The 54,347-nt window shown below is 68.3% G+C and carries 57 protein-coding genes (1 of these 57 running past the window's edge); 35 read left to right on the top strand and 22 right to left on the bottom strand.

Features of this window, described 5'->3' with window-relative positions; all coding sequences use genetic code 11:
• Positions 1–133: the end of a TetR/AcrR family transcriptional regulator gene (locus ACFWMR_RS19750; protein ID WP_378379396.1), read on the top strand. The gene continues 404 nt to the left of window position 1, outside the view; only the last 133 of its 537 coding nucleotides appear in the window; the start codon falls outside the window, past its left edge; the stop codon is at positions 131–133.
• A 66-nt stretch (positions 134–199) separates the two neighbouring features.
• Here ACFWMR_RS19750 and ACFWMR_RS19745 read toward each other — a convergent pair whose 3' ends face one another.
• The 3 genes from ACFWMR_RS19745 to ACFWMR_RS19735 are packed head-to-tail and all read right to left on the bottom strand — an operon-like array spanning position 200 to position 2,798.
• Complete coding sequence (locus tag ACFWMR_RS19745) at positions 200–1,762, bottom strand: amidase (RefSeq protein WP_378379395.1); 1,563 nt, start codon at positions 1,760–1,762, stop codon at positions 200–202.
• 44 nt (positions 1,763–1,806) lie between these two features.
• Positions 1,807–2,109, bottom strand: a complete 303-nt coding sequence (locus ACFWMR_RS19740) for a hypothetical protein (protein WP_378379394.1) — start codon at positions 2,107–2,109, stop codon at positions 1,807–1,809.
• Complete coding sequence (locus ACFWMR_RS19735; protein WP_378379393.1) at positions 2,106–2,798, bottom strand: IclR family transcriptional regulator; 693 nt, start codon at positions 2,796–2,798, stop codon at positions 2,106–2,108. Before ACFWMR_RS19735 ends, ACFWMR_RS19740 begins: the two co-directional genes overlap by 4 nt.
• 230 nt (positions 2,799–3,028) lie before the next feature.
• Between ACFWMR_RS19735 and ACFWMR_RS19730 the strand changes: the two genes are divergently transcribed.
• On the top strand, positions 3,029–4,426 hold the full coding sequence (locus ACFWMR_RS19730; RefSeq protein WP_378379392.1) for a serine/threonine-protein kinase: 1,398 nt from the start codon (positions 3,029–3,031) through the stop codon (positions 4,424–4,426).
• Here the strand turns inward: ACFWMR_RS19730 and ACFWMR_RS19725 are convergent.
• Together ACFWMR_RS19725 and ACFWMR_RS19720 are read right to left on the bottom strand one after the other, a co-directional pair.
• Positions 4,407–5,264, bottom strand: a complete 858-nt coding sequence (locus tag ACFWMR_RS19725) for an LLM class F420-dependent oxidoreductase (protein ID WP_378379391.1) — start codon at positions 5,262–5,264, stop codon at positions 4,407–4,409. The two genes, ACFWMR_RS19730 and ACFWMR_RS19725, sit on opposite strands and share 20 nt — an antisense overlap.
• Before the next feature lie 26 nt (positions 5,265–5,290).
• A complete protein-coding gene (locus ACFWMR_RS19720; RefSeq protein ID WP_378379390.1) occupies positions 5,291–6,481 on the bottom strand; it encodes a cytochrome P450 family protein in 1,191 nt (396 codons plus the stop codon).
• Between the two features lie 107 nt (positions 6,482–6,588).
• On the opposite strand from ACFWMR_RS19720, the gene ACFWMR_RS19715 reads away from it, so the two are divergent.
• Positions 6,589–7,674 (top strand): TetR/AcrR family transcriptional regulator, encoded by a 1,086-nt coding sequence (locus ACFWMR_RS19715; protein WP_378379389.1) that lies wholly within the window; start codon positions 6,589–6,591, stop codon positions 7,672–7,674.
• Here ACFWMR_RS19715 and ACFWMR_RS19710 read toward each other — a convergent pair.
• Positions 7,671–8,195 (bottom strand): GNAT family N-acetyltransferase, encoded by a 525-nt coding sequence (locus tag ACFWMR_RS19710; protein ID WP_378379388.1) that lies wholly within the window; start codon positions 8,193–8,195, stop codon positions 7,671–7,673. The two genes, ACFWMR_RS19715 and ACFWMR_RS19710, sit on opposite strands and share 4 nt — an antisense overlap.
• A gap of 78 nt (positions 8,196–8,273) precedes the next feature.
• Here ACFWMR_RS19710 and ACFWMR_RS19705 point away from each other — a divergent pair, with 78 nt between their 5' ends.
• The 3 genes from ACFWMR_RS19705 (at position 8,274) to ACFWMR_RS19695 (ending at position 10,531) form a co-directional block, all read left to right on the top strand.
• Positions 8,274–8,642, top strand: a complete 369-nt coding sequence (locus ACFWMR_RS19705; protein WP_093937067.1) for a winged helix-turn-helix transcriptional regulator — start codon at positions 8,274–8,276, stop codon at positions 8,640–8,642.
• A gap of 497 nt (positions 8,643–9,139) precedes the next feature.
• Positions 9,140–9,736, top strand: coding sequence for a TetR/AcrR family transcriptional regulator (locus ACFWMR_RS19700; RefSeq protein ID WP_378379387.1), 597 nt, complete (start codon positions 9,140–9,142; stop codon positions 9,734–9,736).
• A gap of 33 nt (positions 9,737–9,769) precedes the next feature.
• Positions 9,770–10,531: a glucose 1-dehydrogenase gene (locus ACFWMR_RS19695; RefSeq protein WP_378379386.1), complete on the top strand. Its 762-nt coding sequence runs from the start codon at positions 9,770–9,772 to the stop codon at positions 10,529–10,531.
• A gap of 97 nt (positions 10,532–10,628) precedes the next feature.
• Here the strand turns inward: ACFWMR_RS19695 and ACFWMR_RS19690 are convergent, their stop codons facing one another.
• Genes ACFWMR_RS19690 through ACFWMR_RS19675 form a run of 4 tightly spaced genes read right to left on the bottom strand, consistent with a single transcriptional unit; the run spans position 10,629 to position 12,905 of the window.
• Positions 10,629–11,924, bottom strand: coding sequence for an NAD(P)/FAD-dependent oxidoreductase (locus ACFWMR_RS19690; protein ID WP_378379385.1), 1,296 nt, complete (start codon positions 11,922–11,924; stop codon positions 10,629–10,631).
• Between the two features lie 2 nt (positions 11,925–11,926).
• On the bottom strand, positions 11,927–12,193 hold the full coding sequence (locus ACFWMR_RS19685) for a DUF4235 domain-containing protein (protein ID WP_093937072.1): 267 nt from the start codon (positions 12,191–12,193) through the stop codon (positions 11,927–11,929).
• A complete protein-coding gene (locus tag ACFWMR_RS19680; protein WP_093937073.1) occupies positions 12,190–12,495 on the bottom strand; it encodes a DUF3618 domain-containing protein in 306 nt (101 codons plus the stop codon). The genes ACFWMR_RS19685 and ACFWMR_RS19680 overlap by 4 nt, the downstream gene beginning before the upstream one ends.
• Entirely contained in the window at positions 12,492–12,905 is a 414-nt protein-coding gene (locus tag ACFWMR_RS19675; protein WP_093937074.1) for a phage holin family protein, read from the bottom strand. Before ACFWMR_RS19675 ends, ACFWMR_RS19680 begins: the two co-directional genes overlap by 4 nt.
• Before the next feature lie 137 nt (positions 12,906–13,042).
• On the opposite strand from ACFWMR_RS19675, the gene ACFWMR_RS19670 reads away from it, so the two are divergent.
• On the top strand, positions 13,043–13,504 hold the full coding sequence (locus ACFWMR_RS19670; protein ID WP_093937075.1) for an SRPBCC family protein: 462 nt from the start codon (positions 13,043–13,045) through the stop codon (positions 13,502–13,504).
• Positions 13,505–13,602: 98 nt separating this feature from the next.
• Positions 13,603–14,067 (top strand): hypothetical protein, encoded by a 465-nt coding sequence (locus ACFWMR_RS19665; protein ID WP_093937076.1) that lies wholly within the window; start codon positions 13,603–13,605, stop codon positions 14,065–14,067.
• Between the two features lie 95 nt (positions 14,068–14,162).
• Here the strand turns inward: ACFWMR_RS19665 and ACFWMR_RS19660 are convergent, their stop codons facing one another.
• The 3 genes from ACFWMR_RS19660 to ACFWMR_RS19650 all read right to left on the bottom strand — a co-directional run bounded on the left by ACFWMR_RS19660 (position 14,163) and on the right by ACFWMR_RS19650 (position 15,797).
• Positions 14,163–14,951, bottom strand: a complete 789-nt coding sequence (locus ACFWMR_RS19660; RefSeq protein ID WP_093937077.1) for a SigB/SigF/SigG family RNA polymerase sigma factor — start codon at positions 14,949–14,951, stop codon at positions 14,163–14,165.
• Complete coding sequence (locus tag ACFWMR_RS19655; RefSeq protein WP_378379384.1) at positions 14,948–15,400, bottom strand: anti-sigma factor; 453 nt, start codon at positions 15,398–15,400, stop codon at positions 14,948–14,950. The genes ACFWMR_RS19660 and ACFWMR_RS19655 overlap by 4 nt, the downstream gene beginning before the upstream one ends.
• A gap of 64 nt (positions 15,401–15,464) precedes the next feature.
• Positions 15,465–15,797 carry a plasmid stabilization protein gene (locus ACFWMR_RS19650; RefSeq protein WP_378379382.1) on the bottom strand — a complete coding sequence of 111 codons (333 nt, stop codon included), beginning with the start codon at positions 15,795–15,797 and terminating at the stop codon, positions 15,465–15,467.
• Between the two features lie 114 nt (positions 15,798–15,911).
• Here ACFWMR_RS19650 and ACFWMR_RS19645 point away from each other — a divergent pair, with 114 nt between their 5' ends.
• Together ACFWMR_RS19645 and ACFWMR_RS19640 are read left to right on the top strand one after the other, a co-directional pair.
• Positions 15,912–16,877 (top strand): TIGR03557 family F420-dependent LLM class oxidoreductase, encoded by a 966-nt coding sequence (locus ACFWMR_RS19645; protein ID WP_378379381.1) that lies wholly within the window; start codon positions 15,912–15,914, stop codon positions 16,875–16,877.
• Between the two features lie 117 nt (positions 16,878–16,994).
• Positions 16,995–17,186 (top strand): hypothetical protein, encoded by a 192-nt coding sequence (locus tag ACFWMR_RS19640; RefSeq protein WP_093937156.1) that lies wholly within the window; start codon positions 16,995–16,997, stop codon positions 17,184–17,186.
• Position 17,187: 1 nt separating this feature from the next.
• Here the strand turns inward: ACFWMR_RS19640 and ACFWMR_RS19635 are convergent, their stop codons facing one another.
• From ACFWMR_RS19635 to ACFWMR_RS19625, 3 genes are all read right to left on the bottom strand, one after another.
• Positions 17,188–17,805: a UdgX family uracil-DNA binding protein gene (locus ACFWMR_RS19635; protein ID WP_378379380.1), complete on the bottom strand. Its 618-nt coding sequence runs from the start codon at positions 17,803–17,805 to the stop codon at positions 17,188–17,190.
• A 195-nt stretch (positions 17,806–18,000) separates the two neighbouring features.
• Positions 18,001–18,216 carry a helix-turn-helix domain-containing protein gene (locus ACFWMR_RS19630; RefSeq protein ID WP_093937082.1) on the bottom strand — a complete coding sequence of 72 codons (216 nt, stop codon included), beginning with the start codon at positions 18,214–18,216 and terminating at the stop codon, positions 18,001–18,003.
• On the bottom strand, positions 18,216–18,695 hold the full coding sequence (locus ACFWMR_RS19625; RefSeq protein WP_378278473.1) for a DUF2975 domain-containing protein: 480 nt from the start codon (positions 18,693–18,695) through the stop codon (positions 18,216–18,218). The genes ACFWMR_RS19630 and ACFWMR_RS19625 overlap by 1 nt, the downstream gene beginning before the upstream one ends.
• 431 nt (positions 18,696–19,126) lie before the next feature.
• Between ACFWMR_RS19625 and ACFWMR_RS19620 the strand changes: the two genes are divergently transcribed.
• Positions 19,127–19,534 carry a VOC family protein gene (locus ACFWMR_RS19620; RefSeq protein ID WP_378379379.1) on the top strand — a complete coding sequence of 136 codons (408 nt, stop codon included), beginning with the start codon at positions 19,127–19,129 and terminating at the stop codon, positions 19,532–19,534.
• A gap of 144 nt (positions 19,535–19,678) precedes the next feature.
• Positions 19,679–20,023 (top strand): hypothetical protein, encoded by a 345-nt coding sequence (locus tag ACFWMR_RS19615; protein WP_378379378.1) that lies wholly within the window; start codon positions 19,679–19,681, stop codon positions 20,021–20,023.
• Between the two features lie 401 nt (positions 20,024–20,424).
• Here ACFWMR_RS19615 and ACFWMR_RS19610 read toward each other — a convergent pair whose 3' ends face one another.
• Both ACFWMR_RS19610 and ACFWMR_RS19605 read right to left on the bottom strand, forming a co-directional pair.
• Positions 20,425–21,678, bottom strand: a complete 1,254-nt coding sequence (locus tag ACFWMR_RS19610) for a DUF222 domain-containing protein (RefSeq protein ID WP_378379377.1) — start codon at positions 21,676–21,678, stop codon at positions 20,425–20,427.
• A 267-nt stretch (positions 21,679–21,945) separates the two neighbouring features.
• On the bottom strand, positions 21,946–22,494 hold the full coding sequence (locus ACFWMR_RS19605; RefSeq protein ID WP_093937085.1) for a dihydrofolate reductase family protein: 549 nt from the start codon (positions 22,492–22,494) through the stop codon (positions 21,946–21,948).
• 158 nt (positions 22,495–22,652) lie between these two features.
• Here ACFWMR_RS19605 and ACFWMR_RS19600 point away from each other — a divergent pair, with 158 nt between their 5' ends.
• From ACFWMR_RS19600 to ACFWMR_RS19545, 12 genes are read left to right on the top strand one after another with little or no spacing between them, the layout of a single operon-like run.
• Positions 22,653–23,909: an ATP-grasp domain-containing protein gene (locus tag ACFWMR_RS19600; protein ID WP_378276347.1), complete on the top strand. Its 1,257-nt coding sequence runs from the start codon at positions 22,653–22,655 to the stop codon at positions 23,907–23,909.
• A 58-nt stretch (positions 23,910–23,967) separates the two neighbouring features.
• The gene (locus tag ACFWMR_RS19595; RefSeq protein WP_378379376.1) at positions 23,968–25,281 is read left to right on the top strand and encodes a lysine N(6)-hydroxylase/L-ornithine N(5)-oxygenase family protein; all 1,314 of its coding nucleotides are present in this window, start codon (positions 23,968–23,970) and stop codon (positions 25,279–25,281) included.
• A gap of 23 nt (positions 25,282–25,304) precedes the next feature.
• The gene (locus ACFWMR_RS19590; RefSeq protein WP_093937088.1) at positions 25,305–25,670 is read left to right on the top strand and encodes a cupin domain-containing protein; all 366 of its coding nucleotides are present in this window, start codon (positions 25,305–25,307) and stop codon (positions 25,668–25,670) included.
• Positions 25,670–27,289: a class I tRNA ligase family protein gene (locus ACFWMR_RS19585; RefSeq protein ID WP_378379375.1), complete on the top strand. Its 1,620-nt coding sequence runs from the start codon at positions 25,670–25,672 to the stop codon at positions 27,287–27,289. Before ACFWMR_RS19590 ends, ACFWMR_RS19585 begins: the two co-directional genes overlap by 1 nt.
• 6 nt (positions 27,290–27,295) lie before the next feature.
• A complete protein-coding gene (locus ACFWMR_RS19580) occupies positions 27,296–28,555 on the top strand; it encodes an MFS transporter (protein ID WP_378379374.1) in 1,260 nt (419 codons plus the stop codon).
• Between the two features lie 30 nt (positions 28,556–28,585).
• Positions 28,586–30,325, top strand: coding sequence for an ABC transporter substrate-binding protein (locus tag ACFWMR_RS19575; RefSeq protein WP_378379373.1), 1,740 nt, complete (start codon positions 28,586–28,588; stop codon positions 30,323–30,325).
• Positions 30,322–31,602, top strand: coding sequence for an ATP-grasp domain-containing protein (locus ACFWMR_RS19570; protein WP_378379372.1), 1,281 nt, complete (start codon positions 30,322–30,324; stop codon positions 31,600–31,602). Before ACFWMR_RS19575 ends, ACFWMR_RS19570 begins: the two co-directional genes overlap by 4 nt.
• Complete coding sequence (locus tag ACFWMR_RS19565) at positions 31,599–32,063, top strand: cobalamin B12-binding domain-containing protein (protein ID WP_378379371.1); 465 nt, start codon at positions 31,599–31,601, stop codon at positions 32,061–32,063. Before ACFWMR_RS19570 ends, ACFWMR_RS19565 begins: the two co-directional genes overlap by 4 nt.
• Positions 32,060–33,367, top strand: coding sequence for a methylaspartate mutase (locus ACFWMR_RS19560; protein WP_378379370.1), 1,308 nt, complete (start codon positions 32,060–32,062; stop codon positions 33,365–33,367). The genes ACFWMR_RS19565 and ACFWMR_RS19560 overlap by 4 nt, the downstream gene beginning before the upstream one ends.
• Complete coding sequence (locus ACFWMR_RS19555; RefSeq protein ID WP_093937095.1) at positions 33,364–34,359, top strand: asparagine synthetase A; 996 nt, start codon at positions 33,364–33,366, stop codon at positions 34,357–34,359. The genes ACFWMR_RS19560 and ACFWMR_RS19555 overlap by 4 nt, the downstream gene beginning before the upstream one ends.
• On the top strand, positions 34,356–35,609 hold the full coding sequence (locus ACFWMR_RS19550; protein WP_093937096.1) for a glutamate synthase-related protein: 1,254 nt from the start codon (positions 34,356–34,358) through the stop codon (positions 35,607–35,609). The genes ACFWMR_RS19555 and ACFWMR_RS19550 overlap by 4 nt, the downstream gene beginning before the upstream one ends.
• The gene (locus ACFWMR_RS19545) at positions 35,606–35,935 is read left to right on the top strand and encodes a hypothetical protein (protein WP_093937097.1); all 330 of its coding nucleotides are present in this window, start codon (positions 35,606–35,608) and stop codon (positions 35,933–35,935) included. Before ACFWMR_RS19550 ends, ACFWMR_RS19545 begins: the two co-directional genes overlap by 4 nt.
• A gap of 534 nt (positions 35,936–36,469) precedes the next feature.
• Here the strand turns inward: ACFWMR_RS19545 and ACFWMR_RS19540 are convergent.
• Both ACFWMR_RS19540 and ACFWMR_RS19535 read right to left on the bottom strand, forming a co-directional pair.
• Positions 36,470–36,820: an MmcQ/YjbR family DNA-binding protein gene (locus ACFWMR_RS19540; RefSeq protein WP_378379369.1), complete on the bottom strand. Its 351-nt coding sequence runs from the start codon at positions 36,818–36,820 to the stop codon at positions 36,470–36,472.
• Positions 36,804–37,496, bottom strand: a complete 693-nt coding sequence (locus ACFWMR_RS19535) for a hypothetical protein (protein ID WP_378379368.1) — start codon at positions 37,494–37,496, stop codon at positions 36,804–36,806. Before ACFWMR_RS19535 ends, ACFWMR_RS19540 begins: the two co-directional genes overlap by 17 nt.
• A 188-nt stretch (positions 37,497–37,684) precedes the next feature.
• Here ACFWMR_RS19535 and ACFWMR_RS19530 point away from each other — a divergent pair, with 188 nt between their 5' ends.
• From ACFWMR_RS19530 to ACFWMR_RS19500, 7 genes are all read left to right on the top strand, one after another.
• Positions 37,685–39,151 (top strand): NB-ARC domain-containing protein, encoded by a 1,467-nt coding sequence (locus ACFWMR_RS19530; RefSeq protein ID WP_378379367.1) that lies wholly within the window; start codon positions 37,685–37,687, stop codon positions 39,149–39,151.
• 87 nt (positions 39,152–39,238) lie between these two features.
• Entirely contained in the window at positions 39,239–40,807 is a 1,569-nt protein-coding gene (locus ACFWMR_RS19525; protein WP_378277815.1) for a carbamoyltransferase C-terminal domain-containing protein, read from the top strand.
• 100 nt (positions 40,808–40,907) lie between these two features.
• Positions 40,908–42,065 carry an NAD(P)/FAD-dependent oxidoreductase gene (locus ACFWMR_RS19520; protein WP_378379366.1) on the top strand — a complete coding sequence of 386 codons (1,158 nt, stop codon included), beginning with the start codon at positions 40,908–40,910 and terminating at the stop codon, positions 42,063–42,065.
• Positions 42,062–43,315: an ATP-grasp domain-containing protein gene (locus tag ACFWMR_RS19515; RefSeq protein WP_378379365.1), complete on the top strand. Its 1,254-nt coding sequence runs from the start codon at positions 42,062–42,064 to the stop codon at positions 43,313–43,315. The genes ACFWMR_RS19520 and ACFWMR_RS19515 overlap by 4 nt, the downstream gene beginning before the upstream one ends.
• Before the next feature lie 12 nt (positions 43,316–43,327).
• A complete protein-coding gene (gene ddaH, locus ACFWMR_RS19510) occupies positions 43,328–44,140 on the top strand; it encodes a dimethylargininase (protein ID WP_093937104.1) in 813 nt (270 codons plus the stop codon).
• A gap of 10 nt (positions 44,141–44,150) precedes the next feature.
• A complete protein-coding gene (locus ACFWMR_RS19505) occupies positions 44,151–45,572 on the top strand; it encodes a cation:proton antiporter (protein WP_093937105.1) in 1,422 nt (473 codons plus the stop codon).
• 6 nt (positions 45,573–45,578) lie between these two features.
• A complete protein-coding gene (locus tag ACFWMR_RS19500; protein ID WP_378379364.1) occupies positions 45,579–46,592 on the top strand; it encodes a TauD/TfdA family dioxygenase in 1,014 nt (337 codons plus the stop codon).
• 54 nt (positions 46,593–46,646) lie between these two features.
• On the opposite strand, the gene ACFWMR_RS19495 is transcribed toward ACFWMR_RS19500, so the two are convergent.
• The gene (locus tag ACFWMR_RS19495) at positions 46,647–48,752 is read right to left on the bottom strand and encodes a catalase (protein ID WP_378379363.1); all 2,106 of its coding nucleotides are present in this window, start codon (positions 48,750–48,752) and stop codon (positions 46,647–46,649) included.
• Positions 48,753–48,876: 124 nt separating this feature from the next.
• Between ACFWMR_RS19495 and ACFWMR_RS19490 the strand changes: the two genes are divergently transcribed.
• The 4 genes from ACFWMR_RS19490 to ACFWMR_RS19475 all read left to right on the top strand — a co-directional run bounded on the left by ACFWMR_RS19490 (position 48,877) and on the right by ACFWMR_RS19475 (position 52,270).
• Positions 48,877–49,935: an FUSC family protein gene (locus ACFWMR_RS19490; protein ID WP_378379361.1), complete on the top strand. Its 1,059-nt coding sequence runs from the start codon at positions 48,877–48,879 to the stop codon at positions 49,933–49,935.
• A gap of 123 nt (positions 49,936–50,058) precedes the next feature.
• Complete coding sequence (locus ACFWMR_RS19485; RefSeq protein ID WP_378379360.1) at positions 50,059–50,868, top strand: nucleotidyltransferase domain-containing protein; 810 nt, start codon at positions 50,059–50,061, stop codon at positions 50,866–50,868.
• Entirely contained in the window at positions 50,865–51,602 is a 738-nt protein-coding gene (locus ACFWMR_RS19480) for a metallophosphoesterase family protein (protein ID WP_378379359.1), read from the top strand. Before ACFWMR_RS19485 ends, ACFWMR_RS19480 begins: the two co-directional genes overlap by 4 nt.
• Positions 51,599–52,270, top strand: coding sequence for a phosphate signaling complex PhoU family protein (locus ACFWMR_RS19475; RefSeq protein ID WP_378379358.1), 672 nt, complete (start codon positions 51,599–51,601; stop codon positions 52,268–52,270). Before ACFWMR_RS19480 ends, ACFWMR_RS19475 begins: the two co-directional genes overlap by 4 nt.
• A 619-nt stretch (positions 52,271–52,889) precedes the next feature.
• On the opposite strand, the gene ACFWMR_RS19470 is transcribed toward ACFWMR_RS19475, so the two are convergent.
• Positions 52,890–54,149: an HNH endonuclease signature motif containing protein gene (locus ACFWMR_RS19470; protein WP_378379357.1), complete on the bottom strand. Its 1,260-nt coding sequence runs from the start codon at positions 54,147–54,149 to the stop codon at positions 52,890–52,892.
• Between the last annotated feature and the right edge of the window lie 198 nt (positions 54,150–54,347).

Genomic DNA, 54,347 nt, shown 5'->3' with positions numbered 1-54,347 from the left:
GAACGACCCCGGCGGTTTCGCCGTCACGCTGTGGTGCCTGCTCCACGGGCTTGCCACGCTCGTGATCGACGGTCACGTCGAGCGTGACAGCGCCGTCGCGGAGGTCGATCGCAGCCTCGCGTTCCTGAGGTGAAGTACATGATGGCCCCCTTCCTGTACCTGGGCGCAAGGAAGGGGGCCATCATGTACTTCGGCGGGGTCAGCCGATGGACGGGATGAAGGTGGGGAGACGGCGGACCTTCGTGTCCTGTTCGAAGGCGTAGGCGATGGCCAGCAGCGACGGTTCGCTGAACTTCCCGCCCATGATCGACAGTCCCAGCGGCAGCGGCCCGGCGTACGCCATCGGGACGGTCATGTTGGCGTAGCCCGACACCGCCGCGGGTCCGGACGAATCGATGAGCAGCGCGCCGTCACCGACGCCGAGTTGCGTCTTCCACGCGGCGTTGTTGGTCGGCGCAACGATCGCGTCCAGTTTGTTCCCGCGCAGCGTCTCGTCGAGACCCCGCCGGGCGGCGCTCGTCGCCGCTTCCCGCATCGCGCGGTAGGCCGGATCGTTCAGGTCACCGGTGGTCGCCTGCGACCGGTCCCACAGATTCTGTGTCCAGTAAGGCATTTCGACCGCCGCGTGGTCCAGGTTGTACTGGATCAGCCCGGCCAGGTCGGCGGGGTGCTTGCCGCCGGTGGACGCGAGGTAGGCGTTCAAGTCGTGCTTGAACTCGGTCCTGATCGCGGGGAACTCGTTCGCGGCGATGACGTCCAGGTAGGGGATGGTGATCTCCACCGTGGTCGCGCCGAGCTTCCGCAGTTTGCCCAAGGCCTGTTCGAACGCGGCCTTCGTCGTGTCGTCCGGGGTGTAGACCTCGCGCCAGACGCCGATCCGCTTACCGCGCAAAGCGTTGGGGCGCAGGAACTTCGTGTAGTCGTCGAGGGACTGCCGGGCGGCGTCGACGGTGATCGGGTCACGGCGGTCGGCGCCGTTGAGGGCCGCGAGCAGGATCGCGGCGTCGACCACGTTGCGCGCCATCGGGCCCGCGGTGTCCTGCTGCTTCGACACCGGAACGATCCCGCTGCGGCTGACCAGTCCGAGGCTCGGCTTGACGCCCACGATGCCGTTGGCGCCGGACGGACAGCTGATCGAACCGTCCGTTTCGGTCCCGACGGCCACAGTCGCCAGGTGTGCCGCGACGGCGACGCCCGGGCCGGACGACGAGCCGCACGGGTTGCGGTCGAGGACGTAGGGGTTGGCGGTCTGCCCCGCGAGCGGACTCCAGCCGTTCGACGAACTGGTGGACCGGTAGCTCGACCATTCCGACAGGTTGGCCTTGCCGAGGATGACCGCCCCCGCCTCGCGCAGGTTCTCGACCACGCCGGCGTCGCGGTACGGACGGGATTCCAGCAGCGCTGTCGAGCCCGCCGTGGTCGGCTGCCGGTCCGCGGTGTCGATGTTGTCCTTGAGCAGCACCGGAATGCCGTCCATCGGCCCCTTCGACCGGTGCCGGTGACGTCTCAGGTCACTGTCCGCGGCGAGCCGCAGCGCGTCCGGGTTCGTGGTGAGCACCGCGTGCAGTGTCGGATTCAGTTTGCGGATCCGCTGCAGATAGAAGGCGGTCAGTTCGACCGAGGACAGCCGCCCGGAGCGCATCGCCCGTTGCAGATCCGGGATCGTCGCCCGCTCCAGATCGATGCCCGCCACGACCACGCGGCCGGAGAAGGCCGTGGCCTGCGCCGGGACGGCTGCGGCGGCGGAGGCCACGAACGTCATGACGAGAAGAGCGATCGCGCTCCGCCATTTCGAGGAATGTCTTATCAAGGAATTCCCTCCTTGGTCGAAAGAATTCCTGCACCGTACGTGCGCCACTGTCGTCTGGAAAACGCCGAACGGGACGGGAAAACGGTGATTGAATTCCCGTTCGAGCGACTGCCCGGTAGGCGGCCGGTCACGGAAACGGCCTGATGAAAGCGATCCAAGGTGGTTTCGGCACGCGGAGCTTTCGGGCGCGGACGCTGGGTGAGACGATTTCCGGGATTCCCGTCGGAAAAATTCCGTCCGATTTCGACGGCTTGCCGGTTTTCGGGTTGTTCGGGGTTTGGTCGGGCTTCGTCGATCATCCGGCCCGTTTCGGTGGCGAGTGCTCGGCGAGCGCGGCACCGAAGGAACGCGCGGTGCCGGTCAATCCGGCGACCACCGAGACCGGGTCACGCCGGACAGGCAGGACGGCGGCGAGGGCCGCGCCGACCCGGCCGTCCGGTGTCCTGATGCCGACGGCGGCGCAGCCGAGTCCCGCCGTGATGGTCTCCGATTCGGCCGCGTAGCCGGCCGCGCGGATCTCCAGCGCGTCGGTGTCCGGTTCCACCAGTGAGGGGTGATGGGCGGCGAGCAGCCGCCCGGCGGCGGTCCCGGGCGGCAGCGGGGTCCCCGGCCACACGGGGACGTCGTCGGCGGACAGCACCGCCCCGGCCGCGACCAGGGCACGCCCCTCCCTCGGCACCACGAGCACCAGGCTCGCGCGCATCCGCGCCGAAAGCACCGGCAGCCATTCCTTGGCCAGGTCCCGTAGTTCGGGCTGCCAGAACCGCCCGAGCCGGAACACCCGCGAGCCGATTCGGTAGCCGCGGCCCGCCCGCTCGACCGCGCCGAGGTCGGCCAGCTGCTCGAGGAGCCGGTGCACGGTGGTCTTGGGCAGCCCCGTGGCCCGCACGAGCTGGGTCAGCCCGGCCTGCCCGCCGTGCTCGTCGAGTGCTTCCAGCAACCTGAACGCGCCTTCGAGCACGCCGCGTCCGCCGATGGTTTCCCGCATCGCCGCCCTTTCCCCGAAGTCAGGCCACACCGGAGAAGTAAAGTGCGCCCCCGGGTGTCCGGGATACGAACTTTCGGGCAGCCGATGGGGCGGGGTTCCGCTGAACGGCCCAGCGGCCGACGTGACCGACACCGCGTCGGAAACAACCGTGCCGGGTCCGGTGTCCGGGTGCGTTCCTGGCATGCTGGCAAGGTTCGCGCGAACACCACAGCTCCAGGGGGACGTCGATAATGGAGGAGATCCGCCGCCTCGCCGACCGGTTCGATCTCATCGAGCCCGTCGGCGGTGGCTCCATGGGCACCGTGTGGCGGGCGCGCGACGACAACCTGGAGCGCACGGTCGCGGTCAAGGAACTCCTGCTGCCGCACGGGCAAGGGGAGCAGAAGGCCGACGAGGCCAAGAATCGCGCGCTGCGCGAGGCCAGGATCGCCGCGCGGCTGGTGCATCCGCACGCCATCACCGTCTTCGGCGTGATCGACGAGCAGGACCGCCCGTGGATCATCATGGAGTACCTGCCCTCGACCAGCCTCGCGGACAAGCTGCGCGACGGGCCGATGGAGGTCGACGACGTCATCCGGCTCGCCATCCAGTTGTGCTCGGCGCTGGCCGCCGCGCACCGGGCGGGCATCGTCCACCGCGACATCAAGCCCGGGAACGTCCTCCTCGGCGACGACGACACGGTCAAGATCACCGACTTCGGGATCTCGCGGGCGATGGGCGACGTCCAGCTCACCGCGACCGGCGAGATCTCCGGGACCCCGGCGTTCCTGGCGCCCGAGGTCGCCCGCGGCGAGGACGCCACTTCCGCGTCCGACGTGTTCTCGCTGGGCGCGACGCTGTACACCGCGCTCGAAGGCGGTACGCCGTACGGCACGGCGGAGAACCCGATCGCGCTGCTGTACCGCGCGTCGAGCGGGGAGATCACCCCGCCGGTCAAGTCGGGGATCCTGACCCCGCTGCTGAACCGCCTTCTCGACGTCCGGCCGGACAGCAGGCCGACGATGACCGAGACCGAACGTGAGCTGCGGGCGCTGGCGGCGGGGGAGCCGACGACGCTCGTCGCCGAGGAGCCGCCGCCGAAGGCGCGCAAGGGGATGCTGGTCGGCGTCCTCGTCGTGTTCCTCGTGCTCGCGGCGGCGGCCGCCGCGGCCGTGGTCGTGGTGCTCAACCGCGATGACGACACTCCGGCCGGCACGCCGCCTGCGTCGCAGTCGCAGAGCGTCGCCCCGTCGCCGACGACCTCCGCCGAACCGCCGCCGCCGTCGTCCTCCCCGGCGCCTCCGTCTTCTTCGCCGCCTCCGGCCACGTCGTCGTCAGCCCCGCCGCCTCCGGCGGAGACGCCCAGCCAGGCGCTTTCGGCGTACTACGCACTCATCCCGGGGAATCTCCAGGCCGGGTTCGCGACGCTGACCGACAACTTCAAACGCACCAAGAACCAGAGCTTCGAGCGCTACTCGAACTTCTGGAAGGAGTACCGCGGGGTGGCGGTGTCGAACATCGCCGAATCCGGGAACACGGTGTCGGCGACGCTCACCTACACCAGGGCCGCGGGCGGGACCACGACGGAGAAGGCGACCTTCGTCATGGTGCAGCAGGACGGCCGCTGGCTCATCGACTCCCAGCGGTGAGGCCGAGCTTCCCGGCGAGGCGCTGAAGCCAGGCCTCGACCTCGTCGGGGGAGCGGTCGGGGAGACCGAAGATCGTTTCGGTGACCCCGGCGGCTTCCAGCCTGGCCAGGTTCTCCGGATCCGGGCGGACGCCGAGCGCCGAGATCTCCGGCTCGCCGGCGCGGCCTTCTTCGTGCCAGATCTCGCGCAGCCGCCGGGCCTTGTCCTCGATGTCCGTGTCGCCCGGGGTGGTGAGCCAGCCGTCGGCGGACTTCGCGATCCAGCGGAACGTCTTCTCCGTCCCGCCCGCGCCGACGATCACCGGGATGTGGGCCTGAGCCGGTTTCGGCCACGCCCAGCTCGCGCCGAACGAGACGAACTCGCCGGCGTAGGAGGCTTCGTCGTCCGTCCAGAGCGCGCGCATCGCTTCGAGGTACTCGCGCAGGACCGTCCGCCGTTTGTTCCCCGGGACGCCGTGATCGGCCAGTTCGTCGACGTTCCAGCCGAAGCCGACGCCGAGGGTGACCCGCCCGGCCGAGAGGTGATCGAGGCTGGCGATCGTCTTCGCCAGCGTGATCGGGTCGCTCTCGACCGGGAGGGCCACCGCCGTCGCGAGCCTGATCCGGGTGGTCACCGAGGCCGCAGTGGCCAGCGCGACCCACGGGTCCAGCGTGCGCAGGTAGCGATCGTCGGGCAGCGACGAGTCGCCGGTGCGCGGATGCGGAGCCTCCCGTTTGACCGGGATGTGCGTGTGTTCGGGTACGTGGAAGGCGTCGAAGCCCGCGGCTTCCGCCGCCCGTGCGGCGGCCGCCGGAGTGATGCCCCGGTCACTGGTGAACAGTACGATCCCGTGTCTCACAGGCGGTCACGTTATTAGAACGTGTTTCAGTTCGCAACCGTGGCACGCAGCTTGACCGGCAGCGCGTTCAGTCGCCAGGTGCCCGGGTCCGGGATCCGCACCGGGTCGTCGGCGAGTGCGAGATCGGGGAACCGGTGCAGCAGGGCGGTGAGCGCGACTTCTGTCTGCACCCTGGCCAGCGAGGCGCCGAGGCAGAAATGCGGTCCGTGGGCGAACGCCAGGTGCCAGGCGGGGCCCGCCGCGCGCCGGATGTCGAAGACGTCCGGATCCCCGAACGCCCTCGGGTCCCGGTTCGCCGCGGCGATCGCGACGGTAACCGGTTCTCCTTCCGGGATCGTGACATCGCCGATCCGGACGTCGGTCGTGGTGAGCCGGGGGACGGTCAGCAGCTGCGGGCTGCACCAGCGCATCAGTTCCTCGACCGCGCCCGGCATGAGGGCCGGGTCTTCGCGGAGCTCGGCCAGCTGCGCGGGGTGGGAGAGCAGGGCTTCGACGGCGTTGGCGATGAGAAGGCCGGGCACCTGGCCGCCGAGGACGAGCTGCCAGACCAGGGAGACCAGTTCGGTTTCGCTGAGCCTGTCGCCGTCTTCGGCCTGGATCAGGAGTAGCTGGGAGACGACGTCGTCACCCGCGTCGACCTTCCGGTTCGCGATGGCGGTGAGCGAGTCTTCGACGATTCCCGGGACCGCCGTCGCGAGTCCCGCCCCGTCGCCGGCCGCGACCATGGCGCCGTACTCGCGCCAGCGTGGACGGTCGGCTTCGGGGATGCCGACCAGCGCGCAGATCACGTCCATCGGCAACGGGCGCGCGAAGGCCGTGACCAGGTCGATCTCGTCCTGTCCGGTGAAGCCGTCGAGAAGATCGTCCACGAGCCGCTCGATCCCCGGGCGGAGCGCGACGGCCTTGCGCGGGGTGAACGCGGGGGAGACGAGGCGGCGGAGCCTGAGGTGTTCCGGGCCCTCGACCGTCTGCATGGACCGCATGTACGGCCGGCAGTGCTCGGGAATGTCCATCGGCGGGTAGCTGCCCGGGCTCAGGGCGAAGCGCGGGTCGCTCAGCATCTTCCGTGCCTCCTCGTGGCGCAAGACCGCCCACGCCGAGAACCCTGGCGCGACGAGCTTGGCGATCGGGGAGCGCTCGCGGGCCGGGCTGTAGGCGGTGAACGGATCGCGCAGGACCTCGGGGTCGGTCAGCTGGATCTCGGGAACGTCGGACAAAGCAGCTCTCCCAGTTCGAATGTTCAAAGCAGATGTTCTCATCATCTGAATGGCCAAGGTATCTTGAACCGGGTCCGAGGGCAATCGTGCGGGGTGACGGGAGGCCGATGGTCCGGCTGAGCAGGGCGGAGACGCAGGAGCGCAACCGTGCGAAGGTGCTGGCCGCCGCGCGCGACGAGTTCGCGGAGCAGGGCTTCCGGGACGCCAAGATCGACGTCATCGCCGAGCGGGCGGAGCTCACGCGCGGCGCGGTCTACTCGAACTTCCCCGGGAAACGCGCGCTGTATCTCGCCGTCCTGGCCGAACTCGCGGAACGCTCCGTCGTCGCGCCGCACGCCGAACCGGGCAAGACGCTCCAGGACGCGTTGGGCGCGTTGGCCAGGGTGAAGGTCGCGGCGCTCCCCTTGGACGACGAGCAGGCGGGTCTGACGCGCGACCTGATGCCGGAGGTGCTCGCGGACGAGCGGATCCGGCGCCCGTTCGCGCAGCTGATGAAGCTCAACGGGCTGCTGCTCGGGCTCGCGCTGGAGCGGCTCGACCCGCCGGAGCGTCCGGCCGGGGCGCCGATCCCGCGCCGGGTCCGGCTCGCGGAGAGCGTGCTGACCACGTTGCACGGCGCCGGCCAGCTGGCGGCCGCGGCGCCGGGGCTCGTCGAACCTTTCGACGTCGTGAGCGCCTGCGAGCGGCTGGCGGGGCTGGAACTGAACGACTGGTGGGCACCGCCGGTGATCGCGCCCGCCGCGCAGGCCGCCGATCGGCCGTGGTCACCACCGGAGGCCGTGGATCTGGTGCGCGCCGAACCGTTCGTGCCCGCCGACGGCGTGGTCGTCGTCCTGGGCACTCATCGGCTGGGCGCCGCGGAGGAGGCCGTCCGGGCGTCCGGTGGCGAGGTCACCGTCGTCGTGGTGACCAGCGAGCCCGACGAGCTGGCCCCCCTGACCCGGCTGGTCGTCGCGGAGGTCTGTGGTGGCCTGCGGCAGGCGTTCCCCAGGTCGTCCTGGCCGGGTGTGCGGGTGGTGTGTGACGTGACCGGGACGCTGGCGGCCGCCGCTGGGGTGCTCGCGGTCAGTGACGAGACCGAGGCGGCGACGCGGATCGAGCGGGGCCGGATCGTCGCCACGGCGGACGGGCGCGGCGCGGGGCACGCCGTCTCGGTGACGAGCGAGGTGTCCCGAGTGGATCGCCGCGGTTAGACGATGTCCGTGTGGCGGACCCGGTACACCTGAAGGCGGAGTCCGTAATACTTCTCGGTTTCCCCGACCCAGACCATCCCGAGCCGTTTCGCGGTCGCGATCGCGCGCTCGTTGGCGGGCCGCGCGACGGCGAAGAGTTCGTCCGTGTCCTGGGTGAACGCCCAGCCGAGCAGGGCGCGGGCGGCTTCGGAGGCGTACCCCTCGCCCCAGGCGTCCGGATGCAGCTGCCAGCTGATCTCCAGGTCCTCTTCGTACGGTGGCAGCAGGTGGATGCCCAGCCCGCCGACGACCGCGCCGTCCTCCTTGCGCTGGATCGCCCATCTTCCGCGCGGCGGCACGAGATTGGGCTGAGCCTGTTGCCAGGCCTGCAGTACCGAACGCATGGCCGCGGCGTCGGTCACCCGGTCCATCGCCGGGGTGAGCCAGCGGGTCACGTCGGTGGTTCCGTAGATCGCCAGTGCGGCTTCGGCGTCGTCCTCGGACCAGTCACGGACGACGAGCCTTTCGGTGGTCAAGTCCATGACAGAACGTTACGCGCATTGATGGGGTGATTGGGTGTCTGGATCATGACAACTCGGCAACCCGCGTACCTTGGCTTCATGCGCGCCGACGCCTCGACGACTCCCGAGCAGGCCTGTCCGATCGCCCCGGTGGTCGACCTCGTCTTCAGCCGCTGGACCACGCCGATCCTGTGGACGCTCAACGAATTCGGCAGGCAGCGGTTCGTCGAACTCGAGCGGCGCATCGGCTCGATCACGCCGAAGGTGCTCACCCAGCGGCTGCGGCAACTGGAACGCGACGGTCTCCTCACGCGGACCTATCACGCCGAGGTGCCGCCGCGGGTCGAGTACGAGATCAGTGAGCTGGGCCGGAGCTTGGCGCCGCTGTTCGCGACCCTCGCGGACTGGTCCGCGGAGAACCTGCCGAAGGTGGACGAGGCCCGGTCGGCCTACGACTCCGCTCCCTGAACGCCTGTCCCGCCGGCGGACAGAAGACAAGTCGTCGTGCCGGACTTCAGGTTCACGCTCGTCCGGGTGACCGCCCTTGCTCACGGGGGCATGGCCTGACCGAAAGCGTTGCGAAAGCCACTTTCGCAACAATCAACCTTGCGAAAGTGGCTTTCGCAACACCGGCTTGTCGCGGAGCCGCACGGCTGTCTCTTATAAACAACTGGGGCTCACCTATTTGTCTCCCACCTACTATACCCAAAAATACTCCCTGTCCTATTGGTTTTTCCCAACACCGGCTTCTCGCGGAGCCGCACGGGCCGCGTGCGCGTGGCGTCCACCCGATCACGTGTGTCGTCCGTCTGATCACACGTGCCGTCCGTCGGGTCACACGTGCCGTCCGCCCAGACACGCGAAAGTCCCTTTTCGGTAGGGCAAGTCGCGAGAGTCAAAGCCCGAATCGGCTGCGGATGGCCGCTTATTTGACCGATCGGTCCAGATGCGGTTAAGCTTCTCCCGTGTCCAGGGTGAAGGAATTCGACGTCGACGTGGCCTGCGAAGCCGCGCTGGAGCTGTTCTGGCGGAAGGGGTACGAGGCCACTTCGGTCAGCGACCTCGTCGCCGAACTCGGCATCGGCAAGGCGAGTCTCTACGCGACGTTCGGCACCAAGCGCGAGCTCTACCTGACCGTCTTGAACCGCTACATCGCCCGGGGTGACAAGCGGTTCATCGAGGACTTTGCCGAACCCGGGCCGGCACTCGCCGGGGTGCGGCGGCTCATCGACCGCTATCTCGCCGAAATCCTCGACGAATCGGGAAGAAAAGGCTGCTTCGTGGTCAACGCGGCCATGGAGATGATGTCGAAGGATCCCGACGTCGCCCGCCTGGTCGAGCGCAACTGGGACGCGCTCGAGATGGCCTTGCGGATGGCGTTGAGCCGGGCGAAGGCGCAAGGCGAACTCGACGACGCCGTCGATCCGGAGGCGCTGGCCCGCTTCCTGCTCACCGTCCTCCAGGGAATGCGCGTGCTGAGCAAGGGGCCGGATCCCGCGGCGCGGGCCAAAGCGACGGCGAAGCAGGCCATCGCGGTCGTCGACGCCGCTCGCAAACACTGATAATAGAACGATCGGACCAGAAAGTTGGAAACTGTGGGGAAGCGATTCAACGGCAAGGTCGTCCTGGTCACCGGCGGAGGTTCCGGGATCGGCCGTGCCACGGCGGCGGCCTTCGCACGCGAAGGCGCTCAGGTAGTCGTTTCCGGCCGGGACGGCGAGAAACTGCGTCAGACGGTGAAGGAGATCGAGGCCGACGGCGGCGCGGCCGACGCGGTGACCGCGGACGTGAGTGAAGGCTCCGAAGTCGAGCACCTCGTCACCGAAACCGTGCGGCGGCACGGCAAACTCGACATCGCGTTCAACAACGCCGGGATCCTCGGCAGTCCCGCCCCGACGGCGGATCTCGACGAAGACGGCTTCACCGCCGTCGTGCGGACGAACATCACCGGCGTCTGGCTGTCCATGAAGCACGAGATCGCGCAGATGCGGGCGGGCGGCGGGGGAGTCATCGTCAACATGTCTTCCAACATCGGCTCGCACGTGCGCCTCCCGGGAATGGCTGCGTACGCCGCTTCGAAGGCCGCCGTGGACGTGCTGACCCGGACCGCCGCCCGCGACCACATCGCCGAGGGGATCCGGATCAACGCCGTCAGCCCCGGCGCCACCGCCACCGACATGTCGTTCCGGCCCGGCGAGACCGAGGCCGACCGGGCCGAACGGCTCGGCGCGACCATCCCGCTCGGCCGGATCGGCGCGACCGAGGAGATCGCGGCGGCGGTGCTGTGGCTGGCCTCCGACGAATCCGCGTACGTCGTCGGGCACGACATCGTCCTGGACGGCGGCGCGAGCGCCTGAACCTCGGCCGCGCCGATCCTCCTGGATGTCATGAAAGGGTCTTTCAAGACGTTTTTCGTCCTGAAAGACCCTTTCATGACATCTCTCACGGGCCTCCTCAGCGGTAGGTGCGCGGCAGTTCCGGGGAATCGGTGTCGAGTGGCACCGACGCCGACCGGACAAGTCCCAATTGGACGGTCTGGCGTTTCGTCACCGCCTCCAGCGCCCAATCGGTGGCGGTGCGCAGCCGGTTTCCCGGCATGGCCAGCAGGTGGTAGCCGCGCGTGACCGCCTTGGCGGCGAGTCCGGAAAGGGGGATGTGCAAGGGATTCGCCGCGGCCTGATGGGCGCCGAGGTCGACGACGAAACCGAGATCGTGATGCCGGTAGGTGCCGTGCGAGCCGTGCCCGAGGGACGCGGCCACGTTCCGGCCGGCGAGCTTGCCCTGCCGTTCGGCGTGCTGGGCGGTCATCGGCGTGTATTCGCCGGGCCTGGTCAGATCCGGGACGGCGGCCGCGTCGCCGCACGCGTAGACGTCACGCCTGCCCGGAACGTTCAGCTGCGTCGTGACGACGAGCCTGCCCTTGGCCGTCTTCAGCCCCAGCGCCTCGACCAAGGGATCGGGCCGGACCCCGACGCACCACACCAGTGTGTGCGTCGGCACGGATTCGCCGGAGGTCAGCGTGACCCCCTTTTCACCGGCGTTGTCGATCGACGTCTTCATCAGCACCTCGACACCGCGGGCCCGCAGGACCTCGTCCGCGGTGGTGCCGAGCCGCTCGTCGAGTTCCGGCAGGACACGGTCGGCGACGTCCAGCAGCAGCCAGCGGATCTTCTGGCCGTTCAGCTCGGGATGCCGGGCAGCGAGCGCGGCGGTGAACGCCGGCCCCTGCGCGGCCACCTCGGTGCCGGTGTACCCGGCGCCGACCACGACGAACGTGCAGCGCGCGTCGCGTTCCGCGGGATCCTTCGCGGAGGCGGCGAGTTCTATCTGCCGGGTGACGTGATCCCGCAGGTAGAGTGCCTCGGGCAGCCCCCGGAAACCGTGGGCGTACTCGGGTACGCCGGGGATCGGCAGCAGCTTGTTGACGCTGCCGGCGGCGAGCACGAGACGGTCGTAACCGATCGAGTGCTCGCGGTCCTCGGGGTCGGTGTAGCTCACGCGGCGCCCGTCGAAGTCGACCGAAGTCGCGGTGCCGAGCGCCAGGCGCACCCCGCGCAAAGTGCCCGGGATGGACACCGAGATCCGCCGCGGTTCGAGGATCCCGGCGGCGACTTCGGGCAGCAGAGGGAGATAGAGGAAGTAGTCGGTCGGGTTCAGCACGACGATCTCGGTGTCTTCGCCGACCGACTTGAGCAGGGTCTTGGCGGCGTTGTAGCCCGCGAATCCGCCCCCGATGATCACTACGCGCATCGTCAATCCTTCGTGGGCCAGTCGCCGGTCGCCTTGCGGTAGCCGACCGCCCCCGCCCGCTCGGTGGCCGCTTTCACCGCGCCGAAGATCGCGCCCTGCGCGGCCGCCGCGACGATCACCTGGGTCCAGGTGAAATCCCGGTCGGTGGCGTTCGGCGCGTCTTCCTCACCGCTCACGCGTTTCCAGATCTGCTTGAACGCGATCCCGGCGAGCACGCCGCCCGCGGCACTCACGACCATGTTCAGTGGTTTGTAGAGAACCTTGTTCACGACGTGGACCTCTTTCGCAGGATCAGGCGGATCGTCACCACCAGTGCGAGCGCACCGGCGAAGATCGGGAGAGGGTTCGCACGGACGACTTCGGTGCCCTGGCGGAACTTCTGCGCCGCGGGTTCGGAAACCTTGTCGGAGATCTTGGCGCTGACTTCGTCCACTTTGGTGTCGAGGTTGTCGTTGACCCTCGACTTGACGTCCATCTTCTTGCCCAGCGCGTCGAGCGTCTCGGTGAGTTCCTCGCGGGTCACGTCACGATCGGTGCGGGCTTCCTCGGCGTTCTTGGGGAAATCGGTCATGAGCGCACTCCTTGTTTGACGGTCTCGACATCCTCACGGACGCCATCGATGGCCTCCTCGGGCACCGGCGGTGTCGCGCTCGAAACCTCCTTCTTGCCGACGATGGCCGAAAGGCCGCCGATCAGCAGGAGCGCCGCGCCGGTCACCACGGCCGCCAGCCACGCGGGCATGACCAGGGCGAGCGCCAGCACCACGGCGGCGATCAAGGTCGCCAGGCCGAAGAGCGCGAAGATCCCGGCCGCGCCGAACAAACCGGCGCCGAGACCCATCCGCTTCCCTTTGGCCTGCAGTTCGAACACGGCCAGCCGCATCTCGTCCCGGACCAGGCGTTTGACCTCGTCGCCCAGGTCGGAGACCAGTTCGCCGACCGACCTTTCCTCGGACGGCTTCCGGTGGGCTTCTTCGATCATGGAGCACCTCCTCGGAGCGTTCTGCCCGCCGTGTACCCGGAGGCGCGCGCGATCAATCACGGTGTGTTTCGCCCTTCCGGACGTCGGGTAGCCGGGGATTGCCGGCTCGAAAAGCACCCAACCGAGAAGGAGGATGCATGAGCACGATCACCGAAATGGTGGACGTCGAAGTCCCGGTGAAGACCGCGTACAACCAGTGGACCCAGTTCGAGACCTTCCCGAATTTCATGGAAGGCGTCGAGGAGATCCGTCAGATCGACGCGACCCACACCCACTGGGTGACCAAATTCGGTGGTGTGAGCCGGGAATTCGACGCGACCATCACCGAACAGCATCCCGACGAGCGTGTCGCGTGGACGTCGGATTCCGGTCCCGACCACGCGGGCGTCATCACCTTCCATCGCCTGGACGACAACACGACCCGTGTCACGGCGCAAATGGACATCGATCCGGAGGGCTTCGCCGAGAACGTCGCCGACAAGCTCGGTGTGCTCGACCGCCGGATCAAGGGCGACATGAAGCGGTTCAAGGAGTTCATCGAGAGCCGCGGTCGTGAGTCCGGCGCGTGGCGCGGCGACGTGGACCGCCCCGGCAGCTGACCCGCCGCCCGGGACCTTCCCCTGGAAAACCGCGTTTTCCAGGGGAAGGTCCCGGGTATCTCTTGGGGTGAGGTCCACAACGAAGGGAGCGTTCCGGCATGACTACCAACGCGTACGTGGCCTTCCTCGTCATCGGGGTGGCCCTGGTCATGCTCGACGGTCTGATCATCTACCAGAGTGGTAAGCGCTACCTGCGGGGTTCCTATGGTGATCCCGCCGCCGGTGCGTCCATGACGTGGCTCGTCACGGTGCTGTTCCACCTCGCCACACTGGGCGTTCTGGCGTTGCTGTCGACGATCGACATCGGGGGCAGCGACCTTCCCGGTGTGGTGGGCAGGCTGGGTGTGCTGTTGCTGGTCCTGGCCATCGCGCACGCGATCACGCTCAGCGTGCTCGCGCGGATCCGCGGCGAGCAGGAGGCCGAAGCGGTCATCAATCGCCCCAGGCAGCGTGTCGAGCCCGAACAGCAGGGCACCACGGTGACACCGGTGCCCGGCCAGGAAGGCCGCTATCCGACCGCGAGCCCGTCGATCGAGCAGCAGGCGCCGTACACGACGCCGTAGGAAGTCGAGTGCCGGCAAGAGTTTCCGGCCGGTTGATACGTGAAGGCCCCTTTCCCATCAGCTGAGGGAAAGGGGCCTTCACGCGCGTCGGGCTACTACTCGGAGAGCTTTCCCCTCAGCTGCTCCAATGTCTGGGAGAGAAGCCGCGAAACGTGCATCTGCGAGATGCCGACCCGCTCCGCGATCTGCGTCTGCGTGTACCCGCCGAAGAACCGCATCACGAGGATCGCGCGCTCCCGCTTCGGGAGTTCCCGCAGCAGCGGTTGCAGCGCCTCGTGGTTCTCCACCAAGGCCATCTCGTGGTCTTCCTCGCCGATCGTGTCGGCGAGGGAGAGGGCTTCGGTGGCGTCGTCGTGCACCGGTTTGTCGACCGACAACGTCTGGTACGCCTGGCCGGCGAGCAATCCTTCGCGCACTTCGTCGACCCCGAGCCCGAGGTACTCCGCGAGTTCGGTCGGGGTCGGCGCGCGGCCCAGCCGCTGGGACAACGCGGCCGTGCCCTGGCTGAGCGAGACGTGCATCTCCTTGAGCCGCCTCGGTACCCGGACCGACCAGCCGGTGTCCCGGAAATGCCGCCGGACCTCACCCATGACCGTGGGGACGGCGAAGGAGAGGAAATCGTGCCCGCGGCCGGGGTCGAAGCGGTCGACCGCGTTGATGAGGCCGATCCGCGCCACCTGCACCAGATCTTCGCGGGGCTCGCCCCGGCCCGAGAACCTGGTGGCGATGTGCTCGGCGAGCGGCAGCAGTTCGGTCACCAGCGTGGCCCGCACTTCCTGGCGGCGCTGGGAGTCCTCCGGCAGTGAGGCCATCTCCGCGAAGAGTGGTTCGCAGTGGGCGTAGTCGTCCGCCTGCCGGGTGAGTGTTTTGCGTTCGCCGGTCACCCGTCGCTCGTTCCCGGGGCCAGTACGAGGTCGATCGTCGTCGTACCCCCCAGTTCGCCGGGGGTCGGCTCGCACCGTGCCGCCACCGAGCCGGTCAAGGTCGTCAGGACGTGCCAGCCGAACGTCGTCTCGCTCGGCAGGAAGGGGGTGGCCGTCCTCGTGGAGATCGAGACGGCGATTCCCTCCGGCACCTCGTGAAAGACACAGCAAAGCACCGCTCCGAGTTCAGCGGGCTGGACAAGCTGGGAACAGGCCTCGTCGACGGCCATCTTCGCGTCTGAAATGGCGTCCAAACCGAAGTCCGCGCGCGCCACCACACCGTGGGTGAGCGTGCGGACGAGAGGGATCTGTTCCGCCTCGGCGGGCAGGCGAAGCTCGACCCGGTCCAACAGATCGTCCGACTGAGGCCGGGTTTGCGGGGTCAGACCGCCGCGTCCTTGTGCATCCATGACAAACCCTATCCGTCCGTGGCCATGAGGTATCCGCGGCGGTGATCCGCCGCGCGACGCGTGATCAACGGCCGAGGGCTCGCTGAAGCTCCTTTTTGGACATCTTCGACCTGCCCTCGACGCCGCGTTTCTTCGCTTCGTTGTAGAGCTGGTCCTTGGTCGGGCCGTTCGGGCCCTGGCGGTTGCCGGACCGCTTGCCGCCTCGCCTCTGCGGCGACATGTCCTGTACGGACGTCCGGCTCGCTTCGCGGGACTCGCCCGCTTGCGCGCGGTTCTTGTTGACCGTGCGCGCGGCGATCTCCTCGGCCCGGTCGGTGCTCGCCCCCCGGTCCTTCGCCGAATCCTTGATGTGTTCGTACTGCCGTTCTCGTTTGTCGCTCCAACTCTGCTGGGGCATCACGCGGCTCCTCTCTTCCCCGGGTCGGGTACCCCGTTCGATTCGCCGGATAAACGTCCGGTTGATCCCGGGAAGGGGCGGGTACGCGGAGGTCAAGACGCGAAGGAGGGTTCGATGCGCATCGGCTACACGCTCATGACCGAACAGGCCGCGCCGAAGGACCTGGTGGGATACGCCGCCGGGGCCGAGAAGGCGGGATTCGACTTCGAGGTGATGAGCGACCACTACTCGCCTTGGCTGAACGAGCAGGGCCATTCGCCGTACGCGTGGAGCGTGCTGGGAGCCGTGACCCAGAGCACCGAGCGGGTCGAGCTGATGACCTTCGTGACCTGTCCGACCATGCGGTACCACCCGGCGGTGGTGGCGCAGAAGGCGGCGACCGTCCAGGCGCTGTCGGACGGCCGGTTCACCCTCGGGCTCGGCGCGGGGGAGAACCTGAACGAGCACGTCGTCGGACGCGGCTGGCCGCCGGCGAACGTCCGCCACGAGATGCTCGCCGAAGCGGTCCAGATCATCGGCGGACTGTTCGACGGCGGGTATTTCAACTACGCGGGTGACCACTTCAGGGTGGATTCGGCGAAGCTCTGGGACCTTCCCGAGCAGCGCGTCCCGATCGCCGTCGCGGTGTCCGGCTCGCAGTCGGTGACCCGGTTCGCGCCGATCGCCGACGCGATGATCGCGGTGGAGCCGAACGCGTCACTGAGCCAGGAATGGGACGCGAGCAAGCTCGGCGGCGCGCCGTCGAGGAAGATCGCCCAGCTGCCGGTGTCCTGGGGCGAGGATCGCGACGCCGCGATCCGGCGGGCGCACGAGCAGTTCCGCTGGTTCGGTGGCGGCTGGAAGGTCAACGCCGAACTGCCGGGGCCCGCGGGGTTCGCCGGGGCCACCCAGTTCGTCAAACCCGAGGACGTCGCGGCGGCCATCCCGTGCGGACCGGACGTCGACCGGATCGTGAAGCAGGTCGGCGAATTCGAGGCGGCCGGGTTCACCGACCTCGCCCTGATCCAGATCGGCGGCGACCAGCAGGAAGCCTTCCTCCGGCTCGCCGAGGACTCGCTGCTCCCGGCGTTGCGGGGCTGAATCACACGGACGGAGTAAGGCTGTTGTGTCTCCGCACACCCGAACGGGGACACCTGTGTTCAAACCCGCGAACGCGGGTATCAGAACGACACGTTGTCCTTCACCCAAGGGGGAATGATGAGGAACGAACTCGGCTTGCACCCGGTGCCCGACCTGATGGCGGACGGTCAGGACACGCCGGAGCAGGAAGCCATTCGCCGCAAGGCGGCTCTCGCCGTGGCTTCACGGGCGACGAGCGCCGAAGACTGCGCGGCACTGCTGGACATGCTCGGCCTGCACGACGGCGGCCGCAGCTCCGAGGTGGCCTGACTCAGCGGCCGCGCGCCGTCACGAGATCCGCGACGAAGGCCCGGTAGGCCTCGTCGCGGTCCGGTGCGCGCAACACCGCCGACGGGTGCACCGTGGCGATCGCGACGGTGCCGAATTCGGCAAGGTCGATCCGCTCACCGCGGCTCCGGGTGACGCGGAAGTCGTCACCCAGCAGTGATTTGGCCGCCGTGGCGCCGAGGAAGATCAGCAGATCCGGCTGGACGGTCGCCAGTTCCGCGTGCAACCAGGGGCGGCACGCGACGATCTCGGTCTTCGACGGCGTCTGGTGGATGCGCCGCTTACCGCGTTCGTCGCGCCGGAACTTGAAATGCTTGACCGCGTTGGTGACGTAGATCTTCCGGCGGTCGAAACCCGCCTCGTCGAGCGCCCGGTCGAGCAGCCTTCCGGCGGGGCCGACGAACGGGGCGCCCGCCAGGTCCTCCTGGTCGCCGGGTTGTTCGCCGACCACCATGACCTCTGCTTCATGAGGGCCTTCGCCGAAGACGGTCTGGGTCGCGTCGCGATGGAGGTCGCAGCCGCGGCAGCCGGACGCCGCCGAACGAAGCTTGCCCAGGTCGACGGTCCGGGGAGGGGCCGCTCCAGGTGCCTTGGTCGCCATGGGGGCCGATTTCCCGGTCCGGTCCCGGGGCAAACCGGTTACGTGGCCGCCGAGCCGGGTAGCCCGGTCACCTGGCGATCACGACCGAACCTGCCATCGCTTCCGTTCAGGACACCGTCCGTGTCGCGCTCCGGGTCGTCCTGCGGCCGTCGCCCGCGACGCTGGACAATTTCCCCTGAAGTTCGCGGCCTTGACCTAGGCCGTCTCCTCGTCGACCCATTCGAGCAGGTCGCCGGGCTGGCAGCCGAGGACCCGGCACATCGCTTCCAGGGTGCTGAACCGGACGGCCTTGGCCCGGCCGTTCTTCAGCACCGCCACGTTCGCCGGGGTGAGCCCGACGAGTTCGGCGAACTCGCCGACGCTCATCTTGCGTTTGGCCAGTTCGACGTCGATGCGGACGACGATCGGCATCAGATCACCTGTTCCAGGTCGGAACGCAGCGAAGTGGCCTGACGCAGCAGCGTGCGCATCACGATCATGAGGAAGAACAGTACGGCGACGCCGATCAACGCCAAGAACAACAGCAATGGCAGGCCCGGATCGTCGGCGTTGAATCCGACGTAGAGGAACACGCCCACCAGCACCAGCCAGCCGGCGAGGATCGCCCACACGATGGCGTCCACCCATTTCAAAGACGCCTCGGTGAAGATCCGGTCGCGTTTGACCAGGGTGAGCAGCTGCCAGGTGGCGACGATCACCACCTGGACGCACAGCACCCAGAAGACGGAGACCGCCGTGGCGGGCCAGCGAAGGTAGGCCATTTCCGGATCCTGCCGCGCCAGGTGCGCGAACTGCCCGGGCAGCGACATGGTCTGGAACAGGACGAGGATCCCGAACAGCACCACGAGGAACATCCTGAGCGGCGCGACTGCCCGCTGTGCGGTGAACATGGATCGAGTCTCGCGCGTTATCTATCGAAAGTCAATCGGTAGCTATCGGGGATCGGTTCGGCTGGCCGGGTCGACCGGTTCGGTCGACCGGCTTCGCCGGCTGGCTCGGTCGACCGGCTTCGCCGGCTGGCTCGGTCGACCGGCTTCGCCGGCTGGCTCGGTCGACCGGCTTGTCGGCTGGCTCGGTCGACAGGGGACTGTCGGCGGCCGGGAGGCTCCTGCGCCGGGGTTCCGTGCGGCTCGGCACTTAAGCGGCTTTCGCGACAGGGCCACTTCGGTCGCCGGACGGTATTGGGGAAATTGCTCACCGCGTTGGTGAACGGGGTTGAATTTCCGATACGCGAAGGAATTCACCCGGCCGTAGTTCAGCCGTTGTCGCGCTCGGTGGTGTCTGCCAGGATGCTCGTGTCCCGAACCGAAGGAGCGTTCCAGTGGCTAGCCGTCTCAATCCTTATATCAGCTTCGCCGGTGACGCCCGGCAGGCCATGGAGTTCTACAAGTCGGTGTTCGGCGGAGAACTGACGCTGAACACGTTCGGCGAGTCCGGTATGGCCGGTTCGCCGGTGGAGGACCAGATCATGCACGGCCAGCTCGATTCGCCGAGCGGCTACACGATCATGGCGTCGGACACGCCGCCGGGAATGGAACACCGTCCCGGTGCGAATGTCTCGGTCAGCCTCAGCGGTGATGACGGCGAGGAATTGCGCGGATACTGGGAGAAACTCTCCGCGGAGGGCACCGTTTCGGTCCCGTTCGAAAAGCAGATGTGGGGTGACGAATTCGGGGCCTGTATCGACAGGTTCGGCATTTACTGGATGGTGAACGTCACGCAGTCCTAGGGCACTCCGGCCCTGTCCGATCCGGGTCGAAGCTCCCGACTTCCGGGGACTTGCGGCTCCGATCGCGCGAAACCTGTGATGCCACCGGTGGAACCGCCGTTCTCCTCTCGTGAGGATTCGGCGGTTCCACCGGGAGGCGAGGCTATGAACAGGATGGTCGCGGCATTGCTGGTTTCGGCGGCTGCCGTCGCGATACTTGGCGGCTGCGGGACGACGACCACCGGGACACCGGTCACCGTCGTCCGGGAGATCGTGCCGCCCTCGACGACCACCGCGGTCGTCGCGCCGCCGACCACTTCGGTGGTCGTGGTGGAGCCACCGGTGACGGTCACGCGGGCACCTTCGCTCACCTCGTGCCAGCGCCTGTTCGCCGACGGGTTCTCGTACGTGTACGCGTACAACTCCTGGGTGAACGCTGGGCGCCCGCTGAGCTGGGACGCCGACCGCGACGGGTATCCCTGCGAGCAGTCCTACGGCAACCGGAACTAGCCGCTCGCTGAAGGCCGAGGGCGACGTGCGCCCGTTCTTCTCGATCAGGTCGGCGAACCTGGGGTGGAGTCCGGTCGGAGCTCGCGCCTTCTGGGCGTCGGTGCCTGCTGCTGCGGCGGTCTGCGGCATGGCGAGGGTCGGTCGCCGGGGTGGGCTTCTCGGGGCATGCGGGGTATTTGCGTAGCTGCTGGGCTTGGGTTCCGTCTCGGTCAGGGTGTGTGACGGGGGAGGATTTCGGCCGCTGAACGTCCGGATTCTTCCCCGCTCGGCGGGGGTATCGGCGGCAGGAGTCGCCCGCGCTCCGATTCCTACAGCGTCGGCTCCCGGCGCTTGTTCCGTGGGCATGCCGAGAGGCCCGTCGCCGGTGTGGCTGGCGGGCTCCTCGGGTCATGCGGGGAGTTTCAGGCGCGGTGGAGGGTGTTGCGCCGGGATCTTCGTAGCGGATCCAGATACTGGGGCGGAATGAACTCCGGCAGTCCGTCAGCCGCCATTCGGACTTGCCAGTCACCGTGGTGGATCAGCCGGTGATGGAAGCCGCACAGCAGCACCAGATTCCGGAGATCAGTCGGGCCGCCATCTGCCCAGTGATGAATATGGTGAGCGTGACAGTTCTTCGGTTTCCGCTGACACCCCGGGAACGCACAGCCCCGATCCCGGATATTGAGCGCCCGTCTCTGACCTGGCGTCACGAACCGTCTCAGCCGTCCTACATCGAGGGGTTCCCCGGCAGCGTTCAGCACCGCGGGCAGCATCAGGCAGTCGCAGGCGGCCATGCGGGCGTCGCGGGCGGTCATGGTCCCGACGAAGTCGAGGCAGGCTTTCCCGATCCCGGTCTTCAGCTCTTCCAGGCCGATGGTCACGTGCACCAACGTCCGGTACCCGCTGGTGCCGGGCTGGTCGGGGCACGCGATCGCCAAGTCAAGGAGTTCGGCCCAGGCGTCACCTTGGCGTTCGCATTTCATGCGCAGATCAGCTTGCCCGAATTCGTCCACTGGACGCGGCTTCGCGTACGCCTCCAGTGCGGCGGCGGTGCGAGCCCCCAGCTCGTCATCCAGCAGGCCGGTCAGTTTCCAGAACCCATCCCGACGGCGTTCCAAGGTCACTTCCCGGCGCGGCTGCTTCGGTTCGGGTTCTTTGGGTTCGTTCCCGTCGGGATCCAGCCAGCCGAGGATGTCCTCGGCGGCCTTCGTCACCTGCCGGGGACCAGCGCCACGGCCCAGGTTCCCGAGGATCTTCTCCGCACTTTCCCGGTCCTCCACCGACGTGTCCGCTGGGATCTTCCCCAAGATCTCCAGGATCTGATCGATCCGCTCGTCCCCGATCATGCCCTCGGCGGCTGCCACGCCAGTGGTGGGTGCGAAGGCCGGAACTTCGGTGCCGTCCAGATTGCGGGTGGGGTTCAAGGCGATCGCCCGCTTCACCACCGACTGCGCCTCACCCCGCGACAGTCCAGCTACATCAGCGAACCACGCCGCCGTCGACCCATAGCCATACAAGTCTTTCGAACCCCGAGACTCGATCTCCGCCAGAAACTGCCCCAGAGCGGCGGAGGCGACCCGCATCAGCTGCAGGAACTGCTGCGCGCCATGCGCAAGCTCCAGCTTGCCGGCACGCCACAACTCCTGCGGGAGTTCGGGAAGGAAGGTCTCGGACACCCCTTTATAATACCCCAAATTATCGAACGTATGTTCGTAATTTTAAGTGACCGCAAAACTGCGCAGTTCCCACTGAAGAGTGAATCGACAAGCCTCGCAATTAGTCGGCTAAGAGGGCCTAACAGAACGATCTCTAGTGCGGTTTGATGCCGTGTCTAGTTGACCTTCTGTAAGAGGGCGTCCGTGGAGGACTGCGGGCACGGATCGAGCCGTTGTTGCCGCGAGCGGACTGCCGGTTCCGGCATCGGGCCCTAACTGCGAAAACCGCTAAGCCGGCCGGAACCTGACGTCGACGGAGCCGAGAGGATCCTCCGTACCGACCCCGCGCAGCCGGATCGGCGGTCCGCCCGGGTTGGTGTACAGCCGGACGCCGTCGCCGAGCAGGACCGGCGCGATGTGCAGGTCGATCTCGTCGATCAACCCCAGTTCGAGCAGTTGGCGGCCGATGTCCGGTGAGAAGACCTCCAGGTTCTTCCCGTCCGCGGCCTCCAGTCCGATCCGGACCGCTTCGGCCGGGCCGCAGTTCAGGAACGTGACCCCTTCGGTGGGCGTCGCGTCCTCGGGATGATGGGTGAGGACGAACAGTCGACCCTGCCAGGCGCCGCCGTAGATCCCGCTCGGATCGGGATAGGCGTCCCAGCCGTCGCGTCCACCGAGGACGGCGCCGGTGGTCGAGGTGTATTCCTCGATCAGGCCCGGCCGGAACGTCGTGCCGGTCATCCAGTCCATGCTGTGTCCCGGTCCGGCGACGAAGCCGTCCAGCGACATCGTGAAGTGCCAGAGCACTTTCCCGCTCGCGGTCTGTGGTTCGAACATCTCGCCTCCTGTGTGGTCGTGACGACGGGGCGATCTCATACCACCCTCGGCCCCGCCGCGCATCTCGTTGATTGTTCTGCCCGAATCAAGGGTTCCGGTCAACCAATCCCCGGGATGTAGTAGCCCGCGACGAAGCGACGGGCTGGTGGGGAGAGGGAATGAGCTCAGCGGAGGGTGTTGTCCTGGTGATCGGCTGCGGGATGCGGCCGTACCGGGAGTACCTGTTGGCGTCGGCCGGGCACCGGCATCCCTTGTGGCTTTTCAACGGGACCGAACCGACCTGGCAGGAGCGCTACATCACCGGCGGCACGGTGCTGGACCTGCAAGACCGCGACGCCGTGCTGGCCGCGGCCCGCGCGGTGAACGCGAAGACGCCGGTACTGGGCGTGGTGTCGTGGGACGAGGCGCTGATCGTCACCGCGGCGCACGTCGCGGACGAACTCGGCCTGCCGGGAGCGGGGATCTCCGCGATCGAGGGTTGCCGGGACAAGTGGCTCAACCGGCGCACGCTCACCGCGGCCGGGGTGGCGCAGCCGGACTTCGGGTTCGTGCACGACGAAGAGCAGGCGGTCCGCGTGGCCGATCGGATCGGCTACCCGGTCGTGGTCAAGCCGCGCGGGGGCGGGGCCAGCATCGGCGTCAGCTTCGCGGAAGACGCGGAGGCGGTGCGGAAGGCGTTCCGGACCGCGGAGGACGCCAGCTTCGGCGGCTCTCCCGCCTACCAGGGCGGGGCACTGGTCGAGGAGTACCTGACCGGTCCCGAGATCAGCGTGGACGGTGCCGTCGTGGACGGTGAGTACACGCCGATGTTCGTGGCGCACAAAACGGTCGGCATGCACCCGTACTTCGAGGAGCTCGGCCATCTGGTCAGCTCCGCGGACGAGCTGCTCGCCGACCCGGCGCTCCGGTCGACGCTGGCCCGCGCGCACAGCGCGATCGACTTCCGGTACGGCATCACCCACACCGAGCTCAAGCTCACCGAGCGCGGTCCGGTGATCGTGGAGATCAACGGCAGGCTCGGCGGGGACCTGATCCCGTTGCTCGCGCGGTTCGCGACCGGGATCGACCCGGGCGCGGCCGCGGTCGACATCGCGCTCGGCATGCGTCCCCACATCCCGCACGAGGCCGAGCCCCGGTGGGTCGGGGTGCGGTTCGGCTACCCGAAACAGGACTGTGTCGTCGAGTCCGTGTCCGTGCCGGGTTCCATGCGGGACAACGGGATCCTCACCGCGGACGTGCTCGTCGAACCGGGGGCGCGGATGCGGCTGCCGCCGGCGGAGTTCATCTCGCGGCACGCGTACGTGATCTGCGCGGGCAGCGACCCCGACGACTGTGAAGTGGTGCTGGACAAGGCCATGGCCCAGGTCCGGCTGACCGCGCATCCCCTGCTGCCTTCGGTGGCCGCCGGTGGCTGACCGCGCACGGGCACCGCAGAACACCTTCCAAGCACTCACAACGATGGCGGAGCAAACAATGGCGAACCGTGATGTCGAGCTTCTCGCAGTCGGAGCAGGACCGTCCAACCTGGCACTCGCCGTGGCGCTGGAGGAGCTCGCGCCCGGCCTGGCCCGCGAGTCGGTCCTGCTCGAACGCGACGAGGAGGTCTCCTGGCAGCGGGGCATGCTCCTGCCGGAGGCGCTCTCGCAGGTCTCGTTCCTCAAGGACCTGGTGACCCTGCGCAACCCGTGCAGCCGGTTCTCGTTCCTCAGCTACCTGCACGCCACCAACCGGCTCAACGAGTTCGTGAACATGGGCAGCTTCGTCCCGTACCGGGTCGAACTCGCCGACTATCTCAAGTGGACGGCCGAATCGCTGGCACTGGTGGATCTCCAGCGTGGCCGGGAATGCCTCGACATCAGTCCGGTGTGGACGGACGGTGTGCTGACCGGCTGGGACACCCGCGTCGCGGACGGCGAGATCATCCGCAGCCGGTACCTGGTGGTCGGCGCGGGCCGCGACGCGCGGATCCCCGACCAGCTCCGGACGGTGAACCAGGACCGCGTCATCCACAGCACGCAGTACCTGCCGAGGATCGCCAAGCTGCGCAAGGACCTCCCGTACCGCGTCGCGGTGATCGGCGCCGGGCAGAGCGCCGCGGAACTGTTCAGCACCGTGCAGCAGGACCTGCCCGAGTGCAAGCCGACCATGGTGATGCGCTCGATCGGCCTGAACTACTACGAGAGCAGCAAGTTCAACAACGAACTGTTCTTCCCGTCCCATGTGGACAAGTTCTTCGACGCGCGACCGGAAGCCCGCGAGCAGATGCTCAAGGAGATGCACCACACGAACTACTCCGGGCTGGCGCCGGGCACGATGGACGCGCTCTACCGGTCGATCTACCTGGACCGCCTCTCCGGCCGTTCCCGCCTGCAGATGATCACGATGAGCGACATCACCGACGCCCGCGACGAGGGCGACGAGATCGTGCTGGAGCTGACCGACCGGCGCACCGGCGAGACGCAGGAACTGCGCACCGATCTCGTCCTGCTCGGCACCGGGTTCTCCCCGGAGATGCCGAGGATGGTCCAGGAGATCGCGAAGTCGATCGGCCTCTCGGAGATCAAGGTGACCCGCGACTACCGGCTGGAGATCGACCAGCCCGCCACCGCGGCCGTCTACCTCCAGGGCGTCAACGAGGCGACGCACGGGATCGCGGACTCGCTGCTCAGCGTCCTCGCCCCGCGCGCCAACGACATCCTGCAGGACATCCTCGCCCACCGCGGTGAAACCCCCGAGGTACCGCCGCAGCCGACGCAGGACACCGACACCGTCGTCGCCACCCGCTGATCATCGAGAAGAAAGAGAACGTCATGGAGATCCGGCCGCTGGAGCGGGAAAAGATGGTCTTCGAGAACGGTGCCTACGGCCAGCGGCTCCTGCCGTGGGCGGCGCTGAACGCGCCGTTCGAGGGCGCCTGGGTCACGGTGCCGGCGCATGGCGCGACGGGTGCGCATTCCCACCACGAGTACGAGCTCTTCATCGCCGTCAGCGGCGAGGCGGTCATCGAGTCCGGGGGAGAGCGCCGTCCCTTCCGCCCCGGCGACCTCGAGTTCCACAAGCCCGGCACCGAGCACCGCATCCTCAACGACGGCGCCGAGGACTTCGAGATGTACGCGATCTGGTGGGACACCGACATGTCGGCGAAGTTCGCCGCCCGGCACGAGGAGCTGGCGTGATGGCCGACACGAGACCGGTGGTGATCATCGGCGGGCCCCCGACGTCCAACGGGGACCTGCACATCGGGCACATCGCGGGCCCGTATCTCGGCGCCGACGTGCACCGGCGGTACCTGCGCGCGGCGGGCCGCGAGGCCGTGTTCGCCTCCTGCACCGACGACAGCCAGACCTATCTCGTCACCAGCGCCGCCCGGGTCGGGCTCACCCCGCCCGAGCTGGTGGAGCAGTCGACCGAGAACATCCAGCGCACGTTCAAGGCGATGGGGGTCGAGGTCGACGGCTTCTCGCCGACCGACGACGGCTACAAGGCGCTCGTCCACGACTACGTGAAGCGCTTGTACGACAAGGGGAAGCTTCGCCTGCGCAAGGTGCGGCTGCCCTACAGCGAGAGCAAGGGCGAGTTCCTGGTCGAGGGGTTCGTCGGTGGCGGCTGCCCGACCTGCCTCGCCGACAGCCGTGGTGGTTTCTGCGAGGGCTGCGGGCATCCGATCGACTTCGACGCGCTCATCGAGCCGTATTCGGTGCTCGACCCGGCCGACGAGGTGACCTACCGCGAGACCGAGATCATGGTCTTCCCGGTCTCGGAGTACCGCGAACAGCTCCTCGCCTACTACGAGGAACGCGGTCCGTCGTGGCGACCGCACGTGCTCGGGCTGATGCGGGAGCTGCTGGCCGGGCCGTTGCCCGATTTCGCGATCACGTACCCGGTCAAGTGGGGGCTTCCGGCGCCGTTCCTCCAGACGCCGGGCCAGCGGCTCAACGCGTGGGTCGAGGGGATGCCCGCCTCGATGTACTGCACCGAGTACGCGTTGCGCCGCAACGGAAAACCGAAGGCCGGTGACGACGACGCGTGGCTCGCGGAGAACGACGCGCGGGTCGTGGTGTTCATGGGGTTCGACCCGCTGTTCACCTGGGGCGTCGTGCACGTCGCCGAGCTGATCGCCCTCGAGGGCCGGTACGTCCTCCCGGACACCCTGCTCGTGAACGAGTTCTACGAACTGGAGAACGAGAAGTTCTCCACCAGCAAGGGACACGTCGTCTGGGCCCGTGAACTCGCGGCCGAGGTGCCCCGCGACATCGCGCGGTTCCACCTCAACCTCACCGCCCCCGAGTTCGCCAGGACCAACTTCTCCCGCGCCGCGCTGGAGAAGGTCGCGGGGGAGCGGCTCGTCGCGCCGTGGAACGAACTCGCCGAGACGCTGGCCAAACTCACCGCCGAGGTCGGCGGCGAGAACGGCTCGCTCCCGGTTTCGGCCGAGGCCACGGAACGCGCGGCGGCGATGGTCTCCCGGTTCGCCCTGAACTACGAGCTCGAGGACTTCAGCCTCAGCCGGGCCGCCGACCTGATCGTGCAGCACGTCGGGCGCCTGGGCGCGGCGACGGAACGCACGCTGATGGGCAACCTCGACCAAGAGGTGCTCCGCGGCGCGCTGGGCGACCTCTTCCTCGAACTGCGGGCCTTGATCGGCTGCGCGTCGCCGATCCTGATCGACCTCGCCGCGCGTGCCGCCGAGGCCGGCGGGTTCGACCTCCGGATCGACGCGGCCGCCTTCGACGTCACGCACACCACGGCGTTCGCCGTGCCACCACTGGAATTCCCCCCGACGAGCGAGGTCTGAGACCCCATGTCACTCGACAGCACCCTCACCCCCGACGCGGTCCGGAGTTCCCGGCTCGCCGAACGCCTGCTGGTCCCGGCGGGCTTCGTCACCACGGCGGGCAACGCGTTCCAGATCACCGCCGCCGCGATCCTGGTCTTCCACGCCGAGCAGACCACCCTCGCAGTCGGCTGGCTGTTCATCGCGGTGTCGATCCCGCAGGTCGCGCTGGCGCTGCTGTTCGGCGAGCTGGTCGACAAGGTCGACCGGCGGATGTTGTGCATCGCCGCGGACCTGGTCAGCGCGATGACCGCGTTCGCCCTGCCGGTCTGGCTGTGGATCGGCGGCCCGGCGAACCTGGGTTCCTACATAGCGAACTTCATGCTCGCCTGCACCGCCGCGCTGTTCATGCCCGCGAGCAACGGCCTGATCAAGGAACGCATCCGGGACGAGCGGCTCGGGAAGTTCAACTCGCACTTCGAGATGGCGAGCAACGCCGGCATGCTGCTGGCGTCCTCGCTCGCCGGGTTCCTGGTGATCTGGTTCGGCGCCACGCCGCTGTTCGTGTTCAACTCGCTGAGCTTCATCCTCTCGGCCGTCCTGGTCTACGCGATCGGCCGCAAGCCCGCCAAGCCCCAGGTGGTCGAGGAGACCGCGGCGGCCGACCCGTCGGAGCCGGTCGAAGCCCCCGCGCATCAGCCGATCAAGCGGCTCGCGCTGTTGTACGCCAACGGGAACATCGGCCTGATGGTCGCCAACGTCATCCTGACGACGCTCATCCTGCAGACCTTCGATCAAGGCGCGTGGATGATCGGCGTGGTCGACGCGCTGGCCGGGGTCGGGTTCATCGTCGGCGCCGCCGCGTACGGCAAGGTCAGCAAGCGGTTCAAGGGCATCCATCTGGCCGTGCTCGGCACGCTCGGGAACCTGATCTGCCTCGCGATCCAGCCGCTGCACTACATCGCGCTGATGGCGGCGATCCCGTTCGCCGGGTTCTGCTTCGCCCAGGGCCGGATCGCCGCCCGCACCCTGCTGATGCGCGCGAGCCCGGAAGACCGGGTCGGCCGGATCTTCGGTGGCACTCAGGCGGTCGGCCTCGGCCTCGGTGTCGGCGCGACGGTCGGGTTGTCCGCGCTGGCGGACGCGACCACCGTGCCCTACGCCTTCTGGGGGCTGGCGATCCTGCAGGGCGCGATCGTGATCGGCACCTACTTCAGTCTGGCGAAACCGCTGTCGGCGCAGGAGAAGAAGCAGCCGGCCGAGGTTCTCGAGGCGACCGCCGCCTGAGCGCGGCCGAATTCGGAGGAAGCGAAAGTCATGACGGACAAGCGGATCAAGGGTGGCGTCGCGACCTGGGCGTGCCTGCCCGGGTTCCCGCCCGCGGTGATCTTCCCCTTCACCCCGGGTGAGCGCTTCGGCGTGCGGAGCCTCTACGAGTTCCAGATGCTCATGTACCGGCCGCTGTACTGGCTGGGCCGGGACGGCGCTCCGGAGATCGACTGGGACCTCAGCGTCGGCGAAGAGCCGGTCTGGGACGAGACCGGCCGCACCTGCACGGTCCGGATCAAGCCGTGGAAGTGGTCCAACGGCGAGACGGTCTGCGCGGACAACGTCATCTTCTGGATGAACATGCTGAAGGTGAAGGGGCCCAGGTTCGGCGCCTACTCCGAGGGCTACTTCCCGGACAACCTGGTGTCGTTCGAGAAGGTCGCGGACGACAAGGTGAGCTTCACCTTCGACAAGGCGTACTCGACGAACTGGGTGCTGCTGAACCAGCTCACCATGATCACGCCGATGCCGAAGGCGTGGGACCGCACCGCGGACGGCCCGGCCGACGCGACGCACGACATCGAGCAGGCCGAAGCGGTCTATGAGTTCCTGATGGCGGAGAACGGCGACGTCGTCGAAGAGGACAACTCGCACCGCACGCGCTGGGCCGACAGTCCTGTGTGGAGTGTCGTGAACGGACCGTGGCGGCTCAAGAGCTACACCGAGGAAGGTGTCGTCACCTTCGTCCCGAACGAGCACTACAGCGGGCCCAACCCGCCGCATCTCGACGAGTTGCGCCAAGTGTCGACGACCTCGGACGAGCAGCAATACGAACTGCTGCAGTCCGGTGACGTCCAGGTCGGCTTCCTGCCGCCGGGGATGGGCGTCCAGCCGGACGGCGACCCGACGAAGGGCGGGCCGAACCCGCTGGGTGACGGCTTCCAGCTGGAGCCGCAGATCCTGTTCAACATCAACTTCATGGCGGTCAACTTCAGCAACCCGACCGTCGCCGGGAACATGATCCGGCAGCCGTACATCCGGCAGGCGCTCCAGAGCTGCTTCGACCAGGAGTACGGCGCCCGCGAGGTCTACCAGGGCTACGGCTGGAGCCAGACCGGGTCGATCCCGGTGCTGCCCAAGAGCGACCTGGTGTCGCCGAAGATCGCCGAGCGCGGCGGGTTCTGGCCGTTCGACCTGGAGAAGGCCCGGCAGTTGCTCGCCGACAACGGCTGGGACGTCAGCGCTTCGCCCGCGGTATGCGTGCGCCCCGAGGAAGCGGGTGAAGGCATCCCGGCCGGCACCGAACTGAGTTTTTCCCTGCGCTACTGGGAAGGGCGGCCCTCGCTGGCGCGGCTCATGGCGCAGTTCCGGGACGACGCGGCCAAGGCCGGGATCGAGATCCGCCTCGAAGAGGTGATGGGGTCGGTCCTGGTGGCGGAGGACGGTCCGGGTGAGAAGCGGATGTGGGAGCTGTCATGCTGGGGCGGCGGCTGGGTCTACAACTACCCGACCGGCGAGAACCTGTTCCAGAGCGGCGCCGCCTGCAACTTCAGCAACTGGCGTGACGCCAAGGCGGACGAGCTGATCGCGAAGACGGTCACCACCGACTCCCTCGAAGCGCTGTACGAGTACCAGGAGTACATCGCCGAGCAGGCGCCGGTGATCTTCATGCCGACGTTCCCGCGACGGCTGTTCGAGGTCGCGGGCAACCTGCGCGGGTTCTCGCCGATCAACCCGTACGGGCTGATCAACCCCGAGAACTGGTACTACGTGGAGGATGGGTCATGACGCGCCCGGTGGTGCTGGTCGGGTTCGTGGCCGCCGCGCTGGGGTCGTCCATCAAGGACTTCCAGCCGGACGGTTCGGTCATCTTCGTCGAAGAGCCCGACGTCGTCCGCAAACGCGGCGCGCGGGAGACGGTGGCCGGTTCGGCGCTGGTGCGCGAACTGATCGAATGGGAGTTCCACCTCCCCGGCAAGGCGGACGAGTTCTACCACGTCCACCGTGACCTCGATCCGGCCGCGGTGGTCCCGCTGACCGAGTACGCGACCCCGTTCGCGGCCCGGCTCGCGGAACGCTACGGCCTGCCGGGCGCGGGGTTCGGGGCGGCGCAGATCCTGCGCGACAAGGCGGTGCTGCGCCTGGTCAGCCGGGCGGCGGGGATCGCGAACCCGGTGTCGGCGCGCGTCGAAAGCCCGGAGCAGGTCCGCGAGTTCATGGCGCGGAATCCGGGGAAGATCGTGCTCAAGCCCGCGAACCGGCAGGCGTCGGTGGGGACGCAGGTGCTCGCCGACCCGGCCGAGGCCGAGCGGGCGTGGGCGAACTGCGTGGTGCAGGACGAGGGGATCTTCGTCCCGGACCGCGCGATGGAACTGAAGATGCTCGCCGAGTGCTTCGTCGAGGGCGACGAGTACAGCGTCGAAATGCTGCTGCGGGACGGCGAACCGTTGTTCACCAACGTCACCGGCAAGCAGCTGTTCCCCGGGCCGCGCCCGGTGGAGCTCGCGCACATCGTCCCCGCCGACATCCCGGACGAGCTCACCGCGACGCTGAACGAGGAGACGCGGCGGCTCACCGGCGCGGCCGGGTTCCGCACCGGGATCGTCCACTGCGAGTGGATCGTCTCGGACGGGATCCCGTACCTGGTCGAATGCGCCGGCCGGTTCGCGGGCGACGGCATCATCGAGCTGATCCAGCGCGCCTACCCGGTTGAGCTGAATCGCGCCTACTTCTCGGTGATGAAGGACGAACCCGTCGCGGACGTGCTGCCGCGCCGGGCCGAACGCGGCGCCGCGGTCCGGTTCGTGTCCATCGAACCGGGTCTCATCGAGGACGTGCGCGGGGTGGAGAAGGCGTCGCAGGCGGAGGGCGTCTTCCTGTGCGACGTCAGTGTTTCGGCCGGTGGCCGGTTCGACGGGCTGCGCAGCTCGTGGGACCGCGTCGGCGATCTGATGGTGACCGCGGACAGCCCGGCGGAGGCGTCGCGCCTGGCCGAAGAAGCGGTCGCGCTGATCGAGATCGACGTGCGGCCGGACGGCGAGGAGAGGGAGAACGCCGCACCATGAGCATCGAAGCCGTCCAGCCCGCACTCCCGGACGCCGGTCTCGACGTGATCGTCACCGGGCTCTCGTCCGACGCGCACACCTGGAACCTGGTGTACCTGGAGCTGTTGCTGGAGGAACTGGGCTGCCGGGTGACCAATCTCGGCGCCTGCGTCCCGGACGCGACGATCGTGCGCGAATGCGCCGACCGGCGGCCGGACCTGGTGGTGATCAGCAGCCTCAACGGGCACGGCTGTCAGGACGGCGTCCGGCTGATGGACACCTTCCGCGCGCACGCGGAACTGGTCACGACCCCGGTAGTCATCGGCGGGAAGCTCGACGTCGTCGGCGGCAGCAACGCGGCAAGGCTGCTGGAGGCCGGTTTCGACGCGGTGTTCGAGGACTCGGGCGGGCTGACCCCGTTCCGGACCTTCCTCCGCACCCTGTCCGTGCGCACCTCCGGCGTCCCGCTGGGCGCCGGATGAGCGTGCTCGCCCCGCGCCGGGGACTTTCGTTCGGCGAGGTGGTCGCGCGCCACCACGCCAAGGGGGACCTGGTCGTCCAGCCCCGGATGGGATTCGCCGATCCGGGGCGGATGACCAGGGGCCTGCTGGCGACCAGGGCGGCGCGGGCCGCGACGGTCGGGACCATCACGATCGACAGCTACACCAGGGTCGGCGACCACGAGGCGGCCCGCGCGGCGCTGGCGGCGGACGCCGATCTCAACGGGTACCCGCTCGTCGACCACGATCCCGTGACGACGAGGGCGTTGCTCGACGGCGTGCTGACCAGGGATTTCCCGGTACAGATCCGGCACGGTTCGGCGGATCCCCGCCGGATCGTGCGGGCCCTGCTGGACTTCGGACTGCACGCGACCGAGGGCGGGCCGGTGTCGTACTGCCTGCCGTACAGCCGGATGCCGCTTTCGGCGGCAGTCGACAACTGGCGGCGTTCGTGCGAGACGCTGGCCGAAGCCCGGGGCCCCGAACTGGAGCCACACCTGGAGACCTTCGGCGGCTGCATGATGGGCCAGCTGTGCCCGCCGGCGTTGCTGGTCGCGCTGAGTGTGCTGGAGGGGATCTTCTTCTGGCGGCACGGGATCCGGTGCCTGTCCTTCAGCTACGCGCAGCAGACGCACGCCGGGCAGGACGAGGAGGCGATCGCCGCACTGCACGCGCTGATCAGGGAATACGTGCCGCACGCGCGTACGCATGTGGTGATCTACGGCTACATGGGCGTCTATCCGAGGACTCCCGGCGGCGCGCTGGCGCTGCTCGCGGAGTCCGCGCGGCTGGCCGCCCGCACCGGGTCGAGCAGGCTGATCGTCAAGACCACCGCCGAGGCGCACCGGCTGCCGACCGTCGCGGAGAACGTGACCGCGCTGGAGCACGCCGCCGAGGCCGCCGGCGGTGTCCCGCGGATCGGGCAGCTCGGTGACACCGGGATCCACGCGCAGGCGAAAGCGTTGGTGGACAACGTTCTTTCGCTCGACAGCGATCTCGGGAGGGCTTTGGTCACCGCGTTCGCGCGGGGGCAGCTGGACGTCCCGTTCTGCCTGCACCCGGACAACGCCGGCCGCGCGAGGGGACGGCTGGACGCGAGCGGGCGCCTGGACTGGCAGCGGATCGGCGGGATGCCGCTGGGCGATCTCGTCGACCTGCCCGCGGACCGGCGGATGACCTCGGGCGATCTGCTCGACGCGCTCCGGTACGTCGAGCGGACGTTCGACGAGAAGTACGGGATGCCCGGAATCGAAACCGTGAAACTGATACAGGGGAGCAGAACATGACCGGAACACCGGAAGCGGCACTGCCGCCGGGCACCCGCGAGCACCTCATGTCGCCGGTGACGCAGGCGGCGTTGCGCATCCAGAACAGCATCACCGCGGGCACCCGCGAATACCTCGGCATGAACGGGTTCGTGGAGCTCCAGCCGCCGCTGATCGGCCCGGTCACCGACCCGGGATGCCGCGGTGCCAAACAGGTCGACGTCGACTACTACGGGCACAAGTACAAGATGATGACGAGCGTCATCCTGTACAAGCAGGCGTCGCTGCTCGCGTTCGACAAGATCTTCTACGTCGCCCCGAACGTGCGGCTGGAGCCGCTGGAGACCTCGACCACCGGACGGCATCTGGTGGAGTTCACCCAGATCGACGTCGAGGTGGCGCGCGCGAGCCGCGAAGACGTCCTCGACCTGGCGCAGGGTCTGCTCCGGCACGTGGTGACGTACACGCTGCGAGAGTCCAAAGCTGACCTCGCCACGCTCGGGCGGGACCAGGCGGCGTTCACCGCGTTGCTGGACGAGGACTTCGAGCGGATGACGCACCGCGAGGCGGTATCGCGGTTGCAGGGGTTGCTGCATGGGCAGAGCGCCGACGCGGAGATCGACTGGCAGGGCGAGCGGATCATCTCCGAGCAGACGAACCGGCCGTTCTTCATCGTCGACTATCCCAAGGGGTCGCGAGGGTTCACCGACGGCGAGTCGAGCACCGAACCCGGCGTGCTGCGGAACTTCGACCTCATCGCCGCGGAGGGGTTCGGCGAGCTCTGCAGTGGCGGTGAGCGCACGCACGAGTACCGGCGGCTGATCGAGCGGATGCGGGAGACGGGGGAGAACCCGGCGAAGTACGCCTGGTACCTCGACCTCGCGCGCGAGGGACTGCCGCCGAGCGCGGGCTTCGGGATGGGGCTGGAACGGGTGACGCGGTACATCGCCGGGCTGGACGCGATCTGGCAGGCCAACGCGTACCCGAAGCTGCCCGGGATCGCGGCACCGTGATCACCGCGCGGCAGCTCCCCGAAGACGCGATCCGCGCCCGGGCGCGGGAAGGCAGCGCGGCGATCTTCCCCGACGTCGGGGGATACGGCCGGTCGCTGTTCGGCGCGGACGTCGACAGCCCGGGCGATGAACTCGACCGCGCGCGCATCGTGCCGCCGGTGTTCGTCCCGCGGCGGCTGGAGAAGATGTTCGACCTCGCGCGCGAACCGGTGTACGGCGATGTCGGGCTCTCGACGGTCCTCGGTGGCTTCACAGCGCCGTCGCCGGTCTTCCTGTGCGCGTTCGGATCGACGCAGGTGGCGGGCAGCGGTCTCGGGATCGCCGCGAGCGAGCAGGCGGGCAGGCTCGGCATGCCGATGGTGATCGGCGAGAACGTCGTGCCCATGCACGGATACGGCCGGATGGGCGAAAGCGCCGACGACGGCCTGCTCGGCCGGATCCGCGCGTACGCCGGCGCGGTACCGGACGGGCTGGGTGGCGTCGTGGTGCAGCAGAGCACCGAAGACGCCGACGCCGAGGTGTGGAACCTCGTCTACAGCGACCCGTCCGCGACGAAACTGCTGGAAACCGGGCGGCTGGCGTTCGAGCTCAAGGTCGGTCAGGGCGCCAAACCGGGTCTCGGCGGGATGACCGTGCTCTCGCGTACGGCCGCGGGAGAGATCGCCGAACAGTACACAGTGGACGAAGCCTTCGGTACGGACACGGCCATGGTGCTGCGTTCGAGCAGCCCGGGCACGTTCACCGGCGAGATCCTGCGGCAGCAGATCCACCTGATGCGCAACAACTACCCGCGGGCCCGGGCCTGGGTGAAGCTGCATCCGGGTCGCGACGTCGGCGAGGCGGCGCGGGTCGCCTGGGCGGCGGGCGCGGACGCCGTCACCGTGGACGGCGCCGAGGGTGGCACCGGCTGGGCACCGTCGGTGTTCCTCGACCAGGTGGGGCTGCCGCTGGTGGAATGCCTGCGCAGGGTCGGCAAACACGACGCGTCGCTGCTGGTGTCGGGCCGGATCTGGGAAGGGGCCCGCGCGCTGAAGTGCCTGGCCATGGGCGCCTCCGCGGTCGGCCTCGGCCGGGCGGCGCTGCTCGCCGTCGACGAGGACGCGACCGAAGGGCTCGTGCGGCTGGTGCGGTGTCTCGAACTCGAACTGCGGCTGCTCACCAGCGCGCTCGGGAAGTACGACCTCGCGGATCTCACCTCGGACGACCTCTGGTTCCCCGGTTCATCGGCACGGACGGAGCAGGACGGATGATCAACTACGACGGCAAACGCTTCCGCAAGGTCAGCACCGACCCGAACGCGCCGGTCACCCTGTACCGGCAGAAGGACGACCTGGTGTGGGCCGAGCTGACCGGCGGTGGCGTGCGGCTCGGGTCGCTGACCGGGAAGTGCGGCGACGACGGCACGATCGACATGGCCTACACGATGGTGCTGGCCAGCGGGCAGGTGATCTCGGGGCACAGCACGAACACCCCGGAATTCCTGCCGGACGGGCGGATCCGGCTGAACGAGGTGTGGGAGCGATACGGGACCAATGGCTCCCGTGGTACGTCGGCGATCGAAGAGGTCGCCGACTAGCCCCTGCTCAAGTACATGAAGGCCCCCTTCCTTGCGCTAGACGCAGTGAAGGGGGCCTTCACGTACTTGCCCGTCGGTGGGCGACCCGGTGGTTTCGAGTGGCCGAGGGGACGGCGCGTGTGATCCGACGGACGACACGCGTGACGGATTGGACGACACGCTCCCGGCTGGGTCCTGCCGCGTGACGTCCGTCTGGACACGCGTGTCGTCCATCGGATCACACGCGTCGTCCATCCCGTCACGCGAAACCGCCCGCTAGCCGGTACCTGGGACACGGTCGGCCCCAACCCGAATCGCCACTCACGACAACCTTGCTCTGCGCGTGCCCGGCTGCCTGACTCCGGCAAGCCGTGAAGGCCTCCTTGCCTACCTTCAGGGTAGGGAAGGAGGCCTTCACGGACTTCAAGCCGGACGAGCGAAGCACGAACGGCGGGCGGCACCGTATTTCTGCCCTTTCTGATCGGCTGAAAGGCAATTCACGGGACCGAAAAGGGCAGTCCATGGGGCTGAACGGCGCACGCCGAAAGGAGCAACTCAGCGCGGGTTCTTTTCCAGGTATTCCGTCCAGACCTTCTTCGGCACGCACATTCGCCACGAGTCGACGATCAGCTCCCGTAACTCCTCGTAATCGATCGCGGACAGCCGGACGCGAACCCACTGATACCGCATATCGGACGGAATCGGCATCATGAACTTGTCCGGCTCGCCCGCTACCAGCGCTTCCCTCTCCTCTTTGGGATAGCCGAATCCCATCACGGTTTCGTCAGGCGAGAGCGAAAGGAAGACGATTCGTCCCACGCGGAACTTCGCCCGGTCCCGCACCAGCGCCTCATAGGCGCGCGGCAGGTCCGAAGTGATCCGTCTGACGTCATCCCCGGTTACCATTTTTCCACCATTCTCCGCTGTCTGTTCCCCAGTCACCCTTGGCGCCCATGGTGAAGGCGACGTAAAGGTATTCGTCGAGGATCTTCGCCAGTGACACGGGCCTGCCCACAAGGGTGGGGATCTTCTCCCCGTCGTCCCCCGCCTCCGCGATCACCGCGGTGGCCCACTCGCGGCCGAGCCGCAGGTGCCTGCCGAACGCGGCGCCGTCGCGGTCGCCGTGGAGGGCGGCCGCGATGGCGGCGTCCCACGGCATGATCGTGTTGGGCCGCAACGCATACAGCGCCTTGGCCGCGGCGGTCGGGCCCAGCGTACGCCTCGTCCGTCCCGCTGAGACGACGACACCCGAGAGGTCCGCGTACGCCTTCGCGGCCGTGTCGATCCCCGCGTCCGTCAGCCGGGCCAGGTCGACGGCGGGCAGTGCGGAGCCCCAGGTCTCCCACCAGATCCTGACCCCGTCGTCGAACGGGGCGGGCTCGCCTTCCCTCGGGTACCGGATGCGGCATCCCCACGAGTTCAGCCAGCGCAGAAGAATTGTGCGATGTGCGGGCTGTGACAGGTCGATCGCGGACCGCGTTTCCGTGACAAGCCGGAGCCAAGAGGTGTCGGCATTCGCGAAGCCGTTGAACACTTCGGCGGTGCGCCGGAGTTCGGCGAGTGGGGGCAGGGGGCCAGACATGGGCGCACCCTATCCGGTGCCACCAAGGGGGTGAATTTCCGCGTCCAACTATTGGACTTTGTACATTGAGTCACCTATTTGTATCTGCTGCATGGTTCATTGGTCCTTTAGGGTTGTGGCCAGGAAGGCCACAAGGATGGCGGTCACGCACTGCGATCGCGTTACCCCATCCAGGGGAGGAGTAAGGCATGGGCAGACCCGAGCGACCGTTGGACGGCTCCACTGGTCCGATCGCCGCATTCGCTCATGATCTGCGCGTTTTGAGGAACCGGGCGGGAAACCCGAGCTACCGGGAACTCGCCAGGACGGCACTGTTCGCACCTTCCGTACTGTCCAGCGCGGCGAGCGGGCACCGGCTGCCCACGCTCGCCGTGACACTGGCGTTCGTCTCCGCGTGCGGGGGAGACCGGGCGGCGTGGGAACGACGGTGGCGGAGTCTCGCCGGGCAGACCGGGGGCGGCGTCGAGGTCCGGGAGGAACGGGCGCCCGCGCCGGCGCAAGCGGAGATACCGGCGGATGGCGCGCATGTGCTGGCATCCGGCGTCATCCATCTCGCCCGTCCGGCCCAGCTGCCCATGGGGTCGAGGACTTTCGTCGGCAGGGAAAGGGATCTCGCCGACGCGGCGGAGATGATCGGGGCGACCGGTCCGATCAAGGTGCCGTTGCTCGTCAGCGGTCCGATCGGGGTGGGCAAAACCGCCTTCGCGTTGCGGCTGGCCGAAGAGGTGGCGGCGGACTTCCCGGACGGGCAGCTCTACGCCGACCTGAGCAACAGCGGATCCGGTGGCCGGTCGGCCAACGGGATCGTGCGCGGCTTCCTGCGCGCGCTCGGCGTCCCGGCCCATCTCGTGCCCGACGACCCGATGCAGCGGATCGGGCTGTACCGATCCCTGCTGGCCGAACGCAGGTTGTTCGTTCTCCTCGCGGGCGTCAGCGACGAGGGGCAGGTGCGTCCGCTGCTGGGTCAGGCCCCGCACAGCCAGGTCGTGGTGACCAGCCGCGCCCGGCTGCTCGGGCTGGAGGACACGAACCGTGTCGAACTGGATACGTTCTCCCGTAAGGAATCACTGGCATTGATCGGCCGGATCGCCGGTCCGAGCCGGGTGCGGGCGGAGCACGACGCCACCGACTCGATCGCCGATCTGTGCGGGGATCTTCCGCTGGCGGTCAACATCGTCGGCCGCAAGATCGCCGCGCGCCCGGAATGGGCGATCGCGTACACGGCGGGCCAGCTCGCCGATCGCGAGCGTCTCATGGACAGCCTCAGCGTGGGCGACGTCAACGTCCGCGACCGGTTCGCCGCGGCGTACGAACATCTGTCGCCCGCCGAACGCGAGGCCATCCGCCACTTCGGGCAGAGCGGGGCGGGCTGGACGACGTCGATCGGCGTCGCCGCGGCGATGGGCATCATGATCGAGACCGCCGACGAACTCCTCGAGTCCGTCGTGGACGCCGGACTTCTCCAGCGCGCCAACGTCGCCGGCCGGTACGCGGTCTCCCGTCTGGTCAGCGCGTTCGCCGCCGAGCGGCAACGGGACCCGGATTCGCTCGCCGCCGCCGTCCCGCTGGTCGGCCGCCGGGCACGGAAGAACGCGTTCGAATCGCTGCGCCACGAGGCCGTGCGCACCCTGCCGGGTGGCTCGTCCGAAGGTTGATTGTTCTCACCGCGCGGCGCTACCGGTCAACGGGCCGCGCGGTTTGAATGAGTCGACGAATGAAGGCGAGCGAAATTCGGTGACACAATGCTGATTCTGTCGATGAAAGAGGGCCACGATGGCGGGATCGTGGCCATCGAGGACGGCAAGCTGCTGTTCGCGCTGGAGTCGGAAAAGGACAACTACCCGCGCTACGACCGGATCACCGGCGAGCTGATGGCCCGGGCCGCGGGCATGCTCGACAAGCAGCCCGACGTGGTCGCGCTGGGGGGCTGGGTCAAGGGCGAGTTCTCCGTGGAACCCCCGTCCCGCACGGGATACTTCGGTGTCGGCGAAGGCGCGATCTCCGACGAGGCGGGCAAGTTCTTCGGCAAGGACGTGCGCTACTTCTCCTCCACCCACGAGCGTTCGCACATCTACACCTCCCTCGGGATGGCCCCGGCGGCCCCCGGCCAGGCGTACTACTCCCTGGTGTGGGAAGGGAACATCGGGGACTTCTACCGAATCGACGAGCGCGGTGAGGCCACTCACCTGCAGCACGTGCTGACCGACCCGGGCGCGAAGTACGCGTACCTTTTCGCGCTGGCGGACCCGAAGTTCCCGCTGGGCAAGGGAAAGTTCCGGTTCAACGACGCCGGCAAGCAGATGGCGCTGACCGGGTTCGCCGAGCCGGGTCCGCTGACCCCCGACGAACAGAAGACCATCGATTTCATCCTCGACCGCGACGGCATCATCCTCGGCCTGTCCAAAGAGGAGATGTCGTGGTCCCATCTGTACAACGCGGGCGTCTGGTCGCAGGAGTACCGCAACGCCGCGGCGAAGCACTCGCAGGCGATCTTCAACCGGTTCTACGACTACGCGGAAAAGAACCTCACCGAAGGCCTGCCGTTGCTGATCTCCGGCGGCTGCGGCCTGAACTGCGACTGGAACCGGCTGTGGCGTGAGAGCGGCCTGTTCTCCTCGGTGTTCGTTCCGCCGTGCCCCAACGACAGCGGTTCCGCGCTGGGCACGGCCATCGACGCGCAGTGGTTCTACACCGGACAGGCGACCATCGACTGGGACGTCTACGCGGGGGAGAACTTCGTCGAGGACGTCGTCCCGGACCCGGCCAAGTACGAGACCCGGCCGCTCGTGGCGAGCGAGGTCGCCAAGTACATCAAGGACGGCAACATCATCGGCTGGGCGCGCGGCCGGTACGAGATGGGCCCGCGGGCGCTGGGCAACCGCTCGATCCTCGCCGCGCCGTTCACCGTGGACACCACCGTGCGGCTCAACAAGATCAAGCGCCGCGAAGACTACCGTCCGATCGCCCCGATCGCGCTGGAATCCGACGCTCCCAAGTGGTTCGTCGGCTCGGTGCAGGACCCGTACATGCTGTACTTCAACCACGTCACCTCCGACGAGCTGAAGGCCATCACGCACGTCGACGGGACGGCGCGCACGCAGACGGTGACGCGGGAACGCAACGCCGGCATCACCGACCTGCTCGAGGCGTTCCGCGAGCAGACCGGGTTCAGCGTGCTGTGCAACACCTCGCTGAACAACAACGGTCGCGGTTTCCTCAACCGCACCAGCGATCTCATCGAGTACGGGGAGACGTACGGCCTCGACGGCTACGTCATCAACGACACGTTCGTGACCCCGCGCGTTTCCTGATTCCTTACCCGACGGGGGTAAGGCCCGGATGCCACGTCCCAGCCGTGGTGTCCGGGACCCCGTCGTGCCCGAACGAAGTCTCGCCCGGAGGGGGAAGGTCATGCGAGTCGTGCTCGCGGGCGGCGGTGTCATCGCGCTGCTGACCGCCGTGGAGTGCGTGTCGGCCGGGCACGAAGTGGTGATCGCCGACCAGGCGGACATCCCGTTCAGCGGTGCCACTTCGTTCGACCGGCATCGCGTGCTGCGCGCGTTGCACCTCGGCGACCTCGCCACCACGGCGGCCGCGGTCGGCGCGCATCACGCGTGGATCGAGCTGGAACATCTGCTGTCCACGGCGTTCTACGAGCAGTCCGGCGCGCTCACCGCGATCGGGGCGGGCGAGGCGACGGCCGCGCGGGACCTGCTGAACGCGGCCGGTTCCAAGGCCGAGGTGTTCGGCGCGGACGACCTCGCCGCCGAGTTCCCGCACGCCGGGTTCGTCCCCGGGACCGGCGCGGTCTTCGAGTCGCACGCCGGGGTCCTGCTCGCCGATCGGGTACTGACGGCGTGCGCGGGCTGGCTGCGCTGGAACGCGAACGCGGAACTCCACCCGCACCGCAAGGTGATCGGGGTCGACGCCGACCGGGCCGAGGTCCGGCTGGCCGACGGCGGGACCCTGCGGGGCGACGCGGTCCTGCTCGCCGCCGGCCCGTGGTCCCGTGACCTGCTGGCCCCCGGGCTGGCCAGGGAACTCGTGCTGCACCGGCAGACGCTGCTCTACTGCGACGTCCCGCCGTCCGACGCCGCCGCGTGGGCGGCGACACCGGCGATCACGTCGCTCGGCTCCACCGGCGGCGCGTGGCTGGTGCCGCCGGTCGCCGGGACACCGCTGAAGCTCAGCGCCGCCAGTGCGTGCCGGGTGGTCGACGAGATCGGCGGCGCCACCTCGCCCTCGTGGTGGCGCGAGCACCTGATCGACACGTTCTCCGCGCTGATCCCGGGCTTCCGCCGGGACTGGCTGATCGACACCCGGGACTGCCACTACCTGGCCCGGCGTTCCACCCTCGGCCCGCTGCTCGCCGTCCTCGGCGACCGGGTCCTGTCCTACGCGGCGTGCGGCGGCTCGTCCTTCAAGTTCGCCCCGCTGATCGCCCGGTCCCTGGCCGCCCGCCTCACCGGCGCGGAACCGGTCCCGACCGGACTCGAACCGCTCGACCGGCCGCTCGTCCGCGCGTCCGGCGTCCACCCGTCCCGTCTTGCCCTCCGAGGTGTGTCGTGAAACTGCTCGCGCTGGAAGCCAGCCAGAACTCCTACTACTACCTGCCCCGGTACCAGCAGATCGAGGACTTCGGCGGGGTGCTGTACGTGCTCAACGGGGTCGGGACCGACGATCTCTGGCCGTCCGAGCGCTACCGGATCGCCGGCAGCAACCACATCGACGACCTGATCGAGCAAGCGAAGGCCTGGCACGCGGAGGAGACCTTCGACGGCGTGCTCACCTTCTCCGAATCGGGCGTCGTCCTGGTCGCCGCGGTGGCCGAAGCCCTCGGCCTTCCCGGTATCGGGGTGGACGCGGCCCGGACGAGCCGGAACAAGCTGATCATGCGGCAGGCGCACGAAAAGGGCGGCGCCGCGCATCCGGACTACCGGTTCGTCGAGGACCTCGATTCCGCGTTGCAGGCGGCCGAGGACTTCGGCTACCCGGTGATCCTGAAGCCGACGCTCGGCGCGGCCAGCAACTTCGTCTTCCGCGTCGACGACGAGGAGAAGATGCGGGAACGCTACGCGCAGGCACGCGAAGGCATCGACCGGATGACCTGGTACAACATGGAGGCCGAAGGGCTGGACCTCGGCCCGCACGGCCTGCTCGTCGAGTCCTTTCTGGACGGTCACGAGCATCTCATCGAGGCGCTCGCCTGGGACGACGAGGTCTATCTAGGGTCCATTGTGGACAGGGTAACGTCGGAAGGTGAGACCTTCGACGACGACGTGCACCACGCCCCGACGTCGCTGACCCCGGACCAGGTGGCCGAGGTGCAGGCCGTGGTGGCCGCCGGGGTGCGGGCGCAGGGCATCACCCGCGGCGCGCTGCACGCCGAGGTCCGGTTCCATCAGGGCAAACCGTTCCTGTTGGAGATCGCCGTCCGCCCCGGCGGCGGGGGACTCGACCACATGGCGCGGCTTTCGGCCGGATACGACCCGATCAGGGGGCTCATGGACGTCTCCCGCGGCGTGCGGCCGGACGTCCACCACTTCAGCCCGACCGGACTGCACACGGCCGCGATGTGCCTGATCTGCCCCGGCGGCGTGATCGCCTCGATCGAAGTCCCGCCGGCGGTGAACGAGTCGGAAGCCTTGTACTACCTGAAGATCTTCGCGAAGCCGGGTGACCTGATCAAGCGCCCCCCGCTGGGCAACAACATCTTCGGCGGGATCGGCGCGCTTGGTTCGTCGTTCGACGAAGCCATGCGCAACGCGAACGACCTGGCCGGGAAGATCGAGGTCAAGCTCAGCGAAACCCAGAAATAGCGTGGAGGAAACGTGTCACGGACAGCCACTCGACGGCACTACCTGATGGTCAGACCGACGTACTTCGACGTCGAGTACTCGATCAATCCCTGGATGGACCCGAAGAAGCCCACGTACACCGAGCTGGCCCTCGCCCAGTGGGAGTGGCTGCACGACCTCTACGTCGACCTGGGGCACCGCGTCGACCTCCTCGAACCGGTGCCGGGCCTGCCCGACATGGTGTTCGCGGCCAACGGCGCCACCGTGGTCAACGGACAGGTCCTCGTCGCGCGGTTCCACCACATGCAGCGGGCCGGCGAGTCCGACGCCTACCTGGAGTGGTTCCGGGCCAACGGCTACCGGTACGTGCGGCAGGCGCAGTGGGTCAACGAGGGGGAGGGCGACTACCTCGTCGCCGGGAAGCAGATCCTCGCCGGGACCGGATTCCGCACGAACCCCGAGGCGCACAACGAATCCCGCGAGTTCTTCGGCTGCCCGGTGATCGGGCTGACGCTGATCGATCCGCGGTACTACCACCTCGACACGGCGCTCGCCGTGCTCGACGACGACACGGTCATGTACTACCCGGAGGCGTTCTCGGAGGACAGCCGCCTGGTGCTCAAAGAGATGTACCCCGACGCGATCCTCGCCTCGGAGCGCGACGCCGCCGTCTTCGGTCTCAACGCCGTGTCGGACGGTAAGCACGTCGTGCTCCCGCAGGCGGCCACCGGGCTGACCGCGCAGTTGCGGGAGCACGGTTTCGAACCCATCGGCGCGGATCTGTCCGAATTGCTGAAGGCGGGCGGCAGTGTCAAGTGCTGCACGCTGGAATTGCGTGCCGGTTAAGGAGAACTCCATGGAGTCAGCTGTGCGGGAGAGGACCGGGCGCACCACGCTGCGCCGGGTCCTCGTCGGGGCGGCGCTGATCGCGGTGCCCGCGGTGGTGGTCGTCGTGGTGCTCGGTCTGGGTTCGGCCTACGAACCCGTCGCGGGTACCGCGGCCAAGGCGACGACCGGCGGACCCGACACCTACGCACGTCTGCTGGTCGCCTTGCCGGTGATCCTGGGCGCCTGCTACCTGGCAGGCGTGCTGGCCAGACGGCTCGGCCAGCCCCCGGTGATCGGCGAGATCGTCGCGGGCGTCCTGCTGGGGCCCTCGCTGTTCGGGATCGTCTGGCCCGGCGCGTTCGGCTGGCTGTTCCCCAGCGGGGTGGTCTCGGCGATCAACATCCTGTCGCAGCTGGGCCTGATCTTCTTCATGTACCTGGTCGGTTCCGAGATCGACCTCGGCGCGGTGCGGAAACGCGGGTTCACCGCGGTGACGGTCAGCCAGGTCAGCATCGCGCTGCCGATGGTCTCCGGCATCGTGCTCGCGCTCGGCATGTACCCGCTCTTCGGTGGTGACGTCAGCTTCCTCGCGTTCGGGCTGTTCATCGCGGTCTCCATGAGCGTGACGGCGTTCCCGGTGCTGGCGCGGATCCTGACCGATCGCGGCATCTCGAAGACCCCGCTGGGCGCGCTCGCGCTCACCTGCGCCGCCGTCGACGACGTCGCCGCGTGGTGCCTGCTGGCCGTGGTGGTCGCCGTCAGCCAGGGCGGCGCGCCGTCGGAGGTCTTCCTGACCGTCGGGCTCACCCTGGTCTTCGTCGCGGCCATGCTCTACGTCGTCCGGCCGCTGCTGCACAAGCTGCTGACCCGCGTGCCGGAGCCCGCCGTCCTCGCGATCCTGCTCGGCGGGATCATGCTGTCGGCCCTGGCCACCAACGAGATCGGCATCCACGCGCTCTTCGGCGCCTTCCTGTTCGGCGTGATCGCGCCGAGGAGGGACCCGGTCCTCGCCCGCGCCGCCGGGAAGCTCGGCAGCGTGACGCTGACCCTGCTGCTGCCGCTGTTCTTCGCCTACACCGGACTGCACACCGAATTCAGCCTGCTCGGCTCCGGCTCGATGTGGCTGTGGACCCTGGCTGTCACGGCGGTGGCGGTGTTCGGGAAATGGGCGGGCAGTACCACCGCGGCCCGGCTGACCGGCGTCGGCTGGAGCGAGTCGCTGTCGCTCGGGGCGCTGATGAATTGTCGCGGGCTGACCGAACTGGTGGTGCTCAACGTCGGCCTCCAGTTGAAGGTGATCAGCCCGACGGTGTTCGCGATGCTCGTGATCATGACGCTGGCTTCGACGATCGCCACCGCCCCCGCGCTCACCTTGATCGCCAAATTCGGGAAGAAGTCCGAAAAGGACTCGGACAAGACCGCCGGTCCAGCGGCGGCGGAAAGTAGATAGGACACCATGACCAGCAATCAGGAAACCCTAGTCGGCACGTTCGCCGAGGTCGTGCTCCCCGACGCGGTCCGGGACGCCATCGGGAGCGACCTGCGGTCCTTCGCGAACCCTGTCGAGGACATCGACCGGTCGCTGGCGATGCTCCGGGTCACGTTCTCGAAGCTGCCCATCGACCAGTTGCAGACGATCCTGGACTTCGGCAGGCACGTCGACACCCCCGGCGTCGCGCTCGTGCGCAACCTGCCGGTGGACCCGGAGCTCCCGGAGACGCCGATCGACGGGGAACCCAGCAAGGACAAGGAGACCTTCGTCGCCGAGACCGTCCTTTTGGGGCTGAGCCAGCTGCTCGGCGAGCCCGTCGGGTTCACCACGGAGAAGAGCGGACGGCTCGTGCACGACGTCGTCCCGGTCTCGGCCGGCGCGCGGAGCCAGACCAATCAGAGCTCGCACGTGTTCCTGAACTTCCACAACGACATCGTGCACGACGACCTCGGCCGGTACGACGTGTCCAACCCGGACTTCCTGGTGCTGAACTGTGTCCGCCAGGACGGGAACAAGGAGGCCGTCACCTACTACGCCGACGGCAGGGACATTTCCGCCGCCCTGGACCCGGAGGTGCTCGACGTCCTGCGCCGTCCGCTGTTCCGGCTCAACGCGCCTGGCAGTTACGTGCGCGATGTGGCCAAGGGGGCCGATGTGCTGTCCGACCTCGTGCCGGTGATCTCCGGGCCGGCGGACTCGCCGGAGGTCGCGGTCTCGGCCAACGGCGTGGTGGGGGAGACCGTCGAGGCGGAGCAGGCGCTGGAGGAGTTGCAGCGGGTCTGCCGTGAGGTCGCGCACCAGGTCAAGCTGGAGCCGGGGACGGCGCTGCTGATCAACAACCGGAAGGGTCTGCACGCGCGGTCGCAGTTCTTCGCGCGGCACAACGGGCGTGACCGGTGGCTCCAGCGCACCTACATCCGGCGCAGCCTGTGGACGATCCGGTACCGGGGCACGGCGGAGGACCGGCGGGTGCACTGAGGACCACCCGGGTGAGGTGCCACGGTTTCCGGGCACCTCACCGGGGAACTCCGGTCAAGCGGGGATCGCGTCGGTCTTCCGCAGCCAGGAGCGGTGTTCACCCAGCTGAGCGGTGAACGAGGCGAAGAAGCCGTCGGGGAGACTCGCTTCGGCCGCCGTGGTGGTCACCACGCCCTGATCGATCAGCGTCTCGACGTCGTCGGCCAGCTTCGAGGTCACCCCGGCCCGGCGCAGCAGATCCAGACCGGACCCGAACGCGGCCACCGGCTTCCCGTGCTTGTAGGCCTCGGCGACGAAATGCACCGCGTAGCCGTCGCGTTCGAGGATGGAGATGGCGCCCGGGCCGCACGGGACCACGACGGCGTCGTAGAGCACCGAGGCCATGGTGTTGAGCTGCCGGTCGGGCCGCAGGGGATCGCCCTCACCACCCGGCCGGAGTTCGGCTTCGGTGGGGGCCAGGATCTCGGCGATCGCCCCCTGGGCGGTCAGCTTCTCGACGACGCGGTCGACGCCGATCGTGTCCACCCCGTCGGCGGCGAGGACGGCGACCTTCCGGGTGGCCGCCGTGGCGGCGGGCTGATCGAGCTGGGAGAGCGCGGGCGAAGTGCGGTCGTGGTGCGGTGTGGCAGGCGCGGCGGGCACGCTCACCCCGACCCCCTCGGCCACCCTGGCCGCCAGGTCGTGGTCGACGTTGTTGAGTTCGGTGACCGTCCGCGCCCGGACCTCCCGGTCCTCGACCTTGCCGAGTTCGAACCGGAACGCGGCGACGATGTGCCGGCGTTCGACCGGGGACATGCTGTTCCAGAACAACGTCGCCTGGCTGTAGAAGTCCTTGAAGCTCTCGCTGCGCTCCCGGATCTTGTGGCCCGAAACGGCTTCGGTGTAGTGCCGGAAGACGTCCGCATCGGCGATCGCCGGGCAGCCGCCGCCGAGCGTGTTCGGGAAATAGCTCGTCCGTCCCTTGTGGACTTTGTGCTGGCCGTGCCCGTCGCGCTGGTTCGTGTGCACCGGTGCGATCGGCCGGTTCACCGGGAGCTGGGAGAAGTTGGGGCCGCCGAGCCGGATCAGCTGGGTGTCGAGGTACGAGAAGTTCCGTGCCTGCAACAGCGGATCGTTGGTGAAATCGATGCCGGGGACGACGTTCGCGGTGTGGAAGGCGATCTGTTCGGTCTCGGCGAAGAAGTCGTCGGGATTGCGGTCCAGCACCATGCGGCCGACCGGCCGGACGGGCACCTGCTCCTCGGGAATGATCTTCGTGGCGTCCAGCAGGGCGAAGTCGAAGTCGTGCTCGGCGTCCTCGTCGACCAGCTGCACACCCAGTTCCCACTCCGGGTACTGCCCGGACTCGATCGCGTCCCACAGGTCGCGCCGGTTGAAGTCGGGGTCCTTGCCCGCGATCTTCTGGCATTCGTCCCACACCAGGGAATGCGTGCCGAGGACGGGCTTCCAGTGGAACTTCACGAAGGTGCCCTTGCCTTCGGCGTTGACGAGCCTAAAGGTGTGGACACCGAATCCCTGCATCATCCGGTAGCTGCGCGGCAGGGCGCGATCGGACATCAGCCAGAGCACCATGTGCAGGCTCTCCGGTTGCAGCGAGACGAAGTCCCAGAACGTGTCGTGCGCCGACTGCGCCTGCGGGATCTCGTTGTGCGGCTCGGGTTTGACCGCGTGGACGAAGTCGGGGAACTTGATGCCGTCCTGGATGAAGAACACCGGCATGTTGTTGCCGACCAGGTCGTAGTTCCCCTGCCGGGTGTAGAACTTGGTCGCGAAGCCGCGGACGTCGCGGACGGTGTCTGCCGAACCGCGCGAACCGGCGACAGTGGAGAACCGCACGAACACGGGGATCTTCTCGCCGCTGGTGAGGAATTCGGCGACCGTGTGGCCTGCCAGCGCGTCGTCGTAGGCCTCGAAGAAGCCGTAGGCGCCCGCGCCACGCGCGTGCACCACCCGTTCGGGGATGCGCTCGTGGTCGAAATGCGTGATCTTCTCGCGGGCGTGGAAGTCTTCGAGCAGCGTCGGACCCCGGGTTCCCGTCGTCAGCGAGTCGTCCGTGTGGTCGACCCGGACACCTTGCTGCGTCGTCAACGCGGTGCCGTCCGGATCCACCCTGCTTCCGCGGAGTTGTTCGTCTTTCGCGTCTTCTCGATGCTGTGCCACAGGTCTCGCCCCTTCGCGGTCGTGGGTTCCCTCGCGGCTACCCCCAGGCCGTTTCCGTAAACGGGCGCGTGTGCGAATCGGGGACTCCGGGTAACCGGCATTCGTGTTCCCGAGGAGGTGAGTGATGGGTGACGTCCGGAACCACTGGATGGCGCCGGCCGGCTGGGTCGCGAGGGTGTTCCGTATTCCCGGAGAGGAACGCCGGAGCTTCGTCCAGACCGTCAAGGCCGCGGCCGCGGCGGTGATCGCTTGGGTCGTGGCGACCTCGGTCCTTGAGCTGCCGCAACCTTTTCTGGCCCCGTACGCGGCCGTGTTCCTCGTGCAGGCCACCGTCTACCGGTCGCTGCGAGGGTGGGCGCAACAGGTCGGCGCCGTCAGCGTGGGGGTACTGGTCGCGGCGGGGGTCGGCCACATCGTCCCCTCGGTGACGGTCGCGCTCGGGCTGGTCGTCTTCGGTGGGTTGCTGATCGGCTCGTGGCGGGGGTTCGGCGACTCGGGGGTGTGGGTCGGGGTCACCGGCATGCTGCTGATCTCCTACGGCAGCGCGACGGAACCCGTCCTGCTGGCGGACAGGCTGCTGGAGACCGCGCTGGGGGCCGCGATCGGCGCGGTGCTGAACGCGGTGGTGCTGCCGCCGCTGCACGGGGAGCGCCTGCGGGCGGCGACGTCCCGGCTGGCGTCGGCGATCGCGGACGTCCTCGTCGAGACCGCGGTACTGGTCCGCGGCGGTGAACCGCCCGAAGCGGCCGACCTCCTGCAAGACCGGATGCGCGACGTCCGCAGCCTGGTCGCGGAGGCGGAAGACGCGATCGGCTGGACCAGGGAAGGCCGGTACCTGAATCTTCGCGGACGGCGCGAGGCCCGGGAAGCGCCCTTGGAGAACCTCGTTTCGCTGTGGCCGCCGCTCGCCCAGCTGATCGACGCGGTGAGCGAGGCGGCCCGGAGCGAGCAGCCGTTCCGGCATCCCGGCGAGTACGCGCGCGGAGTGGTCGGCGACCTGCTCGAAGCGCTCGCCGAAGTAGCCCGTTCGGGTGACCCGGACCGGCTCGACCGATGCCGCGAGCTGGTCAGCGAGATCGATCACCTGCTCGTCACGCCCACGGACGAAGTCGCGACGTCGATCGGGCTGGGGGCGATGGCCCTGCCCGCCCGTCGTCTCGTCCAGCGGCTTCACGCCGATTAAGCCGGGGCGACGGCGGGTAACCGTACCCATGGTCAGCGACAGCAAGCGGATCGTGGTCACCGGCAACGTCGGGATCGCCGTGGTGGGCGCGCTCGCCGCGGCCACAAGGGCGCGGGAGCGGCCGTGAACGAGAAAGAACTGCTGCACACGCTGACCAAGGTCGTGACCACTTTGGACAGTACGCCGGTGCGGTTCGCCGTCGCGGGCGGCCTCGCCGTGTACGCGCGGGGCGGGCCGCCGTCCGACCACGACGTCGACCTCTTCCTCAAACACGAAGACATCCCCGAGGCGGCGGAAGCGCTGGAAGCCGCAGGGCTGAGACGAGTACGCCCACCGGAGGACTGGCTCAGCAAGGTCTACGACGGGGACTGCCTGGTCGACCTGATCTTCCGGCCCAACCATCGCCCCGTCACCGACGAGATGCTCGACCGCGCTTCGCTGATGCGGATCGGGGCGACCGCCGCGCCCGTCCTCGACGGGACGGATCTGCTCGTCGACAAGGTCCTCGTCCTCAGCCCGCATCGGTGCGATTTCGGGCCGCTGTTGCGGATCGCCCGCGACCTGCGTGAACAGGTCGACTGGCGCCGGGTGGCCGAGGAGACCGCCGGATCGCCGTACGCGTGGTCGTTCCTGACCTTGCTCGCGGCACTGTCCATCATCGACGGGAAGGAGCTCCCGATGCCCCAGGAGGCACCTCAATACCTGGTCGCCAGGCTGACCAAGGCGCTGGCGGAAGACCCGAGGACCGCCGAACTCGGCGTGCACATCACCGTGCGAGGCGAGCAGGTCCGGCTCGGCGGCGAGGTCGCCTGCGCCGATCGCAAGGCCGACGTCGAAAGGGTCGTCTGCGAGCACATCGCGGCCGAACTGGTGCACAACGACGTCCGGCTGGCCGACGTCCGCGAACCGTCGCGCGCCGAGGAGATCCGATGATCAGGGTCGCTGCGGTCGGGGACGTCCATCTCGGCGAGGACAACCGCGGCCTGCTGCGGCCGGCACTGGACAACATCGCCGAACACGCCGACGTGCTGCTGCTCGCGGGTGATCTCACCCGGCACGGCAGCATCGAGGAGGCCCGGGTGGTGGCCGACGAGTTCGCCGGGCTCGACGTCCCCGTCGTGTCGGTGCTGGGGAACCACGACTACCACTCCGACCAGGCTGAAGCGGTCAGCGGGCTGCTGGAGGAAAGCGGGATCACCGTCCTGGAAGGCACGGCCACCACCGTGGAGGTGGACGGCGGGAAGCTCGGCGTCGCCGGGGTGAAGGGATTCGGCGGAGGGTTCGCGGGCAAGTGCGCGAGCCGGTTCGGCGAACGCGAAATGAAGGATTTCGTCGAGCACACCATGGCCGCGGCCCAGCGGCTGCGCACCGCGCTGGAAGGGCTCAAGGACGAACGGCCCGACGTGACCGTGGCACTGACGCACTATTCGCCGATCCCTGGCACACTGCACGGTGAACCGCCGGAGATCCACCCGTTCCTGGGGTCGTATCTGCTGTGCGAGCCGATCGACGATGCCCAGGTGGCGCTGGCTGTGCACGGGCACGCCCACTACGGCAGCGAGCAAGGCGTCAGCCCGGGCGGGGTGCCGGTGCGCAACGTCGCCCAGCCGGTGATCCGCGCGGCGTACGCGACATATGTCCTCGAACCCGCGAAGGTGCTTACATGAGGGAACGATTCCACGGTGAACTGAGCGTCCTCGGTGAGCTCCTCTCGGCCATGTGCGGCATGGCGGGTGAGGAGCTGCGCCTGGCCAACCGGGTCTTTCTGGACCGTGATGCCGAAGCCGCTGTCGAACTGGCGATGGTCGAGGCGAAGCTGAACGCGGCGCGGACCGAATGCGAGGAGACCGCGCAGAAGCTGCTCGCCCTGCAAGCGCCGGTCGCCGGAGACCTGCGGACCGTGCTCGCGGCGGTGTTCTGCGCCGACCGGCTGGAGCGGATGGGCGACCTGGCCCAGCACATCGCCGACCAGGCCGCGCGGGAGCCCGAGTTCGCCGTGCCCGGCCATCTCACCGGGCAGTTCGGTGAGATGGCCGGCCTGGTGTGCTCGATGGCGGAAGACCTCGGCGCGGCGGTCGAGGGACCGACGGCCGAGGTGTTCCACTCGCTGGCCCGGACCGATGAGCGCGTCGACGCGCTGTACGAGGAGCTGATGACGCTGGTCACCGGTCCGGAGTGGACGGACGGCGTCGGGCCCGCGATCTCGGTGGCACTGCTGGCGCGGTTCTACGAGCGCTTCGCCGATCAGGTCGTCTCCGTCGCCCGGCGGGTGGATTTCGCGCTCACCGGTGAGTTGCCGGAATCCGCGGTACGGGATGCGCCTGCCGAGCTTTGAGCTCTGGCACGTGAAGGCCTTGTTTGCCACTCACGACCCGGGTTGGGGGCGTGGTTGGCGGGGTGGTTGGCCGTTGAGTGTGGTGTGATCTGCCGTTCAGTCCGGGCCGGGGGCTCGGTCCAGGTGCGCGAGCCTGGCCATGCCATAACGCCGCAGGACAGCGTGCGCCGTGGACGGGTTCGACCTGGGCAGGCAGGCCTCTGCGGGCCCTGGACCGGACCTTGATGATCCGCCGTTCGGTCCGGTCGGGTCCGCGGCGCACAGTGACGGGGACGAGATGAGCGATCGACCATGGCGGCTTCGCCGTGGACCCCACGACCTGGACCGTTCCGCAACCCGCGGCAATGCCCAGCCCTCGTCCCACAACGCACCGGGCCAGCGGGGGAACTCCCGGCAAGGGGCAACGGTGGTGGGTTAGCGTGGGTCACGAGGCCTCAAGACAGCCGGTGCAGATGTTGTGATCCACACCGAACCCGGAGGCTTCCCGCATGCCAAGACCATCCGACTACCTGTCGCCTCGTTCGCGACGTCTCGGATCACCAAACGTGGGCGTAACGTCTGTGGGCATGCCGAGGGGCCCGTCGCCGGTTTGGCTGGCGGGCTCCTCGGGTCATGCAGGTCAGGCGGGGGCGCGGTGGAGGGTGTTGCGCCGGGATCTTCGTAGCGGATCCAGATACTGGGGTGGGATGAACTCCGGTAGTCCATCGGCTGCCATGCGGACTTGCCAGTCACCGTGGTGGATCAGGCGATGATGAAAACCGCACAGCAGCACGAGGTTCCGGAGATCGGTGGGGCCTCCGTCTGCCCAGTGATGAATATGGTGGGCGTGACAGTTCTTGGGTTTTCGGTGACACCCAGGGAACACACAGCCCCGATCACGGATATTGAGCGCCCGTCTCTGGCCTGGAGTGACGAACCGTCTCAGGCGTCCCACATCAAGAGGTTCACCGGCCGCGTTCATCACGACCGGGAGCATCAGGCAATCGCAGGCGGCCATCCGGGCGTCGCGTGCGGTCATCTCCCCGACGAAGTCGAGGCAGGCTTTCCCGATCCCGGTCTTGAGCTCTTCCAGGCCGATCGTGACGTGCACGAGAGTTCGGTAGCCGCTGGTGCCGGGCTGATCCGGGCACGCGATCGCCAAGTCGAGGAGCTCGGCCCACGCGTCGCCCTGGCGCTCGCATTTCATCCGCAAGTCAGCTTGCCCGAACTCGTCCACCGGTCGCGGTTTCGCATACGCCTCCAGCGCAGCTGCGGTGCGGGCGCCGAGTTCGTCGTCGAGGAGGCCGGTGAGTTTCCAGAACCCATCCCGACGACGCTCCAGGGTCACTTCCCGGCGTGGCTGTTTCGGTTCGGGGTCTTTGGGTTCGTTGCCGTCGGGGTCGAGCCAGCCGAGGATGTCCTCTTCGGCCTTCGTCACCTGCCGGGGCCCCGCGTCCCGGGCCAGGTTGGCCAGGACTTTCTCCGCGTGCTCCCGGTCTTCCGCGGAGGTGTCGGCCGGGAGTCTTTTCAGGATGTCCAGGATCTGGTCGATCCGGTGCTCACCGATGAGCCCTTCGGCAGCCACCGCGGCCGTGGTGGGTGCGACAGCCGGGACTTCGGTGCCGTCCAGGGCCCGGGTGGGGTTCAGTGCGATCGCCCGCTTCACGATCGGCCCGGCCTCAGCCCGCGACAATCCCGCCACATCGGCGAACCACGCCGCCGTCGACCCATAGCCATACAAGTCTTTCGAGCCCCGAGACTCGATCTCCGCCAGGAACCGCCCCATCGCGGCCGACGCCACCCGCATCACCTGCAGAAACTGCCGCACGCCATGCGCAAGCTCCAGCTCGCCGGCACGCCACAACTCCTGCGGGAGTTCAGGAAGGAAGGTCTCGGACACCCCTCAATAATACACCCACATTTCGAACACGTGTTCGTAATTTTACGTCACCACAAACGTGCACATTTCCCACTGGCGGGTGAATCAGTGGCTTTCCGCAATTTGGCGAGGGCGTCGTGAGTGGTGCTCTGGCGCTCGGTGCGGCACGTTCGAGACAGACGGCGCCAAAGTGCGCTGGGAAAACGGTCGTGAGTGGCG

It is taken from the genome of Amycolatopsis thailandensis (assembly GCF_042723255.1).
GTDB classification, from domain to species: Bacteria; Actinomycetota; Actinomycetes; order Mycobacteriales; family Pseudonocardiaceae; genus Amycolatopsis; species Amycolatopsis thailandensis.
Note: the sequence above shows the minus strand (reverse complement) of the source record. Positions and strands in the feature narration are given on the sequence as shown.

Excerpts from the sequence above, each read along its gene's own strand:
- ACFWMR_RS19745 (WP_378379395.1), bottom strand. The coding sequence starts at position 1,762 with ATGACGTTCGTGGCCTCCGCCGCCGCAGCCGTCCCGGCGCAGGCCACG.
- ACFWMR_RS19740 (WP_378379394.1), bottom strand. The coding sequence starts at position 2,109 with ATGATCGACGAAGCCCGACCAAACCCCGAACAACCCGAAAACCGGCAA.
- ACFWMR_RS19735 (WP_378379393.1), bottom strand. The coding sequence starts at position 2,798 with ATGCGGGAAACCATCGGCGGACGCGGCGTGCTCGAAGGCGCGTTCAGG.
- ACFWMR_RS19730 (WP_378379392.1), top strand. The coding sequence starts at position 3,029 with ATGGAGGAGATCCGCCGCCTCGCCGACCGGTTCGATCTCATCGAGCCC.
- ACFWMR_RS19715 (WP_378379389.1), top strand. The coding sequence starts at position 6,589 with ATGGTCCGGCTGAGCAGGGCGGAGACGCAGGAGCGCAACCGTGCGAAG.
- ACFWMR_RS19710 (WP_378379388.1), bottom strand. The coding sequence starts at position 8,195 with ATGGACTTGACCACCGAAAGGCTCGTCGTCCGTGACTGGTCCGAGGAC.
- ACFWMR_RS19705 (WP_093937067.1), top strand. The coding sequence starts at position 8,274 with ATGCGCGCCGACGCCTCGACGACTCCCGAGCAGGCCTGTCCGATCGCC.
- ACFWMR_RS19690 (WP_378379385.1), bottom strand. The coding sequence starts at position 11,924 with ATGCGCGTAGTGATCATCGGGGGCGGATTCGCGGGCTACAACGCCGCC.
- ACFWMR_RS19680 (WP_093937073.1), bottom strand. The coding sequence starts at position 12,495 with ATGACCGATTTCCCCAAGAACGCCGAGGAAGCCCGCACCGATCGTGAC.
- ACFWMR_RS19675 (WP_093937074.1), bottom strand. The coding sequence starts at position 12,905 with ATGATCGAAGAAGCCCACCGGAAGCCGTCCGAGGAAAGGTCGGTCGGC.
- ACFWMR_RS19670 (WP_093937075.1), top strand. The coding sequence starts at position 13,043 with ATGAGCACGATCACCGAAATGGTGGACGTCGAAGTCCCGGTGAAGACC.
- ACFWMR_RS19665 (WP_093937076.1), top strand. The coding sequence starts at position 13,603 with ATGACTACCAACGCGTACGTGGCCTTCCTCGTCATCGGGGTGGCCCTG.
- ACFWMR_RS19655 (WP_378379384.1), bottom strand. The coding sequence starts at position 15,400 with ATGGATGCACAAGGACGCGGCGGTCTGACCCCGCAAACCCGGCCTCAG.
- ACFWMR_RS19650 (WP_378379382.1), bottom strand. The coding sequence starts at position 15,797 with ATGCCCCAGCAGAGTTGGAGCGACAAACGAGAACGGCAGTACGAACAC.
- ACFWMR_RS19645 (WP_378379381.1), top strand. The coding sequence starts at position 15,912 with ATGCGCATCGGCTACACGCTCATGACCGAACAGGCCGCGCCGAAGGAC.
- ACFWMR_RS19640 (WP_093937156.1), top strand. The coding sequence starts at position 16,995 with ATGAGGAACGAACTCGGCTTGCACCCGGTGCCCGACCTGATGGCGGAC.
- ACFWMR_RS19635 (WP_378379380.1), bottom strand. The coding sequence starts at position 17,805 with ATGGCGACCAAGGCACCTGGAGCGGCCCCTCCCCGGACCGTCGACCTG.
- ACFWMR_RS19630 (WP_093937082.1), bottom strand. The coding sequence starts at position 18,216 with ATGCCGATCGTCGTCCGCATCGACGTCGAACTGGCCAAACGCAAGATG.
- ACFWMR_RS19625 (WP_378278473.1), bottom strand. The coding sequence starts at position 18,695 with ATGTTCACCGCACAGCGGGCAGTCGCGCCGCTCAGGATGTTCCTCGTG.
- ACFWMR_RS19615 (WP_378379378.1), top strand. The coding sequence starts at position 19,679 with ATGAACAGGATGGTCGCGGCATTGCTGGTTTCGGCGGCTGCCGTCGCG.
- ACFWMR_RS19605 (WP_093937085.1), bottom strand. The coding sequence starts at position 22,494 with ATGTTCGAACCACAGACCGCGAGCGGGAAAGTGCTCTGGCACTTCACG.
- ACFWMR_RS19600 (WP_378276347.1), top strand. The coding sequence starts at position 22,653 with ATGAGCTCAGCGGAGGGTGTTGTCCTGGTGATCGGCTGCGGGATGCGG.
- ACFWMR_RS19595 (WP_378379376.1), top strand. The coding sequence starts at position 23,968 with ATGGCGAACCGTGATGTCGAGCTTCTCGCAGTCGGAGCAGGACCGTCC.
- ACFWMR_RS19590 (WP_093937088.1), top strand. The coding sequence starts at position 25,305 with ATGGAGATCCGGCCGCTGGAGCGGGAAAAGATGGTCTTCGAGAACGGT.
- ACFWMR_RS19585 (WP_378379375.1), top strand. The coding sequence starts at position 25,670 with ATGGCCGACACGAGACCGGTGGTGATCATCGGCGGGCCCCCGACGTCC.
- ACFWMR_RS19580 (WP_378379374.1), top strand. The coding sequence starts at position 27,296 with ATGTCACTCGACAGCACCCTCACCCCCGACGCGGTCCGGAGTTCCCGG.
- ACFWMR_RS19575 (WP_378379373.1), top strand. The coding sequence starts at position 28,586 with ATGACGGACAAGCGGATCAAGGGTGGCGTCGCGACCTGGGCGTGCCTG.
- ACFWMR_RS19570 (WP_378379372.1), top strand. The coding sequence starts at position 30,322 with ATGACGCGCCCGGTGGTGCTGGTCGGGTTCGTGGCCGCCGCGCTGGGG.
- ACFWMR_RS19565 (WP_378379371.1), top strand. The coding sequence starts at position 31,599 with ATGAGCATCGAAGCCGTCCAGCCCGCACTCCCGGACGCCGGTCTCGAC.
- ACFWMR_RS19560 (WP_378379370.1), top strand. The coding sequence starts at position 32,060 with ATGAGCGTGCTCGCCCCGCGCCGGGGACTTTCGTTCGGCGAGGTGGTC.
- ACFWMR_RS19555 (WP_093937095.1), top strand. The coding sequence starts at position 33,364 with ATGACCGGAACACCGGAAGCGGCACTGCCGCCGGGCACCCGCGAGCAC.
- ACFWMR_RS19545 (WP_093937097.1), top strand. The coding sequence starts at position 35,606 with ATGATCAACTACGACGGCAAACGCTTCCGCAAGGTCAGCACCGACCCG.
- ACFWMR_RS19540 (WP_378379369.1), bottom strand. The coding sequence starts at position 36,820 with ATGGTAACCGGGGATGACGTCAGACGGATCACTTCGGACCTGCCGCGC.
- ACFWMR_RS19535 (WP_378379368.1), bottom strand. The coding sequence starts at position 37,496 with ATGTCTGGCCCCCTGCCCCCACTCGCCGAACTCCGGCGCACCGCCGAA.
- ACFWMR_RS19530 (WP_378379367.1), top strand. The coding sequence starts at position 37,685 with ATGGGCAGACCCGAGCGACCGTTGGACGGCTCCACTGGTCCGATCGCC.
- ACFWMR_RS19525 (WP_378277815.1), top strand. The coding sequence starts at position 39,239 with ATGCTGATTCTGTCGATGAAAGAGGGCCACGATGGCGGGATCGTGGCC.
- ACFWMR_RS19520 (WP_378379366.1), top strand. The coding sequence starts at position 40,908 with ATGCGAGTCGTGCTCGCGGGCGGCGGTGTCATCGCGCTGCTGACCGCC.
- ACFWMR_RS19505 (WP_093937105.1), top strand. The coding sequence starts at position 44,151 with ATGGAGTCAGCTGTGCGGGAGAGGACCGGGCGCACCACGCTGCGCCGG.
- ACFWMR_RS19500 (WP_378379364.1), top strand. The coding sequence starts at position 45,579 with ATGACCAGCAATCAGGAAACCCTAGTCGGCACGTTCGCCGAGGTCGTG.
- ACFWMR_RS19490 (WP_378379361.1), top strand. The coding sequence starts at position 48,877 with ATGGGTGACGTCCGGAACCACTGGATGGCGCCGGCCGGCTGGGTCGCG.
- ACFWMR_RS19480 (WP_378379359.1), top strand. The coding sequence starts at position 50,865 with ATGATCAGGGTCGCTGCGGTCGGGGACGTCCATCTCGGCGAGGACAAC.
- ACFWMR_RS19475 (WP_378379358.1), top strand. The coding sequence starts at position 51,599 with ATGAGGGAACGATTCCACGGTGAACTGAGCGTCCTCGGTGAGCTCCTC.